The 57,671-nt window shown below is 73.2% G+C and carries 42 protein-coding genes and 1 pseudogene (1 of these 43 running past the window's edge); 22 read left to right on the top strand and 21 right to left on the bottom strand.

What is annotated here, in order from left to right; translation table 11 throughout:
* On the bottom strand, window positions 1-21 hold the 5' portion of the coding sequence (locus tag ACIPAE_RS29270; RefSeq protein ID WP_329372543.1) for a PhlD. Its footprint begins 1,104 nt before the window's first position; only the first 21 of its 1,125 coding nucleotides appear in the window; its start codon is at window positions 19-21; its stop codon lies off the left edge, out of view.
* 412 nt (window positions 22-433) lie between these two features.
* Window positions 434-1,294: a hypothetical protein gene (locus ACIPAE_RS29265; RefSeq protein ID WP_329372544.1), complete on the bottom strand. Its 861-nt coding sequence runs from the start codon at window positions 1,292-1,294 to the stop codon at window positions 434-436.
* A 485-nt stretch (window positions 1,295-1,779) separates the two neighbouring features.
* On the opposite strand from ACIPAE_RS29265, the gene ACIPAE_RS29260 reads away from it, so the two are divergent.
* The 4 genes from ACIPAE_RS29260 (at window position 1,780) to ACIPAE_RS29245 (ending at window position 4,475) form a co-directional block, all read left to right on the top strand.
* On the top strand, window positions 1,780-2,337 hold the full coding sequence (locus ACIPAE_RS29260) for a hypothetical protein (RefSeq protein WP_402449177.1): 558 nt from the start codon (window positions 1,780-1,782) through the stop codon (window positions 2,335-2,337).
* Between the two features lie 225 nt (window positions 2,338-2,562).
* On the top strand, window positions 2,563-2,949 hold the full coding sequence (locus ACIPAE_RS29255; protein ID WP_329372548.1) for a GntR family transcriptional regulator: 387 nt from the start codon (window positions 2,563-2,565) through the stop codon (window positions 2,947-2,949).
* 18 nt (window positions 2,950-2,967) lie between these two features.
* Entirely contained in the window at window positions 2,968-3,870 is a 903-nt protein-coding gene (locus ACIPAE_RS29250; RefSeq protein ID WP_402449173.1) for an ABC transporter ATP-binding protein, read from the top strand.
* Complete coding sequence (locus ACIPAE_RS29245) at window positions 3,867-4,475, top strand: ABC-2 transporter permease (RefSeq protein ID WP_402449171.1); 609 nt, start codon at window positions 3,867-3,869, stop codon at window positions 4,473-4,475. Before ACIPAE_RS29250 ends, ACIPAE_RS29245 begins: the two co-directional genes overlap by 4 nt.
* A gap of 124 nt (window positions 4,476-4,599) precedes the next feature.
* Here ACIPAE_RS29245 and ACIPAE_RS29240 read toward each other — a convergent pair whose 3' ends face one another.
* Entirely contained in the window at window positions 4,600-6,141 is a 1,542-nt protein-coding gene (locus ACIPAE_RS29240; RefSeq protein ID WP_402449168.1) for a DUF4157 domain-containing protein, read from the bottom strand.
* 271 nt (window positions 6,142-6,412) lie between these two features.
* Complete coding sequence (locus tag ACIPAE_RS29235) at window positions 6,413-7,081, bottom strand: TetR/AcrR family transcriptional regulator (protein ID WP_329372553.1); 669 nt, start codon at window positions 7,079-7,081, stop codon at window positions 6,413-6,415.
* Between the two features lie 57 nt (window positions 7,082-7,138).
* On the opposite strand from ACIPAE_RS29235, the gene ACIPAE_RS29230 reads away from it, so the two are divergent.
* On the top strand, window positions 7,139-8,605 hold the full coding sequence (locus tag ACIPAE_RS29230; protein ID WP_402449166.1) for an MFS transporter: 1,467 nt from the start codon (window positions 7,139-7,141) through the stop codon (window positions 8,603-8,605).
* Window positions 8,602-9,057 carry a cupin gene (locus ACIPAE_RS29225; RefSeq protein ID WP_402449165.1) on the top strand — a complete coding sequence of 152 codons (456 nt, stop codon included), beginning with the start codon at window positions 8,602-8,604 and terminating at the stop codon, window positions 9,055-9,057. The genes ACIPAE_RS29230 and ACIPAE_RS29225 overlap by 4 nt, the downstream gene beginning before the upstream one ends.
* A gap of 64 nt (window positions 9,058-9,121) precedes the next feature.
* Here ACIPAE_RS29225 and ACIPAE_RS29220 read toward each other — a convergent pair whose 3' ends face one another.
* Window positions 9,122-10,405, bottom strand: coding sequence for a hypothetical protein (locus tag ACIPAE_RS29220; RefSeq protein ID WP_402449404.1), 1,284 nt, complete (start codon window positions 10,403-10,405; stop codon window positions 9,122-9,124).
* A 1,198-nt stretch (window positions 10,406-11,603) separates the two neighbouring features.
* Between ACIPAE_RS29220 and ACIPAE_RS29215 the strand changes: the two genes are divergently transcribed.
* Together ACIPAE_RS29215 and ACIPAE_RS29210 are read left to right on the top strand one after the other, a co-directional pair.
* A complete protein-coding gene (locus ACIPAE_RS29215; RefSeq protein ID WP_402449162.1) occupies window positions 11,604-12,359 on the top strand; it encodes a GntR family transcriptional regulator in 756 nt (251 codons plus the stop codon).
* Between the two features lie 407 nt (window positions 12,360-12,766).
* The gene (locus ACIPAE_RS29210; protein WP_402449160.1) at window positions 12,767-14,215 is read left to right on the top strand and encodes an MFS transporter; all 1,449 of its coding nucleotides are present in this window, start codon (window positions 12,767-12,769) and stop codon (window positions 14,213-14,215) included.
* A 19-nt stretch (window positions 14,216-14,234) separates the two neighbouring features.
* Here ACIPAE_RS29210 and ACIPAE_RS29205 read toward each other — a convergent pair whose 3' ends face one another.
* The 5 genes from ACIPAE_RS29205 to ACIPAE_RS29185 all read right to left on the bottom strand — a co-directional run bounded on the left by ACIPAE_RS29205 (window position 14,235) and on the right by ACIPAE_RS29185 (window position 20,139).
* Window positions 14,235-15,527, bottom strand: coding sequence for a cytochrome P450 (locus ACIPAE_RS29205; protein WP_402449158.1), 1,293 nt, complete (start codon window positions 15,525-15,527; stop codon window positions 14,235-14,237).
* Window positions 15,514-16,557, bottom strand: a complete 1,044-nt coding sequence (locus tag ACIPAE_RS29200) for a cytochrome P450 (protein WP_402449156.1) — start codon at window positions 16,555-16,557, stop codon at window positions 15,514-15,516. The genes ACIPAE_RS29205 and ACIPAE_RS29200 overlap by 14 nt, the downstream gene beginning before the upstream one ends.
* Window positions 16,558-16,628: 71 nt before the next feature.
* Window positions 16,629-16,709: a tryptorubin family RiPP precursor gene (locus tag ACIPAE_RS29195; RefSeq protein ID WP_218161885.1), complete on the bottom strand. Its 81-nt coding sequence runs from the start codon at window positions 16,707-16,709 to the stop codon at window positions 16,629-16,631.
* A gap of 515 nt (window positions 16,710-17,224) precedes the next feature.
* Window positions 17,225-18,730, bottom strand: a complete 1,506-nt coding sequence (locus ACIPAE_RS29190) for an alpha-N-arabinofuranosidase (protein ID WP_402449400.1) — start codon at window positions 18,728-18,730, stop codon at window positions 17,225-17,227.
* 218 nt (window positions 18,731-18,948) lie between these two features.
* Window positions 18,949-20,139, bottom strand: a complete 1,191-nt coding sequence (locus ACIPAE_RS29185) for a LacI family DNA-binding transcriptional regulator (RefSeq protein ID WP_402449153.1) — start codon at window positions 20,137-20,139, stop codon at window positions 18,949-18,951.
* A 310-nt stretch (window positions 20,140-20,449) separates the two neighbouring features.
* Between ACIPAE_RS29185 and ACIPAE_RS29180 the strand changes: the two genes are divergently transcribed.
* Window positions 20,450-22,306, top strand: a complete 1,857-nt coding sequence (locus ACIPAE_RS29180; RefSeq protein WP_402449151.1) for an arabinofuranosidase catalytic domain-containing protein — start codon at window positions 20,450-20,452, stop codon at window positions 22,304-22,306.
* Window positions 22,307-22,379: 73 nt separating this feature from the next.
* Here ACIPAE_RS29180 and ACIPAE_RS29175 read toward each other — a convergent pair whose 3' ends face one another.
* Window positions 22,380-24,140, bottom strand: coding sequence for a hypothetical protein (locus ACIPAE_RS29175; RefSeq protein ID WP_402449149.1), 1,761 nt, complete (start codon window positions 24,138-24,140; stop codon window positions 22,380-22,382).
* A gap of 382 nt (window positions 24,141-24,522) precedes the next feature.
* Here ACIPAE_RS29175 and ACIPAE_RS29170 point away from each other — a divergent pair, with 382 nt between their 5' ends.
* The gene (locus tag ACIPAE_RS29170; protein ID WP_329372572.1) at window positions 24,523-25,371 is read left to right on the top strand and encodes an oxidoreductase; all 849 of its coding nucleotides are present in this window, start codon (window positions 24,523-24,525) and stop codon (window positions 25,369-25,371) included.
* Entirely contained in the window at window positions 25,368-25,985 is a 618-nt protein-coding gene (locus ACIPAE_RS29165) for a TetR/AcrR family transcriptional regulator (RefSeq protein ID WP_402449145.1), read from the top strand. The genes ACIPAE_RS29170 and ACIPAE_RS29165 overlap by 4 nt, the downstream gene beginning before the upstream one ends.
* Window positions 25,986-26,082: 97 nt before the next feature.
* On the opposite strand, the gene ACIPAE_RS29160 is transcribed toward ACIPAE_RS29165, so the two are convergent.
* A complete protein-coding gene (locus ACIPAE_RS29160) occupies window positions 26,083-26,994 on the bottom strand; it encodes a helix-turn-helix transcriptional regulator (protein ID WP_402449143.1) in 912 nt (303 codons plus the stop codon).
* Window positions 26,995-27,188: 194 nt separating this feature from the next.
* Between ACIPAE_RS29160 and ACIPAE_RS29155 the strand changes: the two genes are divergently transcribed.
* On the top strand, window positions 27,189-28,169 hold the full coding sequence (locus ACIPAE_RS29155) for an aldo/keto reductase (RefSeq protein ID WP_329372577.1): 981 nt from the start codon (window positions 27,189-27,191) through the stop codon (window positions 28,167-28,169).
* A 413-nt stretch (window positions 28,170-28,582) separates the two neighbouring features.
* Window positions 28,583-32,053 (top strand): phosphodiester glycosidase family protein, encoded by a 3,471-nt coding sequence (locus ACIPAE_RS29150; protein ID WP_402449141.1) that lies wholly within the window; start codon window positions 28,583-28,585, stop codon window positions 32,051-32,053.
* A 215-nt stretch (window positions 32,054-32,268) separates the two neighbouring features.
* Here ACIPAE_RS29150 and ACIPAE_RS29145 read toward each other — a convergent pair whose 3' ends face one another.
* Window positions 32,269-32,751, bottom strand: a complete 483-nt coding sequence (locus ACIPAE_RS29145) for a MarR family transcriptional regulator (protein WP_329372581.1) — start codon at window positions 32,749-32,751, stop codon at window positions 32,269-32,271.
* Between the two features lie 62 nt (window positions 32,752-32,813).
* Between ACIPAE_RS29145 and ACIPAE_RS29140 the strand changes: the two genes are divergently transcribed.
* Window positions 32,814-33,725 (top strand): alpha/beta fold hydrolase, encoded by a 912-nt coding sequence (locus ACIPAE_RS29140; RefSeq protein WP_402449139.1) that lies wholly within the window; start codon window positions 32,814-32,816, stop codon window positions 33,723-33,725.
* An 18-nt stretch (window positions 33,726-33,743) separates the two neighbouring features.
* Here ACIPAE_RS29140 and ACIPAE_RS29135 read toward each other — a convergent pair whose 3' ends face one another.
* The 3 genes and pseudogenes from ACIPAE_RS29135 to ACIPAE_RS29125 form a co-directional block, all read right to left on the bottom strand.
* On the bottom strand, window positions 33,744-34,733 hold the full coding sequence (locus ACIPAE_RS29135; RefSeq protein ID WP_402449136.1) for a hypothetical protein: 990 nt from the start codon (window positions 34,731-34,733) through the stop codon (window positions 33,744-33,746).
* 99 nt (window positions 34,734-34,832) lie between these two features.
* Complete coding sequence (locus ACIPAE_RS29130) at window positions 34,833-35,738, bottom strand: helix-turn-helix domain-containing protein (protein ID WP_402449134.1); 906 nt, start codon at window positions 35,736-35,738, stop codon at window positions 34,833-34,835.
* A gap of 119 nt (window positions 35,739-35,857) precedes the next feature.
* A pseudogene (locus ACIPAE_RS29125) lies at window positions 35,858-36,034 on the bottom strand (LuxR C-terminal-related transcriptional regulator); the annotation flags it as partial.
* 78 nt (window positions 36,035-36,112) lie between these two features.
* Here ACIPAE_RS29125 and ACIPAE_RS29120 point away from each other — a divergent pair.
* On the top strand, window positions 36,113-36,661 hold the full coding sequence (locus tag ACIPAE_RS29120) for a GNAT family N-acetyltransferase (protein ID WP_402449133.1): 549 nt from the start codon (window positions 36,113-36,115) through the stop codon (window positions 36,659-36,661).
* A gap of 103 nt (window positions 36,662-36,764) precedes the next feature.
* On the opposite strand, the gene ACIPAE_RS29115 is transcribed toward ACIPAE_RS29120, so the two are convergent.
* Together ACIPAE_RS29115 and ACIPAE_RS29110 are read right to left on the bottom strand one after the other, a co-directional pair.
* Window positions 36,765-37,202 carry a nuclear transport factor 2 family protein gene (locus ACIPAE_RS29115; protein ID WP_402449131.1) on the bottom strand — a complete coding sequence of 146 codons (438 nt, stop codon included), beginning with the start codon at window positions 37,200-37,202 and terminating at the stop codon, window positions 36,765-36,767.
* Window positions 37,203-37,250: 48 nt separating this feature from the next.
* Complete coding sequence (locus ACIPAE_RS29110) at window positions 37,251-38,195, bottom strand: zinc-binding dehydrogenase (RefSeq protein WP_329372593.1); 945 nt, start codon at window positions 38,193-38,195, stop codon at window positions 37,251-37,253.
* 113 nt (window positions 38,196-38,308) lie between these two features.
* On the opposite strand from ACIPAE_RS29110, the gene ACIPAE_RS29105 reads away from it, so the two are divergent.
* On the top strand, window positions 38,309-39,268 hold the full coding sequence (locus ACIPAE_RS29105) for a LysR family transcriptional regulator (RefSeq protein WP_402449129.1): 960 nt from the start codon (window positions 38,309-38,311) through the stop codon (window positions 39,266-39,268).
* Between the two features lie 155 nt (window positions 39,269-39,423).
* Here the strand turns inward: ACIPAE_RS29105 and ACIPAE_RS29100 are convergent, their stop codons facing one another.
* Both ACIPAE_RS29100 and ACIPAE_RS29095 read right to left on the bottom strand, forming a co-directional pair.
* Complete coding sequence (locus ACIPAE_RS29100) at window positions 39,424-39,732, bottom strand: carboxymuconolactone decarboxylase family protein (RefSeq protein ID WP_402449127.1); 309 nt, start codon at window positions 39,730-39,732, stop codon at window positions 39,424-39,426.
* A gap of 236 nt (window positions 39,733-39,968) precedes the next feature.
* Window positions 39,969-40,523: a cysteine hydrolase family protein gene (locus tag ACIPAE_RS29095; RefSeq protein WP_402449125.1), complete on the bottom strand. Its 555-nt coding sequence runs from the start codon at window positions 40,521-40,523 to the stop codon at window positions 39,969-39,971.
* Window positions 40,524-40,705: 182 nt separating this feature from the next.
* Between ACIPAE_RS29095 and ACIPAE_RS29090 the strand changes: the two genes are divergently transcribed.
* Window positions 40,706-42,292 (top strand): hypothetical protein, encoded by a 1,587-nt coding sequence (locus tag ACIPAE_RS29090; protein ID WP_402449124.1) that lies wholly within the window; start codon window positions 40,706-40,708, stop codon window positions 42,290-42,292.
* On the opposite strand, the gene ACIPAE_RS29085 is transcribed toward ACIPAE_RS29090, so the two are convergent.
* Window positions 42,228-43,022 (bottom strand): hypothetical protein, encoded by a 795-nt coding sequence (locus ACIPAE_RS29085; protein WP_402449122.1) that lies wholly within the window; start codon window positions 43,020-43,022, stop codon window positions 42,228-42,230. The two genes, ACIPAE_RS29090 and ACIPAE_RS29085, sit on opposite strands and share 65 nt — an antisense overlap.
* Window positions 43,023-43,290: 268 nt before the next feature.
* Here ACIPAE_RS29085 and ACIPAE_RS29080 point away from each other — a divergent pair, with 268 nt between their 5' ends.
* The 5 genes from ACIPAE_RS29080 to ACIPAE_RS29060 all read left to right on the top strand — a co-directional run.
* A complete protein-coding gene (locus tag ACIPAE_RS29080) occupies window positions 43,291-43,944 on the top strand; it encodes a response regulator transcription factor (RefSeq protein WP_329372603.1) in 654 nt (217 codons plus the stop codon).
* Window positions 43,945-44,137: 193 nt separating this feature from the next.
* Window positions 44,138-44,791: a response regulator transcription factor gene (locus tag ACIPAE_RS29075; protein WP_366411157.1), complete on the top strand. Its 654-nt coding sequence runs from the start codon at window positions 44,138-44,140 to the stop codon at window positions 44,789-44,791.
* 1 nt (window position 44,792) lies between these two features.
* Window positions 44,793-46,136, top strand: coding sequence for a sensor histidine kinase (locus ACIPAE_RS29070; RefSeq protein WP_402449119.1), 1,344 nt, complete (start codon window positions 44,793-44,795; stop codon window positions 46,134-46,136).
* A 220-nt stretch (window positions 46,137-46,356) separates the two neighbouring features.
* On the top strand, window positions 46,357-55,479 hold the full coding sequence (locus ACIPAE_RS29065; RefSeq protein WP_402449117.1) for an amino acid adenylation domain-containing protein: 9,123 nt from the start codon (window positions 46,357-46,359) through the stop codon (window positions 55,477-55,479).
* A 192-nt stretch (window positions 55,480-55,671) separates the two neighbouring features.
* A partial coding sequence (locus ACIPAE_RS29060; protein ID WP_402449114.1) for a condensation domain-containing protein occupies window positions 55,672-57,671 on the top strand: 2,000 nt, incomplete at its 3' end.

Here is a 57,671-nt window from a genome sequence, read left to right as displayed (position 1 = left end):
CTTGGTCACTGCCACTCGCATGCCGCCCCCTGCTTCCTCGGTCGAAAGGTCCGGTAAGGCCCGGTATGACCGGGTTGGATTCATCGTGCCGGACGTCCGGGTCCTGGAGGCCAGGATGCCGCAGTGAGGGCCGCCACATCCCGGATCGCCCGCAGGAACTCGGGGCGGTGGCCCGCACTGTGACGAACGCCTCCCGGCGAGGGGAGTCCTGACGGTGGGCTCGCCGGCGGTGGGTTCCGCGACGAACGGCTCCCGACGAACGGCTCCACGGCGTACGGCTTCGCGGTGTGCGGCCCCCCGGCGTACGGCTTGTGGGCTTACGGTTCCGCGACGAGCGCGCCTGGACGAACGGCTCCCCGGCATACGGCTCCTGGCAAGCGGCTTCCCGGCGAAGGCGATCGGCGCGAACCCGCCCCCCTCTCCCGCCCCGCCGCTATCCGGCCTCGCGCGTCGCCGGCTCCGGCAGGTCCGGCAGTTCCGGCAGTTGCGGGGTGACGTCGGGGGCCGGGACCCCGACCACCAGCCGGAGGTCCGGCCTGCTGACGGGCACCAGCGCCGTGACGGTGATCTCGACGGCGCCGTCGGTGTACGGCCGCCACGGCGGCATGACCATGGGGCGGGTGGTCCCGTAGGCGCGCGGCTGGCTCTCCGCGGTGGCGCGCCAGATGCGGTCGACCACCGGGTCACCGGTCACCAGCCGGTCGACGAGCCCGTGCAGCGCCGCGTTGTCGGGGGACTGGATCAACTCCCGTCTCAGCTGGGCCAGCAGCAGCGGGGCCCATCGGGTCTCCCAGTCGGCGCACTGCGCGCGGCCGGGGCCCCGCAGCAGCGAGACCATGACGTTGGTGCCCGTGTCGGCCATCCACGGCCAGTTGCCCAGGGCGCGCCGGTTGGCGGCGAGCACCTCGTAGTCGGCGGAGCACCAGTAGGCGCCGTGCTCCTCGCGGTCGAGCACCGACAGCAGGTCCGGCGGCACCCCGGCGTCACTGGGGGGCGTGCGCGGCGGGGGTTTGCGGCACCACAGGTACAGCAGCTCCGTCTCGTCCGCGGACAGGTGCAGTACCTGGGCGATGGCCTCGATCAGCGCGGCGCTCACACCGTGCGCGGTGCCGCGCTCGATCCGGCGGTAGTGGCGCTCGTCGGTGTGGACCAGGCGGGACATGAGGGCCACCGTCAACCGTTCCGGAAGCGGCTTCAGCCCGGCCGCCTCGGGCAGGTCCCGAGGGTGGATACGTGCCCGCCAGGTCGGCAGCAGGTCCGTGCCGAGCCGCGGACGCTGACCCGGGTCCGCCATCCGGCACCCCCTGACGTCGCTGGCCCGTGACACGCCTGTTCGCCACCATAAGTGACATTCCGTGCCGGTGCCTGGTGGCGGCCCGACCCGGGTCGGCGGCGGACCCGGGTCTGCCGCCGACCCGGGTCACGTTCGACCCTTCCGGCCGCCGCCCGCAGGGTCTCCCCTGGAAGCATGGACACCACGACGCATACCGGGCACAGCCGGCGGGACGCCGTCCCGTACGAGGCGCACGTCCCGGGCATCGGCGGCCCGCCGCCGGCCCGCCGGGCGTGCGACGGCATGCGGCGGCCCGGAGCCGGACCCGCCCGGCGGCCGGCACCCTTCGGCGGCGCCCCCCGGTCCCTCCGATCCGCCCGGTCCCTCCGATCTCCCCGGTCCCTCCGATCCCCCCGGTCCGTCCCGTCGGCCCGGTCGGTCCCGTCGGCGGGGGAGTCCGTGCCCGCCCCGCCGCCCGGCCCGGCGCCGCGCACGGAGGTCCTGAGGTGACCCTCCCGACCCCCTGCTGGCAGACACCCATCCGCCCCGCCCCCACCCGCGACGCCGTCGTGCTCACCGATCCGGACACGACGCTGCCGATCGCCCCGACCCTGCGCGCGGCGGGCATGACCGTGGCCGCCGCCACGGTGCCCGCCCTCCGCGGCGACCCCTACCGCGAGGCGATGGCCGCGCTCGACCGCGCGCCGCTGATCATCTCCGCGTGGTCGCATCCCGCCGTGAACCGCGCCACCAGCGCCCTGGTCGCGGCCCACGTCGCCGAGCGGTCCGCCACTCCCGGGACCGGGCCGGTGTGGATACGCCTGTCCCGCAACCCCCTCACGCCGGCCCCGCCCTCCACCGTCCACATCCCGCTGGACCGGTGCGGCGCGCTGGCGCCCGAGGCCCACGACGCGCTCCTGGACCTCGCCGCGAGCGACCTCGCCCGGCAGGTGCCCGGCGCGGCGCTCGCCGCCAGGCACTTCCTCACCGCCTTCGCCCGTACCCGCCGCGGCACCCTCACCCCGCCCCTGGCGATCCCCACGGCGGCGGAGCCCCTGTTCTGAGGCGGGCGGAGCCGCGGTGTGCTGGCCGACCCGGCCGAGCGCGCCCGCTGATCGGCTCGGCCGCGGCCGAGCCGCGTTCGGGGTCGCGGGCAGTGGCTCCTTCGGACGCCGGACGGCAGTGTCGTGCGGGAGACCTCGCAGCCCCGTCCGTCCGCGCCCTTGTGTGACTACCGTCATGACTGTATATAGTTCACATGTACAGCTGAGGGCGAACGGAGGTCCGTCGTGCGGGTGGTGTTGTCCAACAGTGCCGGTGTGCCGCTCTACCAGCAGATCAAGGAGCAGATCGGCGCGGCCGTCCTCTCGGGGGAACTCCCCGCGGACAGCCCGCTGCCGTCCGTCCGCGCGCTCGCGCGCGACCTGCGGATCAGCATCATCACCACCAATCGCGCCTACACCGAGCTGGCCGCCGAGGGGTTCATCGCCACGGTCCCCGGCAAGGGCGCCTACGTGCTGCCGCTGGACTCGGCGCTGGTGCGTGAGCAACTGCTGCGCCAGGTGGAGGAGGGGCTGCAGACCGCCCTGGACGCCGCCGGGCGGGCCGGCCTCGACCGCGAGGATCTCATTGAGATCCTGGACGAGTTGACGCGGGCCGACCACCAGCACACCTGAGGCCAGGAGGGCCGTCCAGTGCACAGCGAACTCGCTTTCGCCCTGCGGGGCGTGGGCACCGAGGTGGGCAACGGTTTCAGGTTGCACGATGTGAGCTTCGAGCTTCCGACCGGCTACGTCATGGGGCTCATCGGCGCGAACGGCGCCGGGAAGACGACCACGATCCGCTGCCTGCTCGGCATGCGCGGGATCGACACCGGCGAGATCGAGTTGCTCGGCCACCGGGTGCCCGGGCCCGTGGCGTTGCGCGAGGACATCGGGGTGGTCCTCGACCGCGGCTACCTCGTCGGGGACTGGCGGCTGGCCGAGGTCGAGCGGACACTGCGTCCCTTCTACGCCCGTTGGGACGGCACGCGTTACCGGGAGTTGCTGGCGGAGTTCGGCCTGGATCTGCGGGCGAAGGTCAAGGACCTGTCCCGCGGCATGGCGATGAAGCTCATGATCGCCGTGGCGCTCTCGCACCGGGCTCGGCTGCTCGTCCTCGACGAGCCGACCAGCGGCCTGGACCCGGTCGCCCGTGCCGAACTCGTGCGCGTCATCGGGGACTTCCTGCTCGATGACGGGCACAGCGTGCTGTTCTCCACGCACATCACCGCCGATCTGGACCGGATCGGCGACTACGTGACGCTGGTCCATGACGGCCGCGTGGTCCGGACCGGCCCCAAGGACGAGATCCTTGACGCGTACCGGGTGGTGCGAGGCGGTCCGGACGAACTGAGCGGGCTCATCGGCGTCGAACTGATCGGCGTCAGGCGGACGTCGAGCGGCGCGGAGGCCCTCGTACGCACGGAGGAGGCGGATCTTCTCGGCAGGGGCGTCCTTGTCGAAGCGCCCACCCTCGAGGAGATCGCCATCCATGTCGGATCGCCGGCGCCGCGACCGGTGGTGCCGCTGACCGGCCGGCGTGGAGCGGTCGCATGACCGCGGTCGCCCGCATGGCGGTGCTGCACATGCGGACCGTCGCGCCGTACCGGACCCAGGGTCTGCTGGTGTTCGGCCTGTTGGCGGTGATCCTCGCCCGCAACCCCGATCATGTCGTCCCGGCGCTCGCGGTGCTGCTGGCCCCGTATGTCGCCGTCCACCCGTTCGTGGTCGCCGACAAGGAGGGCCTGGCGACGCTGCACGCGATCCTGCCCGTGCCGCGGCGCACGGTCGTGCTCGGGAACTACGCCTGGGCGCTGGTGAGTTACCTCGGCACCGTCGCCGCGGGCACGGTCCTGGCCGTGGTCCTCGCGCGGGCCGAGGGCATCCCGCTCGACGGCCGCCGGCTGGTCACGATGCTGGCGCTGTCCTGGGCGCTGTTCGCCGTCAACATCGCGATCCAGCTCCCCCTGCTGTTCCGATTCGGGTACGCCCGGATCAGCGTGCTGGGAACGACCATGCCGCTGGCCCTGGTCATGGTGGTCGTCGCCCGGCTCCACCTGTCCCTCGCCGCCATCCAGAGCTGGCTTCCGCTCGTCTGGGTGGCCGGCCCGGTGGCCCTCGCGGCGTCCGCGAGCCTGGCGGTTCGCCTGACCGGGCCGTAGGAGTACCCGCCCGGGAAGCTCCTCGGAAAGGCCACCGGAAGGCTCGGCGGTGGCCCACGTCGTCTCCCTCGTAAGCGCGTTGGCCTTCCGGGGCGAGGCAGGGGCCTTGCGGCGGCGGACTTCGTCAGGTCGTCGTCGCCTTCGGGTTGACGTTCTGGGCGAGGAGTTCGTTCATCTCCTTGTGCGCCATCGACGCCTTGCTGTTGCTCTCGTCGTGGAACCGCAGCAGGTAGTGGTACATCACGGCGACGCACTTGTCGCGGCTCTTGTACTCCGCGTTGTCGGTGAGCTCCAGGCGCTCGGAGATCTCCTTGATCTTCCCGTCGGGCGTGGTGTAGAGCGGGTGCCACATGAGGGTCACGGCGGGGTTGAGCCGCTGGATCATGCGCAGTTGGGGGATCTCCTGCGCGATCAGGACGCTGTCGGGGTTGTACGCCCGCAGGAACACGTGCACCGGGCCCGTCGCGCGCTCGACGAACGCGGTGGACAGGACGTTCCACAAAGGCGCCTGGAGCTTCCAGTCGGCGTGCAGCTCCAACTGGTCCACGACCTTGCCGAGCCGGGTGAACTCCAGCGAGGTGTGGCCCTTGCCGTGGGCGTAGACGCTCACGTCGAAGCCGCCCGACCAGAGCGCCAACGTCGGGGTGGTGATCCGCAGATGCTCGCCGACGAGGTTGACGAGCTCGCGAAACCAGGTGTTCGAGGCCCGGATCTTGCGCCGCTCCGCGGAGTCGATCGACGGGTCCGAGGACTTCTGGTTCAGGACTGCCTGCTCGGCGATCCCGCCCAGCAGCAGTTGCCAGGCGCTCTCGATCACGTCCGCCGGGAACCCGCCGGCCTTCATCATCTTCTGGAACACGGCCCACTCGGGGTGGTCCTGCGCCTTGGCCGCGTAGTGCTCCTTGGGAGCGTCCGCCGACGGCTTGCGGCGCTGCACGGCGTGCGCGGGCCCCGCGCCGGCCGCCGTATCGGTCACGGTGCCGTCCACCGCGTCGGCCACCGCCCGCTGGGCGGTCCGCCCGGTGGCGGGGGCACTCCCGGACATGACCCGCCGGGCGTTCTCCTCCGCGGCGACCTCGAACCGGTCGGACGGGTCGGAGACCTTCATCCCGTTGCCGTTGTCCGTGCCCGCGACGGGGCCCCGCCGCTGCTGGAGGACGTGGGTCAGCTCGTGGGCGAGCGTGTGGCGGTCGCCGCCGCCCTCGCCGATCACGATGTGGCTGCCGGAGGTGTAGGCGCGGGCGCCGATCTCCTGCGCCGACTTCTTCGCGGCGGCGTCGTTGTGGATGCGCACGTCGCTGAAGTCGGCGCCGCCGAACCGCGCCTGCATGTCGTGCAGTTCCGGCTCGGGCAGCGGCCGGCCGGGACGGCTCAGCACGTCGTGCGCGGCCATCCGGCGCTGCACCGGGCCCTCTTCCGGCGCGCCCTGCTGATGGCCGCAGGACGACCCGTGGACGTGGCGCCGCGTCTCCAGCAGGTGGGCGACCGTGGCGTTGCCGACCGAACGCTGCAACGCGATGACCGACGCCGGTGAGTGCCCGCCCGGCGCCTGCCCGGCGGAAGCGGCCGCAGGGCCGAGCCCCTCGGTACGCGGCGGTGCGGCGGGCTTGCGCGGTACCGTTCCCGGCCGCTGCGCAGCGCTCACATCCTGCTTCCGCTCCTGCACGTACTCACTCCTTCGGTGCTGCACGCCGCGAGCCGGTCGTCCGTCCCGCGGGTTGCTCGTCGAGCCGGCCCCCGCGTCCAGCCGGCCCCCGGGTCGGCCGGCTCCCCGTCGAGCCTGCTCCCTGTCTAGACGGGATCGACGGCGCGCGGCAAGAAGCGGAAGGGCACGCCCGTACGTTCGCGCGGGTACCATCCGTGCCCCCGCCGGGCAGGTGGTGCGCGCCGCCCGCGCCCTCGGCGTCGCCGGCCGGGGCAGCGCGGGCCCCGAGGAGTCAACGAGGCGTCAGAAGACCGTCCACCAGGGCCCGGAGCCCGTCCCGGTAGGTGTCCTCGGCGGTCAGCGGCGCCCAGCGGTCCGCGACCTTCGCCAGGCGGGGCAGCTCGCCCGGGTCCAGGGCGGCGAAGACCTGCTCCCGGTAGGTGGGACGGTCGTCGTCGGTGCGCCGCCGGGCCGCCGACGTCCGGACCACGATCTCGCCGGCGGTGTAGTACCAGATCGCGCGGTACCCGTGCACGGCCCGCTCGGGGGAGAGGCCGCATACGACCAGGCCGTCGACGATCTGCTCGACGAACCACAGGGCGGCGGTGGACATCAGGTCGTCGGCGGTCAGCACCTCCACGATCCAGGGGCAGGCGGCGAGCGCCTCGTGGATCGTGGAGGCGGCGACGACGATCCGCTCGCGGGGCTCGGCGGGCAGTTCGGGGCGGCGCAGCGTCCGCTCGGTGTAGTCGTCCAGCAGCAGGACGAGCAGTTCCTCCTTGTTGCGGACGTGGTGGTAGAGCGCCATCGGCGTGCTGCCGATCTCCGTGGCCAGCCGCCGCATGGTCAGCCGGTCCACGCCTTCCTCGGCGACGATCCGGCGGGCCGCTTCGATGACCTCCTCGCGGGAGATACGGGGAGGTCGGCCAGGGGCTCTGCGCGGTGCGGACGGCTGCGGCATGACCCCATCATCCCCCGGGCATCGACAGAGGCGCCCTCGGGAGGCTAGTTTCCTTACATGTATAAAAATTCACGGGGGCGGCCCGGAGTGGTGCTGGCGGCCGCGGCCGTCGCCCAGTTCGCCATCGCCCTGGACATGTCGGTGGTCAATGTCGCCCTGCCCGCGATCCGCACCGCCCTGGGATTCACGCCGCTCGGACTGTCGTGGGTCGTGCAGGCCTACGCGCTCGCGCTCGGCGGATTCCTGCTGCTCGGCGGCCGCGCCTGCGACCTCTACGGCCGGCGCCGGATGTTCGTGCTCGGCCTGGCCGTCTTCGGGGTGTGCTCGCTGGCGGGCGGGCTGGCCCAGGCGCCCTGGCAGCTGATCGCCGCCCGCGCCGGGCAGGGCCTGGGCGCCGCCGCGGCCGCCCCGGCCGCGCTGGCGATGCTCACGACCACCTTCACCGAGGGCCCGGGGCGCGTGCGCGCGCTCGGCGTGTGGAGCGGGGTGAACGCCGCCGGGGGAGCACTGGGTGTGCTGGCGGGCGGGCTGCTGACCGAGTACGCCGGCTGGCGCTGGGTGATGCTCATCAACCTGCCCATCGTGGCGATCGCGCTCGCCCTGGTGCGCACCGGTGTGCCCGCCGAGGAACGCCCCGCCCGGCGCGAGCGGTTGGACGTGCTCGGCGCCGTCCTGGCCACCGGCGGAGTCGGGCTGCTGGTGTTCGCGGACCTGCGCACCGACGTCGAAGGGTGGAGCTCGCCGGTCACGTTGACCATGCTCGCCGCCGCGGCCGTGCTCCTGGTCGCCTTCGGGTACGCCGAATCCCGTTCCCCCGCACCGCTGTTGCGCCTCGGCCTGCTGCGCGGCCGCTGGGTGGCGGGTGCCAACGCGCTGGTGTTCCTGGCCGCGGCCGGGCAGTTCGCGGCGTTCTACTTCGTGTCCCTGTACATGCAGCAGGTGCTGGGCATGGGCCCCGCGGCGACCGGCGCCGCGTTCCTGCCCTTCTCCGCGGGCCTGATCGCGGGCACCCTCGTCGCGACCCGCGTCACCGCGGCACGCACCCCCCGGGCGTGCCTGGTACCCGGAGCCCTGCTCGCCGCCGCCGGCCTGGCGTGGTTCGCGTGCATCAGCCCCGACGGCGGATTTCTCACCGACGTACTCGGCCCGTCCCTGATGACCAGCGTCGGCACCGGACTCGTGCTGGCCCCGGTCGCCACCGCCGCGACCAACGGAGTCGCCGCCCGCGAGGCCGGCATGGCCTCCGGCCTGTTCAACAGCTCCCGCCAACTCGGCGGCTGCATCGGCCTGGCCGCGCTGGCCACCGTGGCCGCGCATCGCACCGGCGCGGCATCCGGCCCCGCGGCGCTCAACGACGGGTACGCCCTGAGCCTGACCGTCGCCGCCGCGCTCTTCGCGCTCGCGGCCGTCGTGGCGTTCGTCGCGCTGCCGCGCCGCGGAGCCGGAGCCGGAGCCGGAACCGGAACCGCCCGACCGCGACCCACCGCTCCCGCAGAGAACCGACTGGAAGGAACACCCTCATGACGACGAACCCCGCCTCGTCCCCCTCGTCCCCCTCGTCCTCCTCCGCCGACGCCACCGACTCCATCGACGCCATCGACCTGTTCGCCTTGGCGCTGACCTTCCACCCCGACGGCGACGTCCGGGCCGGCGAACGGCGGATGGACGGCAGCGACTCCGATGCCTGGCAGATCGCGACCTTCCACGTGGAGACCGACGCCGACGTCCACGCCGACCACTGGGAGATGCACCCGTCGGCCGAGGAGGGGGTGTGCTGCCTGACCGGCGGCGCCCGCATCCACTTCCGCGCCACCGGGCCCGGCGGCGCCGAGGACATGGTGCGGTTGCCGGCGGGTACCGCCGTGATCGTCCCCCGCGGACGCTGGCACCGGCTGGAACTGGACGCCCCCAGCGACCTGATGTCGATCACCCGCCGCCACGGCACCCGCCTGGAGAAGCGCACCGACACCCCCTGACCGCGGTGCGGCCCGGCAGCACCCCGCTGCCGGGCCACCCCGCCGGAGGAACCGGGCGGCGCGGTCAGCAGGTGACGCTGCCCTTGCGGAGCGCGTGGTCGTCGTCGTCGGAGTCGTCGGCCCAGTACACGGGCTTGGAGCCGCTCACGCACTCGTCGGCACCGGCCAGGGAGAAGCCCTCGTTGTTGTAGTCGGGCATGCCGGTGGGGCGGTTGTAGACGGCGCTGAGGGCGAAGGTGCCCGAAGAGCCCATCGTGAAGGTGCGGTGCTGGCCGTCGCAGGTGTCGTCGCAGACGACCCACAGGCGCGACGCCTGCGGCTCCCACTGCAGTTCCATCACGCCGTCCATGCCGCTGCTGAAGGAGGCGACACGGGTGAACGCGCCGGAGTCCTGGAGGACGTAGCCGTAGACCGTGCCGGAGCCCTCGACGCCCACGAAGAACACGCCGCCGGTGTGGGAGCCGTAGTTCGCGGGGTCGTAGGCGGCGCCGGTCGAGGAGTCCTGGAAGCCGGCGCCGGTCAGGTAGCTGTCGGGGACCCAGGTGATGCCCTCGAAGCCGAGGTTCGCGCCGGTGGAGGGCAGGTCCGCGGTGAGGTTCCACTCGTTGGTGGCCGTCAGCGAGCTGCCCGTACCGGAGACGTCGTAGCGCAGCACCGACAGCCGGCTGGTGCCGGAGTGGTCGCCGTCGCGTTCACTCGCCAGGTAGACCCCGCCCGCCGCACCGGAACCGGTCAGGGTGACGCCCTCGTCGTCGGGGGTGCCCGAACCGCCCGGGTAGTGGACCTTCTTGCCGGAGGTCCAGCCGCCGGACGTGTCGGGCTGCCAGCCGCCGGAGCCGTCCGGGAGCAGACGCCACAGCTTGCCGCTGTTCTGCGCCCCCCACATCACACCGCCCTCCTGGTAGAGGCCGCTGAGGTCCTCGCCGAAGACGCCCGAGCCGTCGGCAGTGGTGACCGAGCTGCTGCCGGGCCAGGCCACGGGCGTGCCCGGGTCGCCGGGGGGAGTGGTGGGCGGGGTGGTCGGCGGGGTCGTCGGCGGGGTGGTGGTGCCGCCGGTGCCGGGAGCGAGGGCGACGCCGCGGAAGGCCTCCTTGGCGGGAGCCGTGGCCAAAGTGGTCACGGAGCCGTTCATGGCGGCGGCCGGGCCGCTGGTGTCGGTCACCGTGGAGAGCGTGCCGCCGGTGCCCGAGGAGCCGCTGCCGGTGGCGTACAGCACGGCCTGCCCGCCGCTGACCGAGCCGGTCAGGCCGGTGACGCCGGAGACGCTCTTGCTGCCCTCCGCCTTCCAAGTGCCGCCGACCAGGCTGAACTTGTTGATCTTCCCCGCGCTGGAGTCCGCTGCGTACAGGGTGTCGGGGCCGGCGCCGCCGGAGAGGTCGAGCAGCGCGTAGCCGTAGGGGTCGCCGCTGCTCTCGGGGCTGCCGGGCAGGTTGGTCAGCGTCTGCCCGGAGGTGGTCGGGGTACCGCTGCCCACGGTGGAGATGCCGGTGCCGTTCTTGTCGGAGGAGGCGTACAGCCGGCCGTCGGCGATCTGCACCGCGCGGACGTTCTTCGACGTGAGCTGGGTGAAGCTGCCGGAGCCGAGGGTGGTGTAGCCGATGCCGCCGGCGGCACCGGAGACCCAGATGTCGGTGCCGTCGGTGCTGGCCGCGCCCCGGACGTTGTTGTCGGCGGCGAACTCGTCGAGCATCGTGCTGGTGTCCACGGTGCCGTCGGCGCCGACGCGGGCGACCGTCACGTCGTCGGTGGTGGCGACGGCGCTGGTGCCGACCGCCTTGTGGTAACCGGGAGCCAGCAGGTAGCGGCCGTCGGCGGAGAGCGTGAGCTGTCCCTCCGACGAGGCGGTGCCCGAGGCGGTCAGCTCGTGCGTGCTGCCGCTGTCGGCGGTGGGCAGCGCGACGGAACGCACCAGCGCCCCGGCGGGGGTGTACTCGTCGAGGAACACCGGGGCGGCCTTGTCGCTCAGGGAGCTGCCGCCGTCACCGACGCGGTAGACCACGACGTCGCCGGTGCCGAACGCGGTGGTGGCCGTGCCGGTGATCGTCGCATGGGCGACGACCGGGGCGGCGACGGCGCCGAGCGTCATCAGGCCGGCGACGACGCTGCCGATCACGGTCCTGCGGCCGGCGCGAACCGACACGCGGCGCACGGGTGGGGGGACTTTGCCGTTCACAGGCGGACTGCCTTTCGACGGTGGACCGACGCCAGGTCCAAAGGACCCGCGCAGCGGGGGAGTTGACCGGTCGGAGTGCAAACGGCGCAACTGTGCCGCCGGAGGATGGCGCCGCGGTGAACCGCTGACGTCGCCCGGCCGTCCCCACGCCGTACACATCGGGTGCGAAGGGACCCGGGGGTCGCCGGGTGGCGGAGCTCGGGGGCGGCTCGCCGATCGCGCTGGTGAGAGCATACTCGCAGGTCAAAATGGGTGGCGTAACATCAGCGTCATCAGCGGACCCTAGATTGGGAGCACTGCGGGAGCGTTTCCCGCCCGGGGATTCCGGGACTAGACCGGGCCCGCGTGCAGCGACAGAGAGGCGGTGCCCTTGATGCCCCCCGTGTCCAGGACCGGCTCCCCTCCGGGCATTCCGGCTCGCGCCGACCGAGCCCGGCAGGTCGCCGACGTGCTGCGGCAGCAGGCCGCCGCGGGCCTGTTCCGCACCGGATTCCTGCCCGAAGAGCGGCTTCTGGTGGCGGACTTCGGGGTCTCGCGCAACACCGTCCGCGAGGCGTTGCGCATCCTGGCCGACGAGGGACTGGTCCGACGCCGGCGCGGGGTCGGCACCGTGCTGGTGGGCCGCAAGGTCGAGCATCCGCTGGGCCGGATGACCGGGCTCGCCGAGGCCCTGCACCAACTGGGCACGGTGGACAACCACTTGCGTGCCGCGGGCAGCGTGCTGCCGCCCGCCGCCGTCGCCCGCCGACTCGGCACACCCCGGGGACAGCCGGTCGTACGGCTGGAGCGGCTGCGCCACCTCGACGGCGTTCCGCTGTCGCTGGACCTGACGTATCTGCCGGCCGACATCGGGACGCCGTTGCTGGAACTCGACCTGGCCGGACGGGACGTGTTCGCGCTCATCGAGGAGACCGCGGGCGTGCGGCTGAGCACCGCGACGCTGACGGTGCAGGCAGTGAACGCCGACCCTCGCACCGCCGAGGTCCTGGACACCGCGCCGGGTGCGGCGCTGTTCGCGGTGGAGCGCCTGAGCACGCTGGCGGGCGGCCGCCCGGTGGATCTGGAGTTCCTGTCCATCCGCGGTGACCGGCTCGTGCTGCGTGCCGACCTGGCCCGTCACACCGGCTGACCCCTTCATCACCCTCCCCTCTTCCGCCACTCCCGCCCCTACCCTTCCGGCCGCCGCCGCAGGCCCGTTCTCTCGACCCGGTCCCCGCCGGGGTGCGACGCGCGAGGAGCCGTCGCGCCCAACGGCCCTGCCGCCATGCCGTCTTCCTGCCCCCTGCCCTGTCGCCCCCCTGCCCTGTCGCCCCGCCGCCCTGCCGCTGTGCCGCGCCGCATCGCCGAGCCGCCTCGCCGCGATGCCGCCAAGGTGCCGTGCCCGGGCCCGACCGCCGGAGGTTCCCCGTGCCCGGTCCCCGACCCGTTCCGCCACCCGTCGCCCGCCCGCCGTCCCCGCGCCGGCCCCGACCGCGCCGGCCCCGACCGCGCCGGCGCCGCCGTCCGGACGCCCTGACCGCGGCCATGGGACTGTGCGTGACCCTCGTGGTGGGAATGGTCTCCGCGGTCAACCTCGCCATCCCCTCGCTGTCCCGCAGCGCCCTGCACCCGTCGGCGGCCGCCGTGCTGTGGGTGGTCGACGGCTACGTCGCCGTCTTCGCCTGCCTCCTCGTGCCGGCCGGGGCGCTGGCCGACCGGCTCGGCCGCAAGGGCATCCTGCTGGCCGGAACGGCGGTCTTCGCGGCGGGCTGCCTGCTCGCGGGAACCGCCACGGACGTGGGTGTGCTGATCGCGGGACGGATGGTCAGCGGGGTGGGGGCGGCGGCCGTCCTGCCCACCACGCTGGCGCTCATGGTGGCCGGCACGCCGCCCGCGGGCCGCGCCGGTCGGATCGCCGTCTGGGCGGCCATGACCGGACTCGCCGCCGTGCTGGGCAACGTCGGCGGCGGCGCCGCCATCCAGGCCGGCTCCTGGCGCGCGCTGTTCCTGGCCGCCGTCCCGCTGTCCCTGGTCGCCCTGGCGCTGGCCGCCGCTGTCGCCCCGAAGACGCCCCGGTGCGCCCGCCCGGTCGCCCCGCTCGGCGTCCTGCTGCTGACCTGCTCCTTCTTCGTCCTGCTGTTCGCCCTCGTCTCCGGCCCGCAACAGGGCTGGACCAGCCGAACGGTCCTCGGATCGCTCGCCGCGGCGGCCGCCGCGCTGGCCTGGTGGGTCCGGCGCGAACTGCGCAGCGCGCACCCGTTGCTCGATCCCCGGCTGCTGGCATCGCCCCCGGTACGGGCCGGCGCGCTCGGCATGACGGTCGTCTTCACCGGCATGTTCGGCCTGTTCTACCTCAACGGCCAGTACCTCCAGTACGCGAAGGGCTACTCCCCCCTCGGCTCCGGAATCCGGCTGCTGCCCATGGCCGCCGCCCTGCTGCTGGCCCCGCGGTGCGCGGTCGGCCTGCGCCGACGCCTCGGCGAGCGGCGCGTCGTGGGGCTGGGCCTGCTCCTGCTGGCCACGGGCCTCGGCACCGTCTCCCTGGTCGGCGCGCGGACCCCGTATCCCTTCTACGCCCTCGGCGCCGTACTCACCGCCGCGGGCTGCGGGCTGGCCACACCGGTCCTCTCGCACGCCATGATGTCCGCGCTGCCTCCCGAACAGGCGGGCACCGGATCGGCGTTGCAGAGCCTGACGCGCGAACTGGGCAGCGCGTTGGGGGTCGCCCTCAACGGCACCGTGATCGCCGACCGGTTCGCCGCGAACCTGCCGCGCGCCCTGCGTGGACCGCACGCCCCGAGCACCGTCGCCCAGGCACAGCGCTTCTCCGTCGACCCCTCCCTCCGGCACGCGGTCCTCCAGGACTTCACCGGCGCGCTCGACACCGGCATGCGGGTCCTCTCCGCGATCGTCCTGACCGCCGGAGCCCTCGTGCTCCACTGGTTCTCCCGCCCCGGCCCGGTGGCGGAGCGGGCCGGCTCGGAGCGGACGAGGCAGAGGCGGTGACGCGGGAGCGGCGGGGACGTCAGCGCAGCCGGACCGGGAGGGAGAGCAGCCCCCGGTGGCGGGGGTTGTCCTGCCAGGCGGGGGCGCGGTCGGGGTCCGCCAGGCGGAGCGCGGGAAAGCGCCGCAGCACCTGGCCGAAGGCGATCTCGGCCTGGAGCCGGGCCAGCGGTGCGCCCAGGCAGCGGTGGATGCCGTGGCCGAACGCCAGGTGCCCGGCGGCGTCACGGGTGACGTCGAACCGGTCGGGGTCCGGGAAGACCTCAGGGTCGCGGTTGGCGGCCAGCAGCGCGATCTGCACGAACTCCCCGGCCGGGATCGTGGTGCCCTCGATCTCCACCGGCTGCGTGGCGTAGCGCAGGCTCGCGATGCTGAACGGGCTCTCGTGGCGCAGGACTTCCTCGGTCAGGCCGGGCAGCAGTGACGGGTCGGCGCGGACGGCGGCGAGCTGATCGGGGTGGGCGAGCAGGGCGTGCAGGCCGTTGGCGATGAGATTGGCGGTGGTCTGGTGGCCCGCGATCACCAGCAGGAACGCCATCGAGGTGACCTCTTCCTCGGTGAGGCGGTCACCGCCGTCGCGGGCGGCGACGAGGGCGGACAGCAGGTCGTCGCCCGGGTGCGCCCGCTTCTGCTCGATCAGGGCGCGCAGCCGGTCCAGCATCGCCACGGCCGTCGGGACGGACACCTCGCCGTCGCCCTCGTCCCCGGTCACCGTGTGGCCACGGACCTGGAGGACCCCGGGATCACCCGGGTCCGCGCCGAGCAGGTCGAAGATCACCGCCAGCGGCAGCGGGAGCGCGAACCGGCCGATCAGGTCGACCTCGTCGCTCCCGTCCAGGGCGTCGAGCAGCGCGGTGGCCCTGGCCTCGATCCGGGGGCGCAGCATCGCCACCCGCCGTTGCGTGAACGCCTGTTGGACCAGCCGGCGCAGCCGGGTGTGGCGCGGCGGGTCGGAGTTGAGCAGGTGGGTGGTGAGCGCCCCGCCCGGGCCGCCCGTGGGCAGCCCCTCGTGCCGGGCGAACGCCTCGGTCGCGCCGTCCTTGCTCAGCCGCGGGTCCACCAGGGCCGCCCGGCAGGCCGCGTGCCCGGTGACGACCCAGCCGGCCAGCGGCACCGGACCGGAGAAGCGGACCTGGCGGACCTCGCGCGTCTCACGCCAGCGCCGGTACGACTCGTGCGGGTGGCGGGCGAAGGACCCGTCCACGGTCTCGGCCCCGCCGGGCGGCCCGGGCGGCTCGTCCGCCTCCGACGGCGGCTCGGGTATCCCGCGCGGTACGGACCCGTCGGCCTCCTCGCTCCCCTCAGGCAGCCGCACCGCGCACCGCCGTCACCTTGACGTCCTCCACGCCGAGCAGCCCGACCAGGGGCACCTTGGCGGAGGTCTGCTCGGGGTCCACCGCCAGGCCGGAGCCGCGGAGGAGGTCCAGGAGCAGCTCGGCCAGGGGCATCACCATGTGCCGGCCCCAGCAGCGCTCGGAGGAGTGGCCGAAGGGCAGGTAGCCGGGGGCGGTGTCGGGATCGAGGGTCTCCCAGCGCTCCGGCCGGAACGTGTCCGGGTCCTCCCACAGCTTCGGGTCCCGGTGCGAAAGGAGCGGCAGCAGCAGGACGTCGTCGCCCGCGCCGATGCGCTCGTCGATCCCGGGGTACTCGGGAGAGGCGTTGCGCAGGATGTTCCAGGACGGCGGCAGCAGCCGCATGGCCTCGTACAGGATGTGCCGGTTGGGCGTCTCGGGGTCGAACGGCGAGCCGAGCCACAGCGCGTTCGCGACGAGGGTGGAGACCGTGAAGCACACCGGGGCCGCCGCTCGCCGGTACATGCCCATCGCGTAGCGGCGATCCTGGTACCCCTTCGCGTCGGCGGTCAGGCCCGCGATCGCGGTCAGCGGGGCTCCCCGCCGCCCGACCCGCCCCGGGAGCGCGGCGCCCGCCGCGATGACGGTCCAGGTGAGCTTCGGTGTCAGTTCGAGGTTGCGGCTCATCAGGACCCGCAGGCGGTACGGGTCCTGGCCGAGGATCAGGTCCCGCAGGAACAGATGTCCTCGCAGCGGCCAGACCCCCGACAGATCGACGTCCTCGGGGCGGGGGCGGGTCCGCTTCAGGGCCTCGCGCACATCGGCGCCGATGGTGCGGATCACCGAACCGGCCTCGCCGCGCGGGATCGAGCGCCCGTGCAGCGGTTTGAACGTGGGCCGCTCCACCTCGGTGGCCCGGCGGGCGGCGAGAATCCGGTCGGCCACGTCGTGTCCGGCGATCCCGATGGTGTCGGGTTCGAGCCGGAAGACGTCCTGGCCGAGGTGGTCCCGGAACAGGGCGGCGAGTCGTGGGTGGAACACCGTGGCGCGCATGCGGGTCTCCAGGAAGGCCGAGCGGGGCAGGCGGCATCGTCCCCGCCTCGCGGCGGGGACGACCTGGCGGCCTAGTACCAGAAGTACCAGGCGCTGGCCTTCAGGCTCTTCTGCGCGGACACCTTGTTACGAATGGCGAAGAGAAGCTTCATCATTGCACCCCCTTTCCGGGTGGAGATGTCACGCACTTCCTCTCGTGAAGGTCGTGCGTGGTTCGCCCGACGAAAGTACACGAGAAAGAGGGGTGAATGGTAGGGGCACCTTCCGGCCCGGGCGAATCACCCCTTCCGGCCCCCGGCCACACCGGCCGATGGCCCGAACACATCGTCTATCAGGACCGGTTGGGGATGCCGGCCGCCCGGCGCGCCCGTGCTCCGCGGATCGCGTAAAGCGCCTGTTCGGAGCCGGTGATTTCATTTCGGTGACGAGCGGAGGTGTAGAGGAATTTCCAGCGGGGTAGAACCAGAATTTCACCCCGTCGCTTTCTCCCCGACCGAAGAACGCGTTCCCCGGGCGTCGTTCACTTCGCGTTCGCCGCGGATACGGATATGTCGGGGCGGCCGGATTTCCGCGTGTCGCGGCGCCGGGGAGCGCCTCGGGGGAGCGCTTCGGGGGAGCGCCGCCGAGCGCCCGGGGCGGGGGCTCGTGGCCCGGCCCGCCCGCGGGATCACCCGGCCACCGGGGCCGTCCGGACCATCGTCCAGGACACCGGCGGGAGTTCCACGGACAGCCCCTTCGGGTCGGCCGAGTGCCGGGTGCTGGAGCGCGGCTCCACCCGGCGCGGCGCCGCCTTGGAGTTGGTCGCCAGCAGGTCCCGGCCGCCCAGCACGACGTGTTCCACGACGGCGTGCTCCTCGCCGGCCATCGCCAACCGCAAGGTGGCGGCCTGGCTCTCGTCCCGGTTCACGGCGAAGACCGTCGTCTCGCCGGTCTCGGCGTCCCGGGTCGCGGTCACGTCGACCGCCGCCACGTCGCCGAGGGTCTCGGAGTGCAGCACCGGCGAGTTCGGCTCCACGCGCAGCACCTCGCCACGCGCGTGCCGGGCGGTGAGGGCGAAGGGGTGGAAGATGGTCTGCCGCCAGGCGCCGCTGTCGGGTTCGGTGCGGATCGGCGCGATGACGTTGACGAGTTGGGCGAGGCAGGCGATGGTCACCCGGTCGCTGTGCCGGAGCAGGCTCATCAGCAGGTTGCCCAGGACGACAGCGTCCTCGACGGTGTACTCGTCCTCGATCAGCCGGGGTGCCCGCGCCCAGTCGAGATGGTCCTGGCCGGCGAACCGGCTCTCGTGCCAGAGGTTCCACTCGTCGAAGGAGAGCCTCAGCCTGCGCCGGGAGCGCTTCTTGGCCGCGATGTGGTCGCAGGTGGCGACGACGCCGTCGATGAAGTCGTCCATCACCTGCGCGGAGGCCAGGAAGCCGACCCGGTCCTCGCCGTGCTGCTCGAAGTAGGCGTGCAGCGAGATGGAGTCGACGACGTCGAACGCCTCGTCCAGGACGTCGGCCTCCCAGGACCCGAAGGTCGGCATCCGCTCGTTGGAGCTGCCGCAGGCGACGAGTTCGATGGACGGGTCGATCCGCCGCATGGCCTTGCCGGTCTCGGCGGCCAGCCGGCCGTACTCGGTGCCGGTCTTCCGGCCGATCTGCCAGGGGCCGTCCATCTCGTTGCCCAGGCACCAGGTCCTGATGCGGTGCGGGTCGCGCACGCCGTGCGCGACGCGCAGGTCGGAGTAGCGGGTGCCGGCCGGGAAGTTGGCGTATTCGAGCAGGTTGCAGGCGTCCTCGACGCCGCGGGTGCCGAGGTTGACGGCCATGATCGGTTCGACGCCGGCCTGCCTCGCCCACGACATGAACTCGTTGAGCCCGAAGGTGTTGGGCTCCAGCGAGCGCCAGGCCAGGTCGAGGGCGACCGGGCGGTCCTCGCGGGGGCCGACGCCGTCCTCCCAGCGGTAGCCGGAGACGAAGTTGCCGCCGGGGTAGCGGACGGCGCTCACGCCGAGTTCGCGGGTGAGCTCGATGACGTCGGCCCGCAGGCCCTCGGCATCGGCTTCGGGGTGGCCGGGCTCGTACACGCCGCCGTAGACGCAGCGGCCCATGTGTTCGACGAACGACCCGAACAGCCGCGGGGGCACCGGCGCGATGACGAAGGCGGGGTCGAGGGTGGCAGTGCAGGTCAGCACACCGGTCTCCGGTTTCTCTGCGAACGGTCTGAAGGCGAGCGGGGGAGTCGGGCGTCCTGGGATGCGGGCGTCCAGGCGTCGGGGACCCGGGCGTCGGGGACCTGGGATTCGGGCACTTGGGATCGGGCGCCTGTGATCGGGCGCCCGGGATCGGGCGCTTGGGCGGGAGTCGCTTGATGCCCGTGGCCGCCACGCCCTGAGCCGGTGCCGCCCGCTCAGCCGGGATGGCTTCCGCAGGACTCGCGGATCACGAGTTCGAACGGCAGCACCGTGTGGACCGGGTCGGGCGCCGTCCCGTCCACGAGGTCGAAGAGGATCGCCGCGGCCTTGCGGCCCAGCGACTCGGCCGGGACGCGCACGGTGGTGATCCCGGGTGTGGTGAGCCGGGAGACGCCGAAGTCGTCGTATCCGGCCAGGGCGATGTCCTCGGGGATGCGCAGCCCGCGGGAGCGGATCTCCAGCATCGCGCCGTAGGCCATCTCGTCGTTGGCGGCGAAGATCGCCTGGACGTCGGACATGCTGTCCAGCACCTGCCGCGCGGCGAGCGTCCCCGACTCCTCGCTGAAGTCGCCCACGGCGAGGGTGTGGGTGCACGGCCGCCGCGACGCGGCGAGCGTGGCGCGGAAGCCCTCGTAGCGGTCCACCGCGGTCTGGTGGTCGAGCGGGCCGCTGATGTAGCCGATCCGGGTCAGCCCGTGGTCCTCCACCAGGTGGTGGGCGACCGCCGCGGCGCCCGCGGTCTCGTCGATGCCGACGCTCGCCGCGTGCGGCAGGTGCACGAACCGCCCGATCAGCACCACCGGCAACGCGGCGTCCACCATGCGGTTGACGTTGGGGTCGCCGATCGAGGCAGAGGCGACGATCGCGCCCGACGCCGCCTGCGAGCGCAGCACCCGCTCGTAGGCCGCGACGCCGTGGGACTCGTCGGGGTTGGTCGACACCATCAGGGCGGCGTCGTGGGCGTTGGCCTCGGCGGTGACCCCCACCAGCAGATGCATGAAGTAGGGGTGGCCGAACACATGCCGGCCGGTCTGGGGCACGACGACCGCGATCGAGGTCGAACGGCCCGCGCGCAGCGCCCGCCCCGCGGAGTTCGGGACGTAGCCGAGCTTCGCCGCGGCGGCCCTGACGGCCTCCTTGGTCGCCGCGCTGATCCGCGGATGGTCCGCGAGCGCCATGGACGCGGCGCTCTGCGAGATCCCGACGGCCGTCGCGACGTCCTTGAGCGTGACGGTGCCGCGCCTGCCGGCCGGCGCCGCGCGTCTGCGGCTCCGGCCGCCGCCGTCACCACCACCGGCCGGCGGGTCGGCGTCGCCCCTCTCCTCCGGGCCGCCCCGCCCCAGCGGGACGACCTCGCCGTCCTCGCGTCGGTCACCGCGGCTGCGGTCGCGTTCGGCCGCCGTCATCCCGCCACCCCTGAGGGGTCAATGCGGTTGAAGCGCGTCATGCGGTGCTCCCAGGGATGTGCTTCAACGATTCAGCACCCCGGACGCTAAGTGGCCGTGAACACCGCGTCAAGAGTCGTCCGCGAGATCATCGGGCAACAGGGCGCCTGGCCCAGGGGTTGACGGGCTCGACGCGCCACCTCTAGCTTCGACTGCGCTGAATCGTATGAGCATCGCGCACGGGGTATCCGCACCAGGTGACGCGCGGCGCCTCCCACCGGGCGCCCGCGCACCGCCATCCGCGACATCACCCGACGGAGAAAGGTCGACGATGACCGCTCACGCTCACCGACCACATCTGCGGCACGCGCTGAGACGCCTGCGCGGCGTCCTTCTCTCGATGGGCGCGACCATGGTCCTGGCCCTCGGCCTGCTGGTCGGCGTCACCGGTCCCGCGCACGCCGCCACGGACCAGCCCTGCGACATCTACGGCAACGCCGGAACCCCCTGCGTCGGCGCCTTCAGCACCGTCCGCGCGCTCTACGGCTCCTACAGCGGCAACCTCTACCAGGTCACCCGGGTGCATGACGGCGCGACGCTCGACATCGGCCTGCTCGCCCCCGGCGGCATCGCCGACGCCGGACCGCAGAACGTCTTCTGCGCCGCCGGCCCGTGCGTCATCTCCAAGATCTACGACCAGTCGCCGCGGCACAACGACCTGACCATCGCGGGCGCCGGCACCGCGGGCGCCGCCGACTCCGGTGCGATGGCGGACGCGTTGCACGTCACCGTGGGCGGCCACTCGGTGTACGGCGTCTACGTGCCGCCGGGCGTCGGGTACCGCCACGCCGTCGGGTCGGGGGTCGCCACCGGCGGCCAGCCCGAGGGCATGTACATGGTGGCCAGCGGCACCCACACCATCCACGACTGCTGCTTCGACTTCGGCAATGTCGAGGCGGCCGAGGACGACACCGGCGCCGGCCACATGGACGCGCTCAACATCTCCCCGGCGAGGGCCTGCGACCCGTGCCGGGGCAACGGGCCCTGGGTGCAGGCCGACCTGGAGAACGGCATCTACCAGGCCGACACCAACGCCCACAGCGTCAACGGCGGCAACTCCAGCCCGTTCGTCACGGCCGTGCTGAAGAACAACGGCCAGACGAGCTTCGCGCTCAAGGGCGGCGACTCCCGGTCGGGCGCCCTCACCACCTGGTGGAACGGCGCCCTGCCACCCGGCTACGCGCCCATGCAGCAGGAGGGCTCCATCGTCATGGGCACCGGCGGCGACAACAGCAACCGCGCCGGCGGCTCCTTCTTCGAAGGCGTGATGACCTCCGGCTACCCGTCGGACGCCGCGGACGACGCCGTGCAGGCGAACATCGTGTCGGCCGGCTACGCGGGCGACACCGCGGGGGTGGCACCGGCCACGATCGCCGGACCCGGCGGCACCTGCGTGGACGTCACCGGCGATGACGTCGCGGGCCGGTCCGCGGCCGTCCAGCTCTGGAGCTGCCAGAGCGCCGCCGCCGACCAGCACTGGACCCACGACGCCGACGGCTCGCTGCGCACGCTCGGCCGCTGCCTGGACATCGTCGGCAACAGCACCGCCCAGAACGCCCAGGTCCAGCTCTACGACTGCAACGGGGTCGGCGGGCAGAAGTGGGTGCAGCGCGCCGACGGCTCGCTCTTCAACCCGCAGTCCGGCCGCTGCCTGGACTCCCCGAACGACGCCACCGCCAACGGCACCCGCCTGCAGATCCACGACTGCAACGGCACCGACGCCCAGCGGTTCACGGTCAACGGCGGAGCGCCGGTCAACGCCCCCGGCGGAAAGTGCGTGGACATCGACGGCGACGACAACGGCGGCAACCTCAGCGCCGCGCAACTGTGGGACTGCCAGCCCTACGCGCTGGACCAGCACTGGGTGCACGCCGCCGACGGCTCGCTGCGCACCCTCGGCCGCTGCCTGGACATCGACGGCAACGGCACCGCCCAGGACACCCAGGTGGAGCTCTACGACTGCGACGGCGTCGGCGGCCAGGTCTGGCAGCAGCAGTCCGACGGCTCGCTGCTCAACCCGCAGTCCGGCCGCTGCCTGGACGACCCGAACGGTGCCGGCGCCAACGGCACCCGCCTGCAGATCCACGACTGCAACGGCACCGCCGCCCAGAAGTTCGCGCTGAACTGACCCGCTCCGGCCGACCCCGGTGGTGCGGAGGCGACAGGCCCTCCGCACCACCGGGGTCGGCGCCCCCGGCGCGTCAGCCGTTGCCGGTGAGACCGCGCAGATCGGCGCGGTCGCGGGTGTTGAAGTTCTCCACCGACGCCTTCGCGGTCGCGGGGTCCTTGAGCCACTCGTTGTAGGCGCGCCGCTGTCCCGCGGTGGCGTTCGCGACGAGGTGGCCGTCGCCGGTGAGGAACGGCTTGCCGTGGCTGTACTCGTTCGCGTACTTCCCGGGGTCGCCGACGTGGGGGTTGTCCACGTAGGCGTGGTGGGCGGCGTCCTGCCAGTCGTCCTGCCAGGTGGTGCTCGTCGGCGGCGAGCCGATGTCCGCGTGCTTGCCCGTGGTCGTGATCAGTTTGATGAATTCGTCCTCGCCCTTGCTCAGCGCCGCCTTGCCGATCGTGGCGGCCGCCTGGCCGGGGTCCAGCGCGACGTCGACTCCGGTGTGCACGGCGAAGGCGAAGGCGTCGGACAGGTGATCCGCCCACGCCTTCTTCTTCGCCGTCTCGTCGGCGGACAGCTGTTTGCTGACCGCCCGGGCTTCGTAGTCGAAGACGCCGTCGATGGTGCCGGCGCCGTTCTCGTGAATCGGGTTGTCCGGGTCGTTGTCGGCCATCTCCTGTGCCCGCTTCCGGCCGAACGCGAGCACCCGTCCGGCGCAGGTGCCGTCCTGCATGGCCTGGTCGATGAAGGCCGCCCACGCGGCACCGTCGGCGTCGACGTGCCCCGGACCCAGGACCGGCGCCGGGTCGGTCAGGCTCGCCTGGAGGTCCGGCCAGTACGCCTCGATGATGTCGGCGTAGACCGCGCAGTACTCCGATGACGGGTGGGCGTCGGGGTGACGGGCGTAGTAGGTGACGAACGCCGTGGTGTTGGCCGCGGAGGTCTTCGGGTCCACGCCGGGCGCGGGCAGCGTACCGGCGCGCAGCACCGCGGCGAACGCCTTGGACTCCGCCGGGTTGATGGTGGCGTTGCCCTGGCCGCTCGGCCCGATGAGCCCGGGCAGCTCCTTGGCGTGGTCGTGCACGAACGCGGTGGCCGCGACGGGGTCGGCGGCGAGCGCGGGCCACACGTACCTGCCCAGTTGCCCGGAGTTGTCGCTCAGCGCGTCGTCGCCGAGGCTGACCAGCACCGCGGGCGGGAAGTTCGCGAAGCGGAGCAGCGGCGCCAGCTCGGACGGAATCGCGCCGAGCTCGTTCTTCAGCGACGCGCCACTGCGCAGGGCGGTGGCCAGGAAGTCGGCCATCAGGGCCTGCCCGGCGTCGGGGTTGCCCTCCTCGTAGAGGTGGTCCTCGGTGACGAGTTTCATGGCGGCCTTCGTGCCGAGCACGCCCAACGCGGCTTTGCAGTAGTCCGGGTCCGTGTCGTGCGCCTGCACGAGTTCGAGGTACCGCGCGGCGCTGATCTTCCCGTCCTTGTACGCCTTGGCGTCCTTCCTCGCCGCGTTCACCGCCGCGGCCTGCGTGCCGAACCCGTCGAGGTCGGCGCCGGCGGCGGTCGCCGCCAGCCCCTTCCCGCCGCCCAGCTCCTTCGCCTGCCTGGCGGCATCCGCGGCCAGGCTGTGCCGGCGCCGCAGCATCGGCAACTGCCCCCGGGCCCAGGACAGATGGCGGTTGATCGCGGTCAGCCGGGACGTGTCGAGGCTCATGCCCCGGGCCGTCGTCATCCACTTGTCCACCAGCGGCTGCGCGCTGCTGTGGCCGCCGGTGGCCGTACGGCGGTCGATCGAGTTGATCAGGTCCCACAGCCGCGCGGGGTCGAGTCCGCTGAAGTCCCCGTCCGGATCTTGGTGGCCCATGGCCGTGCCCCCGTGTGCTCGTCGTCCGCCGCCGCGCGTTTCCCGCGGTCGTGCGCTCCGGTGTGTGCACGAGGATGGGCGCCTGCGTTCACGGGCGAACAGGGATTTTCCGCACAGGGAAAAGGGCACGTGGTTCGCGCGGGCCGGAGCGGGCCGGCCGGGCGCCGGCGTCAGCGTGGGCGTGGGCGGTGCGGAGTCGCACACGTTCGCCGACCGGGTGAGGGCCGACCTGCGGCAGCGCGCTGGACCCGGCCGGGCCGCCGGACCCACCGGGCCCGCCGAGCCCGCCAGAATCAACGTATCGGCGATAAAAATCGACGGAGTGTAGACTTTTTGGGTAGGGGAGCGATCCGGCTCCCCGCGAACCCTTCCTGGAGAAGCGATGCAGCAGCGGAACTGGCTCATCACCGGCGTCAGTACGGGCCTGGGGCGGTCCTTCGCCCAGGCCGCCCTGGCTGCCGGGCACACCGTCGTCGGCACGGTCCGCTCGGAGCAGGACCTGCGGGCTTTCGAAGCGCTCGACCCCGAGCGCGCGCACGGCCGCGTCCTGGACGTGACGGACGACGAGGCCGTCCCGCGCGTCATCACGGAGGTGGAGCAGGCCGTCGGCCCCCTGGACGTCGTCATCGCCAACGCGGGCTACGGCCTGGAAGGCACCTTGGAGGAGACCCCGCTGCCCGAGGTGCGGCGGCAGTTCGAGGTCAACGTGTTCGGAGCGGTGGCCACCTTGCGGGCGGCGCTGCCCCACATGCGCCGGCGCCGCCGCGGGCACCTGATGGCCGTCACCTCCATGGGCGGGCTGATGGCGGTGCCCGGCATGTCCGCCTACTGCGGCAGCAAGTTCGCCCTGGAGGGCATCCTCGAAGCACTGGGCAAGGAGGTCGCACAGTTCGGCATCCACGTGACGGCGATCGAGCCCGGCTCCTTCCGCACCGACTGGGCCGGGCGCTCCATGACCCGCGTCGCGCGCTCCATCGAGGACTACGACGAACTGTTCGCCCCCATCCGCGCGGCGCGGCAGAAGGCCAGCGGGAACCAGCTGGGCGATCCGGCCAAGGCCGGGGACGCCGTCGTGCACATCACGTCGGTGGAGCATCCGCCGGCCCACCTCGTGCTGGGCTCGGACGCGCTGCGCCTGGTGGCCGCCGCGCGCACGGCCGTGGACGAGGACATCCGTACCTGGGAGACCCTCTCCCGTACGACCGACTTCGCCGAGGGCGCTCAGCTGTGACCCCCGGGCACGACCCCGCGCGAGGCCGGCGCACCGCCGAACGCAAGGGCGACCTGCGGGAGCGGGCCATCCTGGACACCTGCGAGGCGCTGCTGGCGAGCAAGGGCTACGACGCCATGACCGTCGGCGACATCGCCCAGGGCGCCGGGATCACCCGCGGCGCCCTGTACTTCTACTTCGGCTCCAAGCAGGAAGTGGTCACCGCGCTGGTGGCCCGGACCGTGGAGCACCTGTGGGAACGCTCCCGGGCCACCGCGAAGGCCGACGACCCGCGCCGGGCCGTCGACGGGGCCATGCGGCGCACCGTCGAGCTGTGGAACGAGCACGGCCTGGTGATGCGCACGGCGATCGACCTGTCGCTGACCGTCCCGGAGATCGGCGAACTGTGGAGCCGTACCGCCGACTTGTTCATCGCGGCCATCACCGCGGTCCTGGAACGCGCCGGCGTCCAGACCGGCAGCGGACCGGAACAGGCACCGGCGATGGCACGCGCCCTGTGCTGGATGATCGAGCGGACCTTCTACCACGCCTCGCAGGAGTCCCGCGGGGCGTTGGGCGAGGCATCCGCGACCTGCGCGCACATCTGGCTGACCAGCGCCGGTCTGCCCGGCTGAGACCCGGTCTGCCCGGCTGAGGCCCGGCCGCCCCGGCTGAGACCCGGCCGCCCGGCTCCGCCTCGGCCAGGAGGAATCCGGCGGCTCCGAGGGAGCGTCAGGCGGAAGTGCCGGGCCCTGTCGCGGAGGTGGGGCGGGCTCGCGCGTCGGGGTCGCCGTCCTCCTCGAAGGACGCGGCCCAACCGGCCAGCAGGTTCAGGGCGTCGCGTGCGGGCGTGGCGGGTTCGGTGCTGTAGGCCATCATGGTCAGCCCGGTGTCGGCGGGCAGTTCCAGGGCCTCGTACTCCAGGGTCAGCTCGCCGACGACGGGGTGGCGCAGGCGTTTGACGCCACCGCGGTGCAGGTGGACGTTGTGGGTGGCCCAGCGGGTGCGGAACAGGTCGCTCCTGGTGGAGAGTTCGCCGACCAGGTCGGTGAGGGCCTTGTCGTGGGGGTCGCGGCCGGCTTCGGCGCGCAGGATCGCGACGGTGCCGGCGGCCATCCGCTCCCAGTCGACGTAGTAGTCGGCGGCCGCCGGGTCCAGGAACATGAAGCGGGCCACGTTGGGCGGCCGGCACGGGGAGGTGAGGATCGGGCGGATCAGGGCCCGGCCGAGCCGGTTGGTGGCCAGGATGTCCAGCCGCCGGTTGCGTACGTAGGCCGGCGTGGCGGACATGGAGTCCAGGATGCGCTGGATGCTGGGGCGCACACGGGGTCGGGGAGTGCGCGGGGGCGTGCGCGTGCCGGAGTTGGCGGCGCGGGCCAGGTCGAACAGGTGCGCGCGCTCGGCCTCGTCGAGGTGGAGAGCGCGGGCGAGGGCTTCCAGGACGCCGCCGGACACGCCGCGGGCGTTGCCGCGTTCGAGCTTGATGTAGTAGTCGGCGCTGACGCCGGCCAGGAGCGCGACCTCCTCGCGGCGCAGACCGGTCACCCGGCGGTTCCCGCCGCTGACGGGCAGGCCGGCCTGCGCGGGGGTGATCCTGGCGCGGCGGGAGGTGAGGAAGTCGCGGAACTCGGTGCGGGCGTCCATGCCCGCAACGGTACGTCCGCATCCGCCGGTGAGAGGGGCCCTGGCCGTACCCGCAGAGGGGGCCTGTCAGTACCTGCCACGGCAGGAACCCCCTGATGGGAGGCCGTGGGCGGCGGTTCGTGCCACGGTGGGGAGTGAAGGCGGCCGCCTTCAGCAGCGAGGGCACAGCCCACACCACCGAGCAGGAGTGCGCCATGGAGTACACGCGACTGGGAACGTCGGGGCTCAGGATCAGCCGGATCGCCCTGGGCTGTATGAGCTTCGGCGATCCCGCCAAGCGGACGAGCTGGGCGCTCGACGACGACGCGGCCGAGCCGGTCTTCCGCCAGGCCGTCGAGCTCGGCATCACGTTCTGGGACACCGCGAACATCTACGGCCTGGGCAGCTCGGAGGAGGTCGTCGGGCGGGCGCTGCGCAAGTACACCCGGCGTGAGGACGTCGTGCTGGCCACCAAGTTGTGGGCGCCGATGCACGAGGGCCCGGGCGGGGCGGGCCTGTCCCGCAAGGCGATCATGGAGCAGATCGACGCGTCGCTGCGGCGGCTGGGCACCGACTTCGTCGACCTCTACCAGATCCACCGCTTCGACCCGCAGACGCCGGTCGAGGAGACGATGGAGGCGCTGCACGACGTGGTCAAGGCCGGCAAGGTCCGCTACATCGGTGCCTCGTCGATGTGGGCCTGGCAGTTCGCCACCATGCAGCACGCCGCGCAGACCCACGGGTGGACCCGGTTCGTGTCCATGCAGGACCAGTACAGCCTGATCCACCGCGAGGAGGAGCGCGAGATGCTCGGCCTGCTCGCCTACCAGGGCGTGGGAAGCATCCCGTGGAGCCCGCTGGCCGGGGGACTGGTCACCCGGCCCTGGGGCGAGCGCGTCACGCAGCGCGCGGCGGAGCACCGGACCGTCGACCAGCAGGGCCGGCCGATCTTCCTCGACAGCGACCAGGCCATCGTCGAGGCCGTCCAGCGCATCGCCCAGGCCCGCGGCGTGTCGATGGCGCAGGTCGCGTTGGCCTGGGTGCTGAAGAACCCGGTGGTCTCCGCGCCGATCGTGGGCGCGACCAAGCCGCACCACCTCGCCGACGCCGCCGCCGCGCTCGACATCGAACTCACCGCCGAGGAGATCGACGCCCTCGAAGAGCCCTACGCCCCGCGCGTTCCCACCTTCTTCTGAGGCGAACGGAGGGCCGGCCGGCGGCTTTGGAGCCGGCCGACCGGCGGATGGGGCCGCCTGACCGACGGGCGACCGGCGGCCCGGGGGCGGCCGACCGGCGGTCGGAGGCGGCCTTCGCGCGGCCGGGGGCGACCCGGTGGGGTCGTTCACGGCGGGCCGTCCCGGCGCCGGCCACGTGCCGGGCCGCGGGCGGCACGTGCGTTAATCTCGGCCGGTCCAACGTTGTGGGTGAGTTGGACGGGCCGGCAGCCCGCACGCCCTGAACGCCTCGCGGCACTCTCCGTCGTGGGGGGGGGGGGGGGGGGGGGCGGGCGGGCGGCCACGGGGGCCGGTGGGTGACGGGCGGTCGCCGGACGACCCGGCTCACCTGGGGTTCACCTGGGCGTCGGTCGGAGCCGTTACCGTCACCCGCCATGGACAACCAGCGCAATGGCATGACGGCGGACATCACGCGCCGCGGACTCATCGTGGGCGCGGTGGCCGCCGGGCTCGCCGCGACCGGCGGTACGGCGGTCGCCGACGCCGGGCGGCGGACAGGGGGCGGGCCGGTCGGGACGGTGCCCGGCCACCCGGCCCCGGCCGCGGACCTCACGAAGTTCACAGCACCCGCGTACCAGTTGACGGTGGACGGGGAGTCGGTCGTGAGCGACCGGGTGGACCGGCCGGTCGCACCCGGGATCGTACTCACCTCCTTCGACACCTTCGGCCGTACCGGCTGGCTGCGGGTGCACGTGCTCAACGCCGACCTGGGCGAGGCGTCCGTCGGCGTGGACCTGATCGCGGGCGAGGTGAGCCAGGCGCGCCCGCTGGCCCGGGCGACCGACGCGCAGCACGCCGTCGCCGCGGTCAACGGCGACTACTTCGACATCACCGAGACCTACGCGGCCGAGGGCCCGGAGATCCAGAACGGACAGCTGCGCAAGGGCACTTCGCAGGCGTCGACGGTCGCCACGGTCGGCGCCGACCGGGTCGCACGGCTCGCCGACCTGATGATCAGCGGCACCGCCACGGTGGCCGGCGTCCGGCGCCCGCTGGCCGCGCTCAACTCCGCGGGCGTGCCCGCCGACGGCATCTGCGTGTTCACCCCGCTGTGGGGGACCGCGGACCGCACGCTGATCCAGGGCGCCGGTCCTTACACCGAACTCGTGGTGGCCGGCGGCAAGGTGACCGCGGTCCACCCGCAGATCACCGCGACGGCGGTGCCGGACGGCGGGTTGATCGTGCTCGGCCGCGGCGCCGCGGCCACCGCGCTCGCCGCGACCCGGATCGGGGACAGCGTCGACGTGGCGTTCGCGCCGCAGAGCGACGCGCCCGGCGCGCTGCACATGGCGCTGGGCAGCGGGGCGGTGCTGGCGACCGGCGGCAAGCCGGTCGACTTCCCGCCGAGCACCGGCAACGACGAGGCCAAGCCGCGTACCGCCGTCGGCTGGCCGGAAGGCGGCCACCGCCTGCTGCTGGTCGCCGTCGACGGCTCCGCCAACTTCTCCGCCGGGCTCAGCTTCGACGACATGGCCGCGCTGATGGTACGGCTCGGCGCCCACGAGGCGTTCATGCTGGACGGCGGCGGCTCCACCGAACTGGTCGCCCGCCGCCCTGGCGACGGCACCGTCAGCGTCGTCAACACCCCGTCGGACGGCAGCGAGCGGCCGGTGCCCGACGGCGTCGGCCTGTTCGGCCGCAAGGGTTCGGGCCGGCTGCGGGGGCTGGACGTGCGTCCGCGGGCCGACCGGGTGGTGCCGGGCCTGACCCTGGACGTCGCCGTCGCCGGCTACGACGAGAGCTGGGCGCCGGCGGCGGCCGACGCGCACCGGGTGTCCTGGAGCGCGCGACCGGGTTCGCTGGGCAAGGCGGACGACGGGGTGTTCCGCGCCCGGCAGCCCGGCGCCGGGGTGCTGCGGGCCCGCTCCGGCTCCGCAGAGGGCGAGGTGGAGCTACGGGTGGTCGGCGAGCTGCACCGGCTGGCGTTCAGCCGCAGCAGCGTCACCCTCGACGCCGGTGCGACGGTGAACGTGCAGCTCACCGGCGTGGACGCGGACGGCTTCGACGCCCCGGTGGCGCCGCGGGACGCGACCTTCGACTACGACCGGAGCCTGCTCACCGTGGCAGCGGGCGCGGGCGGCGGCCTCGACATCACCGGCAGCAAGGACGCGGCCGGCACGTCCACCACGCTCACCGCCACCGTGCAGGGCGTCACCGCGAAACTGCCCGTCACCGTCGGTCTGGTCAACGTGTCGCTGGCGGAGTTCGAGCCGGGCGAGACGTGGATCGCGACCGCGGCACGCGGCACCGCGTCGGTCTCCACCGTCGCCGCCCCCGACCGGCCCGGAGCCGCGGCCGGCAACCACGCGCTGCGGCTGACCTACGACTTCACCGGCCAGAGCGGCACCTCGGCGGCGTACGCGGTGGCCGGCGACGGCCCGCTCACGCTGCCCGCGGGCACCAAGAAGCTCGCGCTGTGGGTGAACGGCGACGGCGGCAACCACTGGCTGCGGGCGATGATCACCTCGCAGGGCACCACGAACGTGCCCTTCACCTTCGCCACCACCGTCGACTGGACCGGCTGGCGGCTGGTGACCGGCGACATGCCCGACGGCTTCTCCGACCCCGTCACCTTGCAGCGGCTCTACCTCGCCGAGACGCTTCAGACCAACAAGAACGCAGGGCAACTCGACTTCGACGTGCTGGACGCCCAGATCGGGCAGCAGCCGGACCGGACGGACCCGCCCCGGCCCGACCCGTACGTGGTCGAGCAGGGCGGGCTGCCGGACCGTCGCTGGACCTTCGCGATCCTGTCCGACCTGCACATCAGCGCGGCGGCAGGGCTCGACTCGTTCTCCGGGCGGCAGGCGGTCGCGGCCCTGGGCCAGGTCGTGGCGAGCAAGCCGGACTTCATCCTGATCAACGGCGACTTCGTCGACGACAACAACGTGGCCGACTTCGAACTCGCCGTCGGGCTGCTGAAGGACCACGTGCCCGGCGATCTCCCGGTGTACTGGACCCCCGGCAACCACGAGGCCGGCCTGTCGGCGACCGGCGGCCTGGACGCCTTCCTGTCCGTGACCGGCCGGCCCAACCGGCAGGTCATGGACCACAAGGGCACCCGCTTCATCCTGCTGGACTCGCACACCGGCGACATGCGCACCTCCGACTGGGACCAGGTGCCGCTGCTACAGGCCGAGTTGGCGAAGGCCGCGAAGGACCCGTCGGTCAGGAGCGTCGTGCTCTCCTTCCACCACCCGCTCAAGGACCCGTCGGGGGCCGGCGCCTCGCAGCTGTCCGACCAGTTGGAGGCCGACCTGCTGCAGCGCTGGCTCGCGGACTTCCGCGAGCGGTCGGGCAAGCCGGTCGCCCTGTTCACCGGCCACGCGCACACCGCCGCGGTCACCCGCACCGACGGGGTGCTCGAAGTCACCACCCCGGCGCTCGGCAAGACCCCGTACAGCTCGCCCGACCAGGGCGGGTTCTTCGGCTGGATGCACATCGGCGTCGACCCGAGACCGGCCCGGGTCCGAGCCGGGCAGCCCAGCCCGGAGACCCGCGAGTGGCTGCGGGCCGAGAGCAGGCCGCTGATCGACGGCATCGAGCTGACCGCGCCGCCGCGGATCGCGGTGGGCGACTCGGCGGTGCTCGCCGCGACCGGCATCACCAGCGAGTTCGGCCTGCGGTTCCCGCTGCGCTTCCCCGCCAGCGTCACCTGGAGCGGCGGCCGCGGGCTGGTGATCGCCGGCTCCGCGGCCGACGCGAAGGCCGCCCGGCGGCGCGCGGGGACCGTCGCGGTGCTCGACCTGTCGTCGGCGACGCTCAGCGCGGTGCGCGCCGGCAAGGTCACCGTCACGGTGGCCTCGGGCGGTCTGACCGCCTCCTCGACGGTCACGCTCGGCTGAGCACCGGCTCCTCCGGCGTGCCGCGGTGCGCGGCACGCCGGGGGAGTCACCCTTCCACGCACGCGAGTCGGGCCCCTGCGGGTCACGGCCGCGCGGGGCGCCGGCGCCTCCCGTCCCGTGGGCGGCCCGGTGCCGTCCGGCGGTCGGTGCCGTCCGGCGGTCGATGCGGTCCGGTGGTCGATAAGGTCCGGTGGTCGGCCGTCCTCAGGCGCTCCTCAAGTGACCTCGCCGAGATCGTCGTTGAGCCGAGCCGCGGCATCGACGCTCGACGGCCGGCCCGCGACAACCCGGGCCAAGTGCGCTTCGACGAGCTCCAGTTGCCCGGGTCCCAGCCGCGCCGCCCAGCGCTCGCGCACCTCGTCGAAGAGCGAGGCGCCGAGCGTCATCATGGCGTGGCCGCGGTCGGTGACCCGCAGCCGTTTGAGGCGGCCGTCGCTCGGGTCGGGCTCGCGCGCGAGGTATCCGAGCTTCTCCAGCGCGCCGATCGTCCTGGCGGCGCCCTGCTTGGAGACCGAGAGCCGCCGGCCGAGCGCCGAGGCCGTGTCCGCGCCCTCGTCGACGGCGCGCAGGGCGAACTCGTGCGAGGCGCGCACGCCCGGGTGCCCGCGGCGCGCCAGTTCGCCGTGCACGTCGTCCACCATCGACTGGAAGCCGCCGAGAAGCAGCAGCGCGAGGTCAGCGCCGGGTGAACGTGCCATGCGGGGAAGCATACGAGAAACGGAGGTCGACAACCGTGTTGTCGACCGGTAGATTGACAACCATGTTGTCGATCCGATCCAGGAGAACGATGGACTCCCTCGCCGGCGGCGCCACCATCCCGGGCGTCGCACACCACCACGTCAGCCTCAACGGAACCGAACTGCACTACGTCTCGGCCGGCACGACCGGCTCTCCGGTCCTGCTGGTCCACGGCTTCCCCGAGACCTGGTGGGTCTTCCGCAAGCTGATCCCCCTGCTCAGCGCGCACCACCGGGTGTTCGCCCCCGACCTTCGCGGCTTCGGCGACTCCGCCCCCGCGACCACGGCGCACGACAGTACGACCGCGGCCCAGGACCTCGGCGAACTCATCACCCGGCTCGACGTGGGCCCCGTCCACCTCACGGGCCAGGACGTCAGCGGCGCCACCACGTTCCGCGTCGCCGCCACACGCCCCGACCTCGTGCGCAGCTACGCCGCGATCGAGACCGGGCTGCCCGGGTACGGCGTCGAGAAGCTCGCCGACGTAGCCCACGGCGGCGCCTGGCACATCGGGGTGCTCGCCGCCCCGGGCATCCCCGACCTGCTGCTCGCCGGACGGGAACGGGCGTTCCTCGCGCAGTACGCGATCCCGTCGCTCTGCGGGACCCCCGACGCCTTCACCGACGGCGACATCGACGAACTCGCCCGCTCCTATGCGCGACCCGACGGGTTCAACGGCGCGGCCGGACTGTACCGCTCGATGCTCCGCGAAGGCGACGAGATCCGCCGGCTGGCGGCCCGGAAGCTCACCATGCCCGTGCTCGCCGCCGGCGGCGGATCGGGCGACTTCACCCCGGCGACCCTGCGTCAGGTCGCCGAGGACGTCAGCGCCCTCTCCCTCGACGGGATCGGCCACTACGCGGCGATGGAGGCCCCCGACCGGCTCGCCGAGGGCCTCCTGTCCTTCTACGGGAAACTCGACCGCCTCGGATGACGCGCGAACCGGCCGGGGTCAGCGGTGGTCGTCGAGCCGGGCGCGGAGCAGGTTGGGGTCGGTCTTGGTGGTGTAGGCGGCGCTGAACACGTCGACCTGGTGGCCGTGCAGAGCGATCGAGGTGGGGTTCTGGAGTCCGTCGGCGGCGTCCAGCAGGACGGTGTGGGTGCCGTCGGGCTCGATGCGGACGACCTGGTCGGGCCCGTTGAGTGCGGCGAGGGTCCGGTCGCCGTGGCCGGTGAAGGTGAAGTCGTCGATGCCGACCAGGCCGGACGCCCTGACCTGCGGTGCTCCCGCGCGGTTGCCGGGCAGGATCGGGATGCGCAGCAGGGTGCCCCGGTCGAGGTTGGTCACCCACAGGGCGCCGTCGTGCACCTTCGCGCCGTTGGCGCCGAGGAAGTCGATCGGGGCGAGCGCGGGGTCGGTGGACCACGGGGTGGGGGTGCCGCCGCTGGTCGGGACGGTCCACACGGTGCCGAGCGCCGAGTCGGTGATGTAGAGCCGGTTGCTGCGGGGGTCCAGGGCCAGCCCGTTGGGCAGGCCGTCGGCGGGCAGCGCGGCGATGCGCTGCGGCGCGTGGCCGGGGCGTATCCGCCACAGCCCGGTCAGGTCGGCGGTGCCGGTCGCGTACAGCACGTAGAGGGTGCCGTCGGAGGTGCGGACGATGCCGGTGGTCAGGGGGAAGCCGAGGACGGGCGTGCCGGTTCCGCCGTCGGCGGGTGCGGGCAGCGTCGCCAGGACGCGGGTGGTGCCCCGGGGGCTGATCTGCGCGACCTGGCGGGCGCCGGCGAAGGTGACGTCCGCGGTGCCGTCGGGCAGCAGGGCGACGTTCTCGGGCATCTGGCCCGCGTTCAGGTCGAAGTGGGTGGCGATCCGCACGTCGCTGAGCGGCTTCGCGGCCGGCGGTGTCGCGCCCGCCGGCCCGGCGCCGGTCAGGACGGTCGCGGCAAGGGCGGTCGCGGCCGTCACGACGGCGGACACGGTGATCCTGGTGCTTCGCTGGGACATGGTTCCTTCACTCGTTCTGCGTGCTGAGAGGTGTTTTTGGGCATGCGGGGGCCGCGGCTCGGCGCCGTGGCCAGGACGGGGGTTGCGGGAGGGGTCGGGTCAGGTGGCGGGGGTGCCGGCGTCGCGCACCGGCCGGGCCGGGCGGTGTCCCTCGGGTGCGGTGGCGTGGGCGAGCAGGGTCAGGGCCGTGGCGGAGGGGGAGCCCGGGGCGGCGGTGGCCACCACGAGGGCCGGGCCTTCGCCTTGCGGGCTCTGCAGGGTCTGCTGGGTGACGGTCAGCGTTCCGACCAGGGGGTGGCGCATCGCGTAGTCGGCGACATCGCAGGCCACGATCCGGTGGTCGGCCCACATGGTGGCGAACTCCTCGCTGTGCACGGTCAGTTCGCCGATCAGCGCGGCCAGCAGCGGATCGTCGGGGTGGCGGCCGGCGGCCAGCCGCAGGTTGCCGACCACGGCCTTCGCCTTGGCGGGCCAGTCGGCGTACAGGTCGCGGATGTGCGCGTCGAGGAACACCAGCCGGGCCATGTTCGGCCGCTGCCGCGGATCATCGGGGGCGGCCGGGTCGAGATGCCCGGCGAACAGCGCGTGGCCCTGGGCGTTCCAGGCCAGCACGTCGCTGCGGCGGCCGATGACGATGGCGGGGGTGTCCGCGATCGCCGCCAGCAGGGCGCGGGTCGCGCCGCTGACACGTTCGGGCCGGGGCCGGGTCGCGGCCCGGCTCTTCCTGGGTGCGCGGGCCAGCGCGTGCAGATGGGCCCGCTCGGACACGTCCAGCCGCAGGGCGCCCGCCAGCGCGTCCAGCACCTCGGGCGAGGCGTTGTGCGACTGGCCCTGCTCCAGTCGCGCGTAGTAGGGCGCGCTGATGCCCGCGAGCATCGCCAGTTCCTCGCGCCGCAGGCCCGGCACCCGGCGCCGTTCGCCGTAGGTCCGCAACCCGACGTCCTCGGGCTGCAACTGGCCCCGGCGTGCCTGCAGGAAGTCCGCGAGCTGCCCGTACTTGTCCATGCCCCCGAGTATGCGCACCGCCGGGCAACCATGCCTCACCCTGCTGGGGTGCGGATTCGCGGGGTCGGGCGGAGGCCGGCGCCGCGCCCCGGGAGGAGCCGATCGACCGTGCCCGGTGCTCAGGTCCGCAGGTGGGCCAGGACGGCCGGCGCCCTCGGGTTGTCCTCCTCGGACTGCTGGGGCCCGAGCTTGCCGAAGACGCTGTTGCCGTGCTTGCTCACGGCCTTCCCGGTCACGACCATGCGCGCGGAGATGGCGGCGTTGGAGCGGCCCTCGGCCATCAAGGACAGCACCTCGCGCTCGCGGGGGGGACGGCGCGCGCAGCGGTTCGTCCGCCTTGATCATCGGCGAGGCTGCTGGCTAGGTTGGCCGGCATGACCGACCTCAGAGCCCTGCCCTGGCCGATCGCCCCGATCACCACCGAGCGGCTGGTGCTCCGCCAGACCGAGGCGCGCGACCGTGCGGGTGTGATCGAGCTGAACGCCTCGCCGGAGGTGGGCACTTACCTCGGCGGGCCGCAGCCGCGTGACGAGCTCGAACGCATGGTGCCCGAGGTGCCCGGGCAGCGCCCCGGCTTCTTCGTGGTCGAACTCGACGGCGCGCTGATCGGCACGGTCCAGCTCGACCCGCACGACCGCGAGCGGGTGGGCGAGCGACGTGCGGAGGCCGGGGGGACCGAGCTCGGTTACCTGTTCCTGCCGGCGGCGTGGGGACGCGGATACGCCACCGAGGCGTGCACCGCGGCGCTCGGCTGGTTCGCGGGCGCGCTGCCCGGTGAGCCGGTGGTGCTCTACACCCAGACCGCCAACGCCCGTTCGATGCGCCTGGCCGCGAAGCTGGGGTTCACCGAGCGGGAGCGGTTCGAGAAGTACGACGCCGAGCAGTGGCTCGGCGTGTGGTCCCCGGTCGCGCCGCCCGCGTGAGCCGGTGCCCGGCGGCACGGCCGAGCGACGAGGAGATCCGTCGCCGGCCGTGCTCCGGTACTCCGTTACTCCGGTACTCCGGCACTCCGGTCGGGAGTCGGGCTCACACGGCGCGGGCGGGCTCGGGGTCGCGGTGGTCCGGGAAGAGGGTCGCCGCCACGTGCCGGGTGTCCGCGTACTCGACGACGGAGGTGATCCGGCCGTCGCGGACCGTGTAGATGCCGATGCAGCGGTTGTCGTAGGCGCCGCCGTACACGGTCTGCGCCTTCGCGGTCCACTCGGCGACCACGCGGTCGCCCTCGGCGATCGTGCCGACCAGCTCGATCCGCATCGTGCCGGGAACGAAGACCGTCCCCATGCCGCCCAGGAAGTCGTCGACGATCGCGTCGCGGCCCTGCCACACCTTCGAGGTCGGCAGATCGCCCGGGTAGTGCCAGGTCGCGTCCTCGGCGAAGCTCTCGCGGATGACGTCGGCGTCGCCGTCGCGGACGGCCTCCACGTAGCGGATGACGACGGCCCTGGGCTCGGTGCTGGCGTTCATGAGGGGACTCCTTCGGCTGGTGGTACCGGACGTTGGGGATGCGGATGTTCAGGAGAGGGTGAGCACGGCCTTGCCGCGGATACGGCGGTCGCGCAGGTCGGTGAGGGTGGTGGCGGTGTCGGTCCAGTCCGCGACGCGGCCGATCTCGGGGTGCAGGCGGCCCTCGGCGGTCAGCCGGACGAGCGCCGCCAGGTCGTCGCCGAGGGCGGTGTCCGCGTCGAGGTAGTGGAAGTGGCGGATGACGGCCGACTCGGGACCGTCGAAGAAGGCGAAGAAGTCGAGCGTCACCGGGGTCCGGCTGGCCTGCCCGAACCAGATGAGCGTGCCCCGCCTCGCGAGCCGCGCGAGGGCGACGGGAAGGGCCGCACCGCCGGTCGACTCCAGCACGAGGTCGTACGGTCCGCGTGCGTCGGCAGGGTGGTGGACGATCTCGGCCGCACCGAGTGCGGTGAGCCTGGCCCCGCGTTCCGCGTCCCGGGTCACTGCGGTGACTTCCGCCCCGGCGGCGGCGGCGAGTTCGGTCACGTAGTGCCCGACGCCCCCCGACGCGCCGGTCAGCAGCACGCGCCGCCCCAGCACGGGCCCGGCCGTACGCAGCAGCCGCAGCGCGGTGAGCCCGGCGAGCGGCAGCGCCGCGCCCTGGAGCGCGGAGATGCCGTCCGGCAGGACCGCGAGGGCGTGGGTCGGCACCGCGGCGAACTCCGCCCAGCCGCCCGCCATGGGGTGGCCGACGACGCGCGTGATGCCGGCCGGCCCGCTCCCGTCGGCGGCCGGCTGGACCACGAGCCCGGCGATGTCCTTGCCGGGCCGATCGGCGGGCCGTGCGCCGGGCCGTTCGGCGTCCACGGGCGCTTCGAGCTTGAACGTCTCACCCCGGTTGACCGAGAACGCCTCCACCCGCACCAGCGCCTCGTCGGCGCGCGGCGTGGGCTCGGGGACGTCGGCGAGCACGACCGGTTCGGCCGGATCTCCGGTCGGTACGAGCGCTTTCATGGTGTCTGCCTCCTTGGCTGCGGCTGAACACATCTCACCGCTCGCGCCGTGGCCCGGGCCAACAACGCGGCGCCCCGACCGACAACGCGCGGTTGTCGGATAAGGTCAGCGGCATGGACCTCGACCTCGCCCTGGTCCGTGCGTTCGTCGCGACCGCCGAGACGCTGCACTTCGGGCGCGCTGCCGAGCAGCTGAACACCAGCCAGCAGGCGCTGTCGAAACGCGTCGCGCGCCTGGAGTCGCTGCTCGCCGTCCGCCTCTTCGAACGGCAGGGCGGCACGCGGTTGACCGAAGCCGGCGAACGGTTCGCGCCCGCAGCGCGGGAGGCCCTCGCGGCGGGGGAGCGCGCGATCGCGGCGGCGCTGGGCGCCGGGCCGGTGGTACGGATCGACGTGTGGGGCCATCTCTTCGCGCCGATGCGCACCGTCGCGCAGGCCGTGGAAGCGCTCGGCTCGGTGCGTTTGGAGCCCGGCCCGGCCCGTGACTGGCCGTCGGTCGCGGAGGCGCTCCTGCGCGGTGACACCGACCTGGGTTTCGGCCGGGTGCACCCGCTGCCCGGCGGCCGCGACAAGGGACTGGCCCAGCGGCTCGTCCGCCTGGAGCCGGTCGACGCGGTGGTCAGCGCGGACCACGCGCTGGCCGGCGCGGCCGAACTGCGCCCGGCCGACCTGCGCGACAGCACCCTGTGGTGCCCGGCCGAGCTGACCCGCCTGGACTTCCTGCGGCGCTTCGCCGACGAGTTCGGGCTCACCCGGCGCCAGGACGGCCCCAACCTGGGCCTGGACCACCTCGTCCAGCACGTACGCGGCGACGCCACATGCTTCACGCTCTTCCCCAGCGACGCGCCGCTTCCCGACCACGCGGATCTGCGCTCGATCCCGCTCACCGCACCGACCCCGCTCTACGCGTGGTCGCTCGCCTGGCGCGAGTCCCACCGCCACGCGCGGCTCGACGCCCTGCTGCGCGGTTTCACCGAGGCGGGCCGGGCCCGGCGCTGGCTGGACTACGCCCCCGAGCGGGACTGGCTGCCGGACGCCGACCACGCGAAACTCGCGGTTCCGGTCGGGGACTGACCCGGGCGGCCCGCCTCTGGAAGCCCGCGGCGAGCCGCGCGACGAACGCGCCCAAGTGCCGGCGGATCGTGGGCGTTCCCGGCCCGACGATCATCCCGCGGCGGGTTCCCGGCGCATCGGGATCGGCGCAACGCTCGTGCCGCGCACCGGTGTCGCTACGGCGCCGGGAACCTCGCGCCCCAGGGCTCCTCCTCGATGAGCAACCCGTTGGCCAGGTAGCTGATGGTTCGGTACCAGCCGGTCAGCACGAGGAGTTCGAGCAGTTGGGCGTCCTCGTAGTGGACGCGCAGAGCGTCCCACGCGGGCTGCGAGAGCCGGGCCGTGTCGTGCAGTTCGTCGACGGCGTGGAGGAGCGCCGCGTGGCGCGGCGGCCACGCGGAAGACAGCGGCGTACGGCGCTCGGTGGTCGCCCGGAGCTGTTCCGGGCTGAGGCCGGCCCGCTGCGCGAGGGTCGCGGCGTGCACGCCCCACTCGTAGGCGCCGCCACGTCAGGTGAGTCCGGGCCGAAGTGATCGCGGAACGGCCGGTGCGTGCGCGGTGCGGCGTCGGTGCCGTCCTGGCAAGTCCCGCTCGCCGGCCGGCCGCCACTACGGACGGCGGTGCGGGCGTGAACGCCCGGGCCCCGCGGCCTTCGACGCGCCACCGCCCACCGTGCGCGAACTCGTCGGGCCTGTCCGGCACTTGGCGCCGGCGTACGGGCTCAGCCTCGCGGTCCGCTCCACTCGGCGCAGGAGACGACCTCGAACCCCCGGCTGGGAAAGACGGCGTCCATGAAGAAGTCGTGCATCGCCGTGTCGCCGTCGGCGCAACCGTCGCGCAGCACGGTCACGCCGTAGCCGCGGTCTGCCCCGTCGTAGCAGGTCGCGGCCACCATCGCGCTGGTCGCGACGCCGGCGATCGCGAGCGTGTCGACGCCGCCGGCGCGGAGGACGAGGTCGAGGTCCGTGCCGGCGAACGCGCTGGCGCGCCGTTTCACCACGACGACGTCCTGCTCGGAGACCGGCAGGGCGATCGCGGTCCCGGCCGATCCCTCGTGGAAGGTGTCGCCGGCTTCGTGGAACGACCTGAACAGCGCGTTGCCCGGCGGCAGATCGGCCCCGTTGGCGCGGATGGCGAAGTGCACGAACACCACGAGGGCGCCGGCCGCGCGGGCGCGCGGGATCAATTCGGTGAGCGGCGGCACGACACGTCGGGCGAACGGGTAACTGCCGGTGATGCCCTGCTGGACGTCGCCGATGATCAGTGCGGTGGCCATGGCAGGCTCTCGTCCAGCCCTTCCGGGTAGCGCTCCGTGGTCAGCACGACGGCCGTGCCGGTGCGGCCCGATCATACGATGGCCGGCGGCGGCTGGGTGGAATGTTTTCCCGCTGCTCCTTCTCCGTTCGTCTTGCCCGGCTACTCTCCCCACGCCCCGTCAGGCACAGGAGAGGCGCGTCGATGAGCACCCCGGTCCACCGCACACCAGCACGTCCGCCCGGGGTGGGCCTGACGGCGAGCCGGCAGCGCCAGGACTGGAGCCGGGCGGGGAGCCTGTCCGGCAACCCGGCGGAACGCGCCCTGCTCGCGGTGCAGTCCAGCGCGGGCAACCGGGCCGCGGCAGCGATGGTGCAGCGCGCCAGGGGCACGGCGCAGGGGGAGGCGCCGGAGCGGGCGCCGGAGAACCGCAACGCGTCGGCCGGAGCGCAGAGTTATCGCGACCGGATCGCCGCCGTCCTCGACCGCCTGAAGAAGAACTTCGAACTCGTCGACACCTTCGTCAAGGGCGTCCAGGTCCCCGCCAACGCGGGCTTCTCCCAGCACGCCTCCGCCACGGTCAACGACAGCCTCAAACACGCCGCCGCCTCCTCGGGGGGCGCCGCCGGCTCGGAAAGCCTGGTCGCGGAGACCGTCGGGGCCATGCTCGGCGGCGTGGAGGCGGCCAAGGCCAAGAAGGACGCCGACAAGCACAAGAGCGGGGCCGCCTTCCACGGGGCGCACAAGAAGTTCACCTCCAAGACGGCCGAGGCGGTCGTCAGCGCCACCAGCGCGGGGACCAACGCCCTCGGTGTCGCCAAGGAGTTGACCAAGGCCGCGAAGGCGGCACACGTCATGGAAGCGGGCGAGGCGAGCGGGATCGGCTCCAGCGTCACCGGCGCGGTGAAGGGAGCGCGGGCCGCGCGCCGCTTCGGGCTGACGGCCCGCAAGTACCGTGCCCTGGACGGCCTGGAGAAGCCCGACCGCACCGACGAGGGGGCGCTGGCCCGGCTGAACCAGGCGAAGCAGAACGCCGAATGGGCCGCGGCCGAGGCGTACGTCGCGCTGGATGCCCACTGGGACCACGAAGGCGAGGACCGGCTGGAGCGGGTCTCCGACGCCATCGACGCGGCCTGGGCGGCGATGGGCCAGGCCCGGGACGCCGCCAGGGACGTCCGGCGGGCCGAAGACGTGAACACGATGAACACGGTGCTCACGTACGCGCTCGGCAAGCAGCGCAACAAGATGGGCAAGCAGGCGCTCACCGCCGTCGGCGAGTCCACCAAGGCCGCGGGCGGCGTGGTGACGGCGATCGCCGCCACCGCGGGAGGCGCCGGACTGGCGAGCAACCCGGTCGGCTGGGGCCTTGCCGCGGGCGCGGCCGGCCTCATCCTCGGCGTCACCGCCTACAAGGCCGGCCGCGCGGGCAAGAAGCGCTACGACGGGGCCCGCCACCCCGAACGCTGGGCGGCGGAGGGCGAGACCACCGCGGAGCCCGCCACCCGCGAGGACGCGCTGAAGGAGGCCCTGAAGTTCTGGAAGAAGGTGGCGAACGGCGAACGCCAGGCCATGGCGCGCAAGATCCACGCGTTGGCGGCGGGGCCGGACATCAAGGGGAGCGGCGACACCACGGCCGAGATGCGGGACTCGGCCAGGGCACTCCTCATCGCCCTCAAGGCGGGCCCGACCCACCAACGGCTGACTCCCGAGGAATGGACGAACTCCCTCAACGACCCGGCGAAGACGGCCGCGTGGGTGAAGGAGATAGCGGAACAACTCTCCTCGGCGTGACCGGGGTGCCCGGCGTGCTCGGGGTGCCCGGCGTGCTCGGGGTGCTCGGGGTGCTCGGGGTGCTCGGGGTGCTCGGGGCACCCGGGGTGGTCAACGCGCCCACCTCTCCCACGAAGTGCCCCGACGGCCCGCCCGCGCACCGCCAGCGCGCTCTGCCGTCCGCCGCTGCCGGGCGTACGCCCAGGCCGTGTTCGCGGCAGACCGGCCAGACCAGCCGGAACCGGGCGGCCACCTCGTCCTGTACCTCCGCCGCGACCTCGACCAGGGCGTGGACCGGATCGTCTCCCGCCGAAGGGGCCAGGCCGTTGCCCGTGCTCAGCAGCGTGCCGTCGCCCAGCGCGAGCAGCGCGCGCGGGCCGGCCTCGTCCGCCTGCACGAGGTGCAGGCCGTCGACGACCGTGCAGCCGGCGAAGTCCGCCGCCACTTTCTCCACCGCCCGTTCCAGGACGGGCAGCCGTTCGGGGGCGAGCGCGAACCCCGGGTCGAAGCCGCAGACCCGGAGCAGCTCCGCCGCCAACCGGGCCATCTCCGGCGCGGGGACCTGCGCCGGATCGCGCGTGACGAGCTCGCGGACGACGTCGGCGTCGTGCCCCCAGTCGAGCAGCAGGCAGGCCAGTCGCACGGCCTCGGCGTCCACCCGGCTGCCGGACCGCAGGCCGCGGTGAATCCGGGCACTCCATTCCTCGACGCTCCGCAGGGCCGCCGCCGAGGAGTCGCCTTCTCCGGCCACAGGTGGGCCCCCTTCGATGTGTTGCCGCCGCCGTGAGAGCACTCCGGACCCGTCATCGGTCGCGCCACGCACGAGTGTTCGCTCTTCCGTTGCCGGAGACATCCTGGCAGGTCACGCCTGGCCTCGGCGTCTCCGCGTCTCGACGTTGCGGCGCCGCCGGCGGCAGGTCTGCCTCCCACCGCCGTAGGAGCGACGTCCTGCACGCCCCCGGCGGGGCCCCGCGTCGCCTGTTACCGCCGTGTGATGCTCCGCCTGAGAAGGTGGGGATATGCGGGTACTGATCGTGGAAGACCACAGGGATCTCGCGGAGAGCGTCGCGAGGGGGTTGCGCCGGAACGCCATGGACGTGGAGCTGGCGCACGACGGGGAGCTGGGGCTGAGCCGCGCCTCCTCGGGCGCGTACGACGTCATCGTCCTGGACCGCGACCTGCCGCTCGTGCACGGCGACGAGATCTGCCAGGCACTCGTCCGGCAGCGCAGCCCGTCGCGCGTCCTGATGCTCACCGCCTCCGGCTCCATCGCCGACCGCGTCGACGGTCTGGACCTGGGCGCCGACGACTACCTGGCCAAGCCGTTCTCCCTCGCCGAACTCATCGCCCGCGTGCAGTCCCTGGGCAGACGCGACCAGCCCGCCGTGCCCCCGGTCCTCACCCGCGGCGACATCGCACTCGACCCCGCCCGCCGCACGGCGCTGCGCGGCGGGCGCAAGCTGGACCTGTCACCGAAGGAGATGGCCGTACTCGAGGTGCTGCTCGCCGCCGGCGGCTCCGTCGTCTCCGCCGAGGAACTGCTGGAGCGTGCCTGGGACCGGGACGCCGACCCGTTCAGCAACACCGTGAAGGTCACCGTCAGCCGACTGCGCCGCAAGCTCGGGGACCCGCCGGTCATCGAGACGCTGCCGCACGCCGGATACCGCATCTGAGCCGCCCGGCCGGAGAGGAGCCGCCCGGCCGGAGAGGAGCCGCCCGGCCGGACCCGGGCCACGCGGCGGGGTCGCGGAGCCGGGTGCTGTTGCCAGGCGCGGGCTGGTGCGCCAGCCTGTGAACGCAGTAACCGGGGTGTGACCCGGGGTGGGGGACCCTGCCGTCGGTGACCCGTGTCTCGTAGGGGGAACGATGAGAGTAATGGTGGTGGAGGACCACACGGAACTCGCGGACTCGATCACCAGGGTGCTCCGCCGCGAGGGCTTCGCCGTCGACACCGCCTACGACGGCAGGACCGCGCTCGACCTCGTCCTGGAGGCCGACTACGACGTCGTCATCCTCGACCGCGACCTCCCCGACGTGCACGGCGACGAGGTCTGCGCCGAACTCGCCGCCGACGGCATCCGTACCAAGGTGCTCATGCTCACCGCCTCCGCCACCATCGCCGACCGTGTCGAGGGCCTCAGCCTGGGCGCCGACGACTACCTCGCCAAGCCCTTCGCCTGGGCCGAACTCCTCGCCCGCACCCGCGCCCTCAGCCGCCGCGCCCACCCCGTACGGCAGCCCGTGCTCGTCCGCGGCCCCCTGCGGCTCGACCCCGCCCGCCGCACCGCCAGCCACGACGGCACCCAACTACCCCTCACCGCGAAGGAGTTCGGGGTCCTGGAATGCCTGCTCGGCGCGCGCGGCCGCACCGTGACCACCGGCGAACTCCTCGCCAAGGTCTGGGACGAGATCGCCGATCCCGGCACCACCACCGTCAAGGCCACGGTCAACCGGCTCCGGACCAAACTCGTCGACCGCTCCGTGATCCGGACCGTTCCGGGAGAGGGCTACCGGATCTGACATGGCGACCACCCTCCTGACCCGCACCCGCGACCGCCTGCGCCGCTCCGCCGCCGCGACTCGGGCGCGCGCCCTGATCCGCGTCCTCACGCCCCGCCGGGTCCGGGTCCGCTTCGCCATGCTCTTCGGGCTGCTGTTCATCGCCTCCGGCGCCGTCCTGCTCAGCATCACCTACCTGCTCGTCAACCACCCCATCCACAGCGTGGTCACCGCCTTCCACGGAGCGCCGGGCAGCCTCCCACCGGTCAGCGCCCCGCCAGGGGGCGCTCCGCAACCCCAGACGGTCATCCCGCTCGGTCCGGGCTCCGCGTCCCCGCCGGCCGTCACCAACTGGCTCGACGACCAGATGCGCAGGCAATCCGCCCAGCTGCACCGCGCCCAGATGCACGACCTCCTCGTGCAGTCCGGAACGGCCCTGGCCATCATGGCGGCGATCTCCATCGTGCTCAGCTGGCTCCTGGCCCGGCGGGTGCTCCGGCCCATGCGCACGCTCAACGCCGGCGTCTGCCGGATCTCCGCGAGCAACGTGCACGAGCGCCTCGCCGTCGAGGGCCCCCGCGACGAGATCAGCGAACTCGCCGACAGCGTCGACGGACTCCTCGAAAGGCTCGAAGCCGCCCTGGAGTCCCACAAGCGCTTCGTCGCCAACGCCGCCCACGAGTTGCGCACCCCGCTCACCGTGGAACGCGCCCTCCTGGAGGAGTCACTCCTCGACCCCGACGCCACCGCCCAGTCCTTCCGGGAGAACTTCGAGCGCCTGCTGCGGATCAGCACCCACCAGGGAGCCCTGCTGGAGTCTCTGCTCACCCTGGCCGTCAGCGAGCGGGGCATGGACCGGACCGAGCCCGTCGACCTTGCCGACGTCACCAAGTCCGTGCTGCTCACCCAGCTGACGGAGACCCAGCGGCGCGGCGTGCGGATCGTGGACCGCACCGAGCCGGCGCCGGTCGCCGGCGACACCGCGCTCCTGGAGCGGCTGGTCGCCAACCTGGTGCACAACGCCGCCTACTACAACGTTCCCGACGGCAGCATGGACATCACCGTCCGGCGGCACGACCGGCGCGCCGTCCTCACGGTCTCCAACACCGGCCCCGAAGTCCCGCAGGACCGCGTGGACCAGCTCTTCGAACCGTTCCAGCGCATGCGCCGCACAGCGGGCGACGGCCACCACGGCCTCGGCCTGTCGATCGTCCGGGCCATCGCCGCGGCCCACGACGCCACCCTCAGCGCCCGCGCCAGGCCGGGCGGCGGGCTCGTCATCGAGGTCTCCTTTCCCCTTCCCGTCAAGGGAACGGAACGATACGAGCGTTGGCCGCAGGCGCGCGCCGCGACCGCGTCCAAGTGACCAGGACGGCGGGTTGGACGGCGCCATCCGATAGGTATCGTTCTGTGTGACCGGACCGGCTGTGAACGGGCTTTGTTCGACGTTCCACCGGGATTTTCGGCACACGGGATGAGATTCTCAACGAGCTTCCCGAGCGGAAGCTCTTTGCCTTGCGTTTCCCACGAAATGGTGCTTGGGCAGCCGCATGCCCATGAAGTGGGAATACGGATCGGGGGTAGGCATGAGCGAGCGAATCGATGGCGGTATCTCCCTGTCCGACGGCCAGGAGGGCATCTGGCACGCGCAGCGCCTGGGGGGCCCGCGCGCGCTCTACAGCGTCGGGCAGGCCGTGCAGATCACGGGTGCCCTGGACGTGCCCGCCTTCGAGGCCGCGCTGCGCCGGACGGTCGAGGAGACGGAGATCCTCGGCGTGCGATTCGCCGAGGACGCGGTCGGCGGGGTGCGCGCCGTGCCGCACGCCGCCCGGCCATGGACCTTGCGCATCGAGGAACCGGACGAAGACGGCGACGACCGGCGGGCGTGGACCGAGACCCGGATGCGCCAGGAACTCGCCGGCGTGGAGAACCCGCTCGGAGCGCGCCTTTTCTCTTTCGTGCTCTTCAGAATCGATTCCCACCGGCACTGCTGGTTCCAGGGCTACAACCACCTGCTGCTCGACGGTCATGGGTGCACGCTGATGGCGCGCCGGGTCGCCGAGGTGTATTCGGCGTCCGTCGCGGGCAGCGCGTACCAGAATTCCGAAAGCATCTCGTTGAGCAAGGCGCTTGACGAGGAGGCGAGGTATCGGAACTCGGCCGAATTCGAGGACGATCGGCGCTATCTGTACGACCGATTCTCGGATCGGCCGGAGATGGCGGAAAGCCCCCGCCTTTCCGGCGTCTCCGGGTTTCCACGGGGCGGTGAAGCCGGCACCGGAGGCGGGGCAGTGCTGCGGGAGACGGGTGGCCTGACCCCCGCCGCGGTCGACGCGCTGCGCGCCGCGGCCGGCGGGGCCGGCCTGCGGACGTCCCGGCTGCTGGTCGCCGCCGCCGGCGCCTACGTCAGCGGCATGGCCGGGTCGGCGGAAGCGTTGCTCAGCCTGCCCCTGACCGGCCGCGTGGGCGAGGCGGACCTGCGCGCCCGCATGACCAAGGCGAACATGCTGCCCCTGCGATTCCCGGTGCCGGCCGCGGCGAACCTGATCGACCTCGCCCGGACGGCCGACGCGGCCGTCGGCGAACTGCTCCGGCACCAGCGGTACCGCGGCGAGTGGCTGCGCCGGGAGTTGGGCTGGCCGGAAGGCGACCGCTGGCACTTCGGGCCGTACGTGAACATCCTGCCGCGGACCGGGGAACTCGCCTTCGGTGACTGCCGGGGCGTGGCACGGGACGTGTCCACCCGGCTGGTCGAGGACTTCGGGGTGCTGGTCGACCGGACGGGCTCGGGGATCGACATCACCGTAGAGGCGAACGCGGCGCTCTACGACCGGGCGTGGGTGCGGGGGGTCCGCCGGTCGCTGGTCGGCTTCGTCGAGCGCGCGGTCGGCGACCCGACGGTGCCGGTGCGGCGGATCGGAGTGCTGGGGGACGACGAGCGTGCCCTGGTGGTGAGCGGATGGAATGCCACGGCGCGGGAGGTGGACGCGTCGACGGTGGTGGAGCGGTTCCGGGGGTGGGTGGTTGAAACTCCGGATGCGGTGGCGGTGTGGTGTGGGGGTCGGGGGTTGTCGTATGCGGAGGTGGATGGGCGGTCCGATGCCCTGGCCCGCGGGCTGATTGCCCGGGGTGTGGGTGGTGAGTCGCGGGTGGGGCTGTGCCTTCCGCGCGGGGTGGAGATGGTGGTGGCGATGTTGGGGGTGTGGAAGGCGGGTGGGGCGTATGTGCCGTTGGACCCGGAGTATCCGTCGGAGCGGTTGGCGTTCATGGCGGCCGACAGTGGCGCCGAGTTGGTCCTGGTCGTGGACGAGACGGCGGACCGCCTTCCTGGGGATGTCGAGAGGGTCCTGCTCGACGATCTGGAGAGCGGAGTGGGGGAGTTGCCGGTAGTTGCTCCTGACCAGTTGGCGTATGTGATCTATACGTCGGGGTCGACGGGGCGGCCGAAGGGTGTGGGGGTGACGCATGCTTCGGTGGCGAATTTGGCGGCGGCGATGCGTCCGGTCCTTGGCGTGGAGCCGGGGGTGGTGGCGTTGCAGTTCGCGTCGTTCAGTTTTGACGCCGCGGTGCTGGATGTTGCGGTGACGCTGGCGGCCGGGGGGACGTTGGCGATCGCCTCGTCCGAGGAGCGGCTGGATTCTTCGGCGCTGGCGCGGATGGTGGGGGTGGCGGGTGTCGATGTGGCGAGTGTGGTGCCGTCGTTGTTGGGGGTGTTGGAGCTGGAGGCGGTTTCGGGGATCGGCAATTGGGTGTTGGGTGCGGAGCGGTTGGAGGCCGGCCTGGCGGCGAAGTGGCGTGAGAACGCGCGGGTGTGGAACACGTACGGTCCGACCGAGGCGACCGTCATCACCACGGCTGTCCTGTTGGAGGAGGGCATCACCGGTCAGGACCCGGCGCCCGCGATCGGCGGTCCGCTGCCCAACGTCCGTACCTACGTCCTGGATGCCTTCCTCCGGCCCGTTCCCGTAGGCGTGGTGGGCGAGTTGTACATCGCGGGCGAGGGTCTGGCTCGTGGGTACATCGGACGGACCGATCTGACGGCGGAACGCTTCGTGGCCTGCCCGTTCGACGACGGCAGCGGCGGCGACGGCAGCGACGGCGGCCGGATGTACCGCACCGGTGACCTGGCCCGCTGGACCGCGGACGGCCAACTGGCCTTCGTGGGGCGGGCGGACGAGCAGGTGAAGATCCGCGGTTTCCGCGTCGAACTCGGCGAGGTCGAGGCCGTGCTGGCCGCCCACCCGCAGGTCGAGCGGGCCGTGGCGGTGGTGCGGGGCGGGCGGGTGGTCGGGTACACCGTCGGCGATGCGGACGGGCCGGACGTGCGGGCCTTCTCCGCCACGCGGTTGCCGGAGTACATGGTTCCGTCGGTGGTCATCGCGCTGGAGGCGCTCCCGTTGACCGTCAACGGCAAGATCGACCGTCCCGCCCTGCCCGCGCCCGACCTCGGGTCCGCCGATGCGCACGCCCCGTCGACCGGGGCCGAGCAGACGCTGCGCGCGCTGTTCGCGGAGGTGCTGGGCGTGGAGGCGGCTGCGGTCGGAGCCGGGGACAGCTTCTTCGAGCTGGGCGGCGACTCGATCACCGCGATGCTGGTGGTGTCGCGGGCCCGCCGCGCGGGTCTGGTCGTCGGGGCCCGCCAGGTGCACGAGTTACGGACGCCGGCAAGGCTGGCCGCCGTGGCGACGCCGGTCGACGGGACGGCTGACGGCGCTCTCACGCCGGACACTGCCGCTGGTGAGGTGCCGCTGACACCGGTGATGCGGGAAGTACTGGACCGGGTCGGTGCCGGCAGCGTGCGCGCCGTCGTGCAGTCGGTGGTGGTCGAGGCCCCTGCGGGACTGGACGAGGCGGCGCTGCGGGCGGCGGTCGCGGCCCTGGTGGAGCGCCATGAGGTGCTGGGAGCACGGTTGGTGGCGGAGCCCGGGCTGCTGATGGTGCCGGAGGCGGGCGACGCGGTGTCGGTGGACGGGCTGGTGGCGCGCGTCGATGCGGCGGGAGCGGACCGCCCGGACCCGGCGGCATTGGTGGCCCTGGTGGACGCGGAGATCGACGCGGCGGTGGTACGCCTGGACCCTGCGGCCGGGGTGATGCTGCAGGTGGTGTGGCTGGACGCGGGGCCGGAGGCACCTGGGCGGCTGGTCGTGGTGGCCGACCACCTGGTCGTCGACGCGGTGTCCTGGCAGGTGCTCCTGCCGGACCTGTGGTCCGCGTACCACGCACTCGCCGCTGGACACGCCGTGGAGTTGGACCCCGTACCGGTGCCGTTCCGGGCGTGGGCACGGGAGTTGGCGGTGGAGGCGGGGCGCCCGGAGCGGGTGGCCGAGCTGGGGGCGTGGCGGGCGGTGCTGGCGGGCGACGGCCCGGACCCGCTGCTGACGGACGCCGCACTGGACCCCGGTGTGGATGTGGGCGCGACGGTTCGCGAGGTGGCCGTGACCGTACCGGCGGAGATCACGGCGGCGCTGCTGACAGCGGTCCCGGCGGCCTACCACGCGGGAATGGACGAGGTGTTGCTGGCGGGGCTGGCGGGGGCGGTCGGCGAGTGGGCCGGCGTGGGCGGGTTCCTGGTGGACGTCGAAGGACACGGCCGGGTGCCGCTGGCCGAGGCGATGGACCTGTCGCGGACGGTGGGGTGGTTCACCGCCTCGCGTCCGGTACGGCTGAGCACGGACGGCGACACGTCGGTGCGGCGGGCGAAGGAACAGGTGCGGGCCGTCCCGGGTGACGGCCTCGGTTACGGGCTGCTGCGGCACGTCAACCCGGACACGGCCGAAGAACTGGCGGCCCTTCCTTCGGCCCAGGTCGGCTTCAACTACCTGGGCCGGGGAGCGGCGACCGAGAACTTCGGGGCCCGGAGCGCCCCTGATGCCCCGCCGATGCACGCCGTGGAACTGCTGGGGTCGGTACGCGAGTCAGCGGGCGGTGCGGTGCTGGAGCTGAGAGCGGCGTGCCCGGAACGGCTGATGGGCGAGGACCGGGCGCGCGGACTGCTGGCGGCGTGGGCGCGGGTGCTCGCCGAACTGGTGGCGGATGTCGGGGCCGGGGCGGGTGGTCACTCCCCGTCGGACTTCCCGCTGGTCGCGCTGGACCAGGCCGGTGTGGAGGAGATCGAGTCGGCGGTTCCGGAGCTGGTGGACGTCCTTCCCGTCGCGCCGCTCCAGGAGGGCCTGCTGTTCCACTCGCTCTTCGACGACAAGGGTGCGGACGTATACGTCGAGCAGCTGGTCCTGACACTCGACGGCGACGTGGACGGGCCCCGGCTGCACGCGTCGTGGCAGGCGCTGCTCGATCGGCACGCCGCGCTGCGCGCCGGGTTCGTGCAGGTGGCGGGCGCGGCAGGTCCGGTGCAGGTGGTCGTCGGCCGCGCTGTACTGCCGTGGCGCGAGGTCGACCTGACGGGGCTGGGCGAGGACGCCGCGGATCGGGTGGGTGCCGAGGAGCGGTCCGCGCGGTTCGACCTCGGCGCGCCGCCGCTGCTGCGGGTGGCCCTGATCCGGACCGGCGCCGGCCGGTCCCGGCTGGTGGTGACGCTGCACCACCTGTTGCTGGACGGCTGGTCGCTGCCGTTGATGCTGCGCGAGTTGTGGGTGCTCTACGCGGCCGGCGGCCGGGCGGACGGACTCGCCGCGTCCGTGTCGGCGCGGCCGTACTGGACGTGGCTGGCCGGTCGGGACACGGCGGCGGCGCTGGAGGCGTGGCGGGCCGAACTGGCGCCGATCGAGGAGCCGACGCTGGTCGCGCCGACCGAGCCGAGCGCGGCGGCCGCCGTCGTCCTGGACCGGGTGACCGGCCGCGCCGGCGCCGAACTGCTCCGCGACCTGGAGCGGGTCGCCCGTGGCGCCGGCGTGACACTCAACACCGTCATCCAGCTGGCCTGGGGGATGGTGCTGGGCCAGCTGACGAGCCGTCGCGAGGTGGTGTTCGGCGCGACGGTGGCAGGGCGCCCGGCGGAACTTCCGGGCATGGAGACGATGCTCGGCCTGTTCATCAACACGCTGCCGGTGCGTGTCGATCTGGACGCGGCCCGGTCGGTGCGCGAGGCGCTCCAGGCCCTCCAGGCGCGGCAGTCGGCGCTCCTCGACCACCAGCACGTGGGGCTGAGCGCGGCCCAGCGGGCAGCCGGCCCCGGCGCCACCTTCGACACGCTGCTCGCCTTCGAGAACTACCCGGGCGACCTGGATGTCCAGCCGGTCGGTGACGAACTGTCGCTCGCGGGCACCGAACTCCGCGAGTCGACCAACTTCGCGCTGGCGCTGGGGGTCACCCCGGCCGACGCCCTTGCGATCCGTCTCGACTACCGGTCCGACGTGTTCGGGCGTCCCGATGCCCTGCGGATGGTTCGCCGCCTGGTGCGGGTGTTGGGGCAGGTGGCGGCTGATCCGCGGGTGCGGTTGGGCGAGATCGACCTGCTGGAGGAGTCCGAGCGGTTTGCGGTGGTCGAGGAGTGGAATGCCACGGCGCGGCCGTTTGAGTCCGGCACGGTGCTGGACCGTTTCCGTGGGTGGGTGACCGAGACCCCGGACGCGGTGGCGTTGTGGTCGGGGGGTCGGGGGTTGTCGTATGCGGAGGTGGATGCGCGTTCGGATGTGTTGGCGCGGGGGTTGGTGGCGCGGGGTGTGGGTGGTGAGTCGCGGGTGGGGCTGTGCCTTCCGCGCGGGGTCGAGATGGTGGTGGCGATCCTGGCGGTGTGGAAGGCGGGTGGGGCGTATGTGCCGCTGGACCCGGAGTATCCGTCGGAGCGGCTGGTGTTCATGGTGGCGGACAGCGATGCCGAGCTGGTGCTGGTGACGCCTGAGACCGCTGGTCGGTTGTCGGCGGATGTCGAGACGGTCCTGCTCGATGAGGTGGGGAGTAACGAGGGCGGTCTGCCTGCGGTCGTCCCCGACCAGTTGGCGTATGTGATCTATACGTCGGGGTCGACGGGGCGGCCGAAGGGTGTGGCGGTGGCTCATGCTTCGGTGGCGAATTTGGCGTCGGCGATGCGTCCGGTTCTTGGGGTGGAGCCGGGTGTGGTGGCGTTGCAGTTCGCGTCGTTCAGCTTTGACGCTGCGGTGCTGGATGTGGCGGTCACCCTGGCCGGGGGTGGGGCCTTGGCGGTGGCTTCGGCGGAGGAGCGGCTGGATTCTTCGGCGCTGGCGCGGATGGTCGGGGCGGCGGGTGTCGAAGTGGCGAGCGTCGTGCCGTCGTTGTTGGGTGTGCTGGAGCCGGAGGCGGTTTCGGGGATCGGCAATTGGGTGTTGGGTGCGGAGCGGTTGGAGGCCGGCCTGGCGGCGAGGTGGCGTGAGAACGCGCGGGTGTGGAACACGTACGGTCCGACCGAGGCGACCGTCATCTCTACCGCCGTGCTGTTGGAGGAGGGCATCACCGGTCAGGACCCGGCGCCGGCGATCGGTCGTCCGTTGCCCAACGTCCGTACCTACGTCCTCGACGCCTACCTCCGGCCGGTCCCCGTAGGCGTCACAGGTGAGTTGTACGTCGCGGGTGAGGGTCTGGCTCGTGGGTACATCAACCGGGCCGACCTGACGGCGGAACGGTTCGTCGCGTGCCCGTTCGGTGACGGCGACGGCAGCGGCGGCGGTCGGATGTATCGCACCGGGGACCTGGCCCGCTGGACCGGGGACGGCCAACTGGCGTTCGTCGGGCGGGCGGACGAGCAGGTGAAGATCCGCGGCTTCCGCGTCGAACTCGGCGAGGTCGAGGCCGTCCTGGCCGCCCATCCCGGTGTGGCGCGGGCGGTGGTGCTGGCGCACGGCGGTCGGCTGACCGGGTACGTCGTCGGAGCGGTGGACGCGAACACGGACGCGGACGCCGTACGGGCCCACGCGGCGACGAGACTGCCGGAGTACATGGTCCCGTCGGCGGTGGTGGTGCTGGACGCCTTCCCGCTGACCGTCAACGGCAAGATCGACCGCGCGGCCCTGCCCGTTCCCGACCTCACGTCCGTTGCCACCCGTGCGCCCGCGACCTCCGCCGAGGAGGCGTTCTGCGCCTTGTTCGCCGAGGTGCTGGGCCTGGAGGAGGCAGGGGTCGGGGACGGGTTCTTCGAGCTGGGCGGCGACTCGATCATGTCGATGCTGCTCGCTTCCCGCGCCCGCCGGGCCGGTTGGGTGGTGACGCCCCGCCAGGTCTTCGAGGAGAAGACCCCGGAGCGGCTCGCGTCGGTGGCGGTCGCGACCGCGCACGCGTCGGAGGAGATCGAGGACGGCGGTGTCGGCGAGGTGCCGTGGACGCCGGTGATGCGGGCCGTGGGCGCGGACGCGCTGCGGCCGCGGTTCGCGCAGTGGATGGCCGTGGGCGCGCCCGCCGGGCTGGGGACGGATGTGCTGGCAGCGGGGCTGGGGGCGGTGCTCGCCGCGCACGGCATGCTCCGGGCCCGGGTCGGGGGTGGGCCGGATGACCCGGTGCTCGTGGTGCCGGAACCCGGCACGGTGGATGCGTCCGGGCGCGCCGTGCGCGTGGACGCCGTCGGTGTCCCCGACGACCGTCTGGACGACGTGACCGCCGGCGCGGCCCGGGACGCGATCGACGGTCTGGACCCGGTGGCCGGCGTGATGGTGGTCGCGGTGTGGGTGGACGCCGGCCCGGACCGGGTCGGTCGGGTGGCCCTCGTGGCGCACCACCTGGTGGTCGACGGGGTGTCGTGGCGGGTGCTGATGCCGGATCTGCGGGCGGCCTGCGAGGCCGTGGCCGCCGGCCGTGAGCCCGAGAGCGTCCTGCGGGCCGGTGGCACCTCGTTCCGTTCCTGGGCACGGCAGTTGGAGCGCTCGGCGCGGAGCGCGGAGCGGTTGGCGGAGCTGGACGGCTGGGTGGGTCTGCTGTCCGGGGCCGACGCGCGGACCGTGGGCGGGGTCCGTTCCCTCGACCCGGCCCGCGACACCGTCCGGACCCTCTCCCGCCGCGAGTGGACGGTCCCCGCCGACCGCAGCGCCGTCCTGGTCGGCCGTACCCCGGCGCTCTTCCACTGCGGTGTGCACGAGGTGCTGCTGGCAACGCTGGCCGGAGCCGTGGCGCGATGGCGTCCGCACCCCGGCGGCGCTGGACTGCTGGTGGAGGTCGAGGCGCACGGCCGCGAGCCGTTGTCGGAGGGCATGGACGTGTCCCGGACGGTGGGCTGGTTCACCGCGGCGCATCCCCTGCGGCTGGAGGTGTCGGGGCTGGACCTGGCGGATGCCGCGGCCGGCGGTGCCTCGGCCGGCCGGCTGGTCAAGCGGGTGAAGGAGCAGGTGCAGGCGGTGCCCGGGGACGGGCTGGGCCACGGCCTGCTCCGCCGTGCGAATCCGGACACGGCCAGGGTGCTGGCGGATCTTCCCACCCCGGAGATCGGCTTCAACTACCTGGGCCGGTTCGCCGCCGCCGGAGCGCCCGGAAGCCCGGTCCGCGCCTGGCAGCCGGCCGGGGAGACCGCGATGGTCGGAACGGCGGACCCGGACATGCCGGTGCCGCATGTGCTGGCCGCCGGCGCCGTCGTGGCGGACACCCCGGACGGGCCCCTGCTCACGCTCACGCTGAGCTGGCCCGGAACGCTGCTCGGCGAGGGCCGGGCGGAGCGCCTCGGCCAGACCTGGCTGGAACTGCTGGAGGGCCTTGCCGTCCACACCGCCGATCCGTCGGCCGGCGGCCACACACCCTCCGACTTCGCGCTGCTCGATCTCGACCAGGACGAGATCGAGGCCCTGGAGTCCGAGTTCGCCGACGACCTCAACTGATTCCACCCCTCCCGTCTCCCGACCTCCCCTCTGATCCTTCCAGCTCCTGATCCCTCCACCCTCTGATGCTTCGCCCCTGCTTCGCCCCTGCTTCGCCCCTGCTCCGCCCCTGCTCCGCCCGTGCTGCCGAACCGAAGCTGTGACCGCCGTGACCGCTGTGACCTCTGTTACCGCCATGAGGAGACGTACGCGATGACCCGGACCCCGATCGCCATCGACGACATCTGGCCGCTGTCCCCGCTCCAGGAGGGGCTGCTGTTCCACGCTTCCTTCGGGGACGGGGCGTCCGACGTGTACACCGGACAGCGAGCCCTGGCCCTCGACGGGCCGCTGGACGCCGATCGGCTCCGCCGCTGCTGGGAGGGCCTGATCGCCCGCCACGGCGCCCTGCGGGCCGGCTTCCGCCGGCGCAGGTCGGGCCAGGCGGTGCAGGTCGTCGTCCGGCACGCGGAACTCCCCTGGCAGGAGGCCGACCTGAGCGGCCTGCCGGCGGCCGAGGCGGAGGCGGAAGCGACCCGGCTGTCCGAGGCAGAGCTGTCGGTCGGCTTCGACCTCGCGCGAGGCCCGCTGCTGCGGGTGCTGCTGATCCGCCTTGGCGAGCGGCGCCACCGGCTGGTGATGACGACCCATCACATCGTGCTCGACGGCTGGTCGCTGCCGATCCTGGTGGACGAACTGTCGACGCTCTACCGGACCGGGGGCGATGTCCGGGCGCTGCCCCCGGCCCGCTCGTACCGCGACTACCTGGCCTGGCTGGGCCGTCAGGACCGGGAAGCGGCGCGGACCGCGTGGCGCGCGGAACTGGCCGGAGCGGACGAGCCCACCCTGGTCGCCCCGGCCGACCCCGCCCGGGTACCCCTGCGTCCCGAGGCGGTGCTCGCCGAGTGCACCGAAGAGCTGACGCGGGCACTGGACGCACTGGCCCGTCAGCTCGGCGTCACCATGGCCACAGTGGTCCAGGGCGCGTGGGCGGTCGTCCTCGCCCGGCTGGCGGGACGGCAGGACGTGGTGTTCGGCACCACGGTCGCCGGCCGTCCCACGGACCTGCCGGGCGCCGACTCGCTCATCGGCCTGTTCATCAACACCCTGCCGGTCCGGGTCGAGTTGGCCGGCGGCCTCACCGTCGCCGACCTGCTCTCCGCGCTTCAGACGCGCCAGGTGGCTCTGCTGGGTCACCAGCACCTCGGGCTCACCGAGATCAGGCAGCTCGCAGGGCCGGGCGCCGAGTTCGACACGCTGGTGGTGTACGAGAACTATCCCCGCTCGGCGGACGCGGTGCCGGACGGCCCTGACTCCCTCACCATCCGTCTCGACGGCAGGACCAGGGACGCCAGCCACTATCCGCTCGGCCTGATCGTCGCACCGGGCGAGCGGATGGAGCTGCAACTCGACCACCGGACCGACCTGTTCGACCGTTCCCACGCCGAGCGGGTGCTCGCCGCGCTGCAACACGTGCTTGAGGGCTTCGTCACGGACCCGCACGCACCGCTGGCACGCATCGGGCTGCTGGACGGCGACGAACTCGCCCGGGTGACCCGGGACTGGCACGACATCCAGCCCGAAGTACCCGCCTCGACGCTGCCCGAACTGCTCGCCGCGCAGGTGCGGCGGACACCGGACGCGGTGGCCCTGGAGTCGGAAGAGCGGACTTTCGGCTACGCCGAGTTGGAGGACGAGGCAGGCCGCCTGGCGCGGCACCTGATCGCCATGGGGGTGGGGCCCGAGCAGCGGGTCGCTGTGGTCGCCGAGCGGTCGGCGGACACCCTGGTGGCACTGCTGGCGGTGTCGATGGCCGGCGGGGCCTTCGTCCCGCTGGACCCCGCGTATCCGGCGGACCGGATTGCTCTGGTGCTGAAGGACGCCGACCCGACCGCGGTGCTGTGCACCGAGGCCGGCCGCGAGGCACTGCCCGAGTCCGTGAGGGCGCGGGCGATCGCCCTGGACGATCCGGAGGTCGCGGCGGCGGTGGCGCGGCGCACGCCAGGCCGCGTGGTCGACGCCGAGCGCACGGCGCCGCTGCGCGCTGCCAATGCGGCGTATGTGATCTATACGTCGGGTTCGACGGGGCGGCCGAAGGGTGTGGTGGTTTCTCATTCGGGGTTGGCGAATTTGGCGGGGGCGCAGGGTGAGCGGTTTGGGGTGGGGGTGGGGTCGCGGGTGTTGCAGTTTGCGTCGTTGAGTTTTGATGCGGC

This window comes from Streptomyces sp. NPDC087270 (genome assembly GCF_044744625.1).
GTDB lineage: Bacteria > Actinomycetota > Actinomycetes > Streptomycetales > Streptomycetaceae > Actinacidiphila.
Note: the sequence above shows the minus strand (reverse complement) of the source record. Positions and strands in the feature narration are given on the sequence as shown.

Bases quoted from the DNA above. Each gene is read 5' to 3' on its own strand.
- ACIPAE_RS29265 (WP_329372544.1), bottom strand. From the start codon at position 1,294: ATGGCGGACCCGGGTCAGCGTCCGCGGCTCGGCACGGACCTGCTGCCG.
- ACIPAE_RS29245 (WP_402449171.1), top strand. From the start codon at position 3,867: ATGACCGCGGTCGCCCGCATGGCGGTGCTGCACATGCGGACCGTCGCG.
- ACIPAE_RS29235 (WP_329372553.1), bottom strand. From the start codon at position 7,081: ATGCCGCAGCCGTCCGCACCGCGCAGAGCCCCTGGCCGACCTCCCCGT.
- ACIPAE_RS29230 (WP_402449166.1), top strand. From the start codon at position 7,139: ATGTATAAAAATTCACGGGGGCGGCCCGGAGTGGTGCTGGCGGCCGCG.
- ACIPAE_RS29225 (WP_402449165.1), top strand. From the start codon at position 8,602: ATGACGACGAACCCCGCCTCGTCCCCCTCGTCCCCCTCGTCCTCCTCC.
- ACIPAE_RS29215 (WP_402449162.1), top strand. From the start codon at position 11,604: ATGCCCCCCGTGTCCAGGACCGGCTCCCCTCCGGGCATTCCGGCTCGC.
- ACIPAE_RS29200 (WP_402449156.1), bottom strand. From the start codon at position 16,557: ATGCGCGCCACGGTGTTCCACCCACGACTCGCCGCCCTGTTCCGGGAC.
- ACIPAE_RS29195 (WP_218161885.1), bottom strand. From the start codon at position 16,709: ATGAAGCTTCTCTTCGCCATTCGTAACAAGGTGTCCGCGCAGAAGAGC.
- ACIPAE_RS29185 (WP_402449153.1), bottom strand. From the start codon at position 20,139: ATGACGGCGGCCGAACGCGACCGCAGCCGCGGTGACCGACGCGAGGAC.
- ACIPAE_RS29180 (WP_402449151.1), top strand. From the start codon at position 20,450: ATGACCGCTCACGCTCACCGACCACATCTGCGGCACGCGCTGAGACGC.
- ACIPAE_RS29175 (WP_402449149.1), bottom strand. From the start codon at position 24,140: ATGGGCCACCAAGATCCGGACGGGGACTTCAGCGGACTCGACCCCGCG.
- ACIPAE_RS29170 (WP_329372572.1), top strand. From the start codon at position 24,523: ATGCAGCAGCGGAACTGGCTCATCACCGGCGTCAGTACGGGCCTGGGG.
- ACIPAE_RS29160 (WP_402449143.1), bottom strand. From the start codon at position 26,994: ATGGACGCCCGCACCGAGTTCCGCGACTTCCTCACCTCCCGCCGCGCC.
- ACIPAE_RS29155 (WP_329372577.1), top strand. From the start codon at position 27,189: ATGGAGTACACGCGACTGGGAACGTCGGGGCTCAGGATCAGCCGGATC.
- ACIPAE_RS29150 (WP_402449141.1), top strand. From the start codon at position 28,583: ATGGACAACCAGCGCAATGGCATGACGGCGGACATCACGCGCCGCGGA.
- ACIPAE_RS29145 (WP_329372581.1), bottom strand. From the start codon at position 32,751: ATGGCACGTTCACCCGGCGCTGACCTCGCGCTGCTGCTTCTCGGCGGC.
- ACIPAE_RS29140 (WP_402449139.1), top strand. From the start codon at position 32,814: ATGTTGTCGATCCGATCCAGGAGAACGATGGACTCCCTCGCCGGCGGC.
- ACIPAE_RS29135 (WP_402449136.1), bottom strand. From the start codon at position 34,733: ATGTCCCAGCGAAGCACCAGGATCACCGTGTCCGCCGTCGTGACGGCC.
- ACIPAE_RS29130 (WP_402449134.1), bottom strand. From the start codon at position 35,738: ATGGACAAGTACGGGCAGCTCGCGGACTTCCTGCAGGCACGCCGGGGC.
- ACIPAE_RS29120 (WP_402449133.1), top strand. From the start codon at position 36,113: ATGACCGACCTCAGAGCCCTGCCCTGGCCGATCGCCCCGATCACCACC.
- ACIPAE_RS29115 (WP_402449131.1), bottom strand. From the start codon at position 37,202: ATGAACGCCAGCACCGAGCCCAGGGCCGTCGTCATCCGCTACGTGGAG.
- ACIPAE_RS29110 (WP_329372593.1), bottom strand. From the start codon at position 38,195: ATGAAAGCGCTCGTACCGACCGGAGATCCGGCCGAACCGGTCGTGCTC.
- ACIPAE_RS29105 (WP_402449129.1), top strand. From the start codon at position 38,309: ATGGACCTCGACCTCGCCCTGGTCCGTGCGTTCGTCGCGACCGCCGAG.
- ACIPAE_RS29095 (WP_402449125.1), bottom strand. From the start codon at position 40,523: ATGGCCACCGCACTGATCATCGGCGACGTCCAGCAGGGCATCACCGGC.
- ACIPAE_RS29090 (WP_402449124.1), top strand. From the start codon at position 40,706: ATGAGCACCCCGGTCCACCGCACACCAGCACGTCCGCCCGGGGTGGGC.
- ACIPAE_RS29080 (WP_329372603.1), top strand. From the start codon at position 43,291: ATGCGGGTACTGATCGTGGAAGACCACAGGGATCTCGCGGAGAGCGTC.
- ACIPAE_RS29075 (WP_366411157.1), top strand. From the start codon at position 44,138: ATGAGAGTAATGGTGGTGGAGGACCACACGGAACTCGCGGACTCGATC.
- ACIPAE_RS29070 (WP_402449119.1), top strand. From the start codon at position 44,793: ATGGCGACCACCCTCCTGACCCGCACCCGCGACCGCCTGCGCCGCTCC.
- ACIPAE_RS29065 (WP_402449117.1), top strand. From the start codon at position 46,357: ATGAGCGAGCGAATCGATGGCGGTATCTCCCTGTCCGACGGCCAGGAG.